This is a genomic window from Bacillus sp. AK031, assembly GCF_053903065.1.
Map to the genome: position 1 here is coordinate 634387 of NZ_CP096424.1, position 55644 is coordinate 690030.

Annotated in this window: 62 protein-coding genes, 2 tRNA genes and 2 riboswitches (2 of these 66 cut by a window edge); of the genes, 42 read left to right on the plus strand and 22 right to left on the minus strand. The window is 41.8% G+C overall.

Going from position 1 to position 55644, the window contains the following annotated elements; all coding sequences use genetic code 11:
* Nucleotides 1-102: the end of an acyl-CoA dehydrogenase family protein gene (locus M1E09_RS02945; protein ID WP_456273400.1), read on the plus strand. 1581 nt of this gene lie to the left of the window's left edge; only the last 102 of its 1683 coding nucleotides appear in the window; the start codon falls outside the window, past its left edge; its stop codon occupies nt 100-102.
* Between the two features lie 29 nt (nt 103-131).
* Here M1E09_RS02945 and M1E09_RS02950 read toward each other — a convergent pair whose 3' ends face one another.
* From M1E09_RS02950 to M1E09_RS02975, 6 genes are all read right to left on the minus strand, one after another.
* Entirely contained in the window at nt 132-1337 is a 1206-nt protein-coding gene (locus tag M1E09_RS02950) for an MFS transporter (RefSeq protein WP_456273401.1), read from the minus strand.
* An 86-nt stretch (nt 1338-1423) separates the two neighbouring features.
* On the minus strand, nt 1424-1960 hold the full coding sequence (locus tag M1E09_RS02955) for a DUF6944 family repetitive protein (RefSeq protein ID WP_456273402.1): 537 nt from the start codon (nt 1958-1960) through the stop codon (nt 1424-1426).
* A 161-nt stretch (nt 1961-2121) separates the two neighbouring features.
* Nucleotides 2122-2176: transfer RNA gene (locus M1E09_RS02960), tRNA-OTHER, on the minus strand.
* Nucleotides 2177-2321: 145 nt separating this feature from the next.
* Nucleotides 2322-4007: a methyl-accepting chemotaxis protein gene (locus M1E09_RS02965; RefSeq protein ID WP_456273403.1), complete on the minus strand. Its 1686-nt coding sequence runs from the start codon at nt 4005-4007 to the stop codon at nt 2322-2324.
* Between the two features lie 521 nt (nt 4008-4528).
* Nucleotides 4529-4708 (minus strand): helix-turn-helix domain-containing protein, encoded by a 180-nt coding sequence (locus M1E09_RS02970; RefSeq protein ID WP_456274885.1) that lies wholly within the window; start codon nt 4706-4708, stop codon nt 4529-4531.
* Nucleotides 4709-5134: 426 nt separating this feature from the next.
* On the minus strand, nt 5135-5326 hold the full coding sequence (locus M1E09_RS02975) for a hypothetical protein (RefSeq protein ID WP_456273404.1): 192 nt from the start codon (nt 5324-5326) through the stop codon (nt 5135-5137).
* A gap of 431 nt (nt 5327-5757) precedes the next feature.
* On the opposite strand from M1E09_RS02975, the gene M1E09_RS02980 reads away from it, so the two are divergent.
* The 3 genes from M1E09_RS02980 to M1E09_RS02990 all read left to right on the plus strand — a co-directional run bounded on the left by M1E09_RS02980 (nt 5758) and on the right by M1E09_RS02990 (nt 7330).
* Nucleotides 5758-6273, plus strand: coding sequence for a hypothetical protein (locus tag M1E09_RS02980; RefSeq protein ID WP_456273405.1), 516 nt, complete (start codon nt 5758-5760; stop codon nt 6271-6273).
* A gap of 11 nt (nt 6274-6284) precedes the next feature.
* Entirely contained in the window at nt 6285-6893 is a 609-nt protein-coding gene (locus M1E09_RS02985; protein ID WP_456273406.1) for a SurA N-terminal domain-containing protein, read from the plus strand.
* A gap of 107 nt (nt 6894-7000) precedes the next feature.
* On the plus strand, nt 7001-7330 hold the full coding sequence (locus tag M1E09_RS02990; RefSeq protein ID WP_456273407.1) for a hypothetical protein: 330 nt from the start codon (nt 7001-7003) through the stop codon (nt 7328-7330).
* Between the two features lie 444 nt (nt 7331-7774).
* On the opposite strand, the gene M1E09_RS02995 is transcribed toward M1E09_RS02990, so the two are convergent.
* The 3 genes from M1E09_RS02995 to M1E09_RS03005 form a co-directional block, all read right to left on the minus strand.
* Nucleotides 7775-8185, minus strand: coding sequence for a hydrogenase (locus M1E09_RS02995; protein WP_456273408.1), 411 nt, complete (start codon nt 8183-8185; stop codon nt 7775-7777).
* A complete protein-coding gene (locus tag M1E09_RS03000; protein ID WP_456273409.1) occupies nt 8161-8811 on the minus strand; it encodes a hypothetical protein in 651 nt (216 codons plus the stop codon). The genes M1E09_RS02995 and M1E09_RS03000 overlap by 25 nt, the downstream gene beginning before the upstream one ends.
* A 359-nt stretch (nt 8812-9170) precedes the next feature.
* Nucleotides 9171-9244, minus strand: a tRNA-Arg gene (locus tag M1E09_RS03005).
* Between the two features lie 161 nt (nt 9245-9405).
* Between M1E09_RS03005 and M1E09_RS03010 the strand changes: the two genes are divergently transcribed.
* Both M1E09_RS03010 and M1E09_RS03015 read left to right on the plus strand, forming a co-directional pair.
* Nucleotides 9406-10416 carry a permease gene (locus tag M1E09_RS03010; protein WP_456273410.1) on the plus strand — a complete coding sequence of 337 codons (1011 nt, stop codon included), beginning with the start codon at nt 9406-9408 and terminating at the stop codon, nt 10414-10416.
* A gap of 12 nt (nt 10417-10428) precedes the next feature.
* On the plus strand, nt 10429-11334 hold the full coding sequence (locus tag M1E09_RS03015; protein WP_456273411.1) for a TIGR03943 family putative permease subunit: 906 nt from the start codon (nt 10429-10431) through the stop codon (nt 11332-11334).
* Between the two features lie 46 nt (nt 11335-11380).
* Here the strand turns inward: M1E09_RS03015 and M1E09_RS03020 are convergent, their stop codons facing one another.
* A complete protein-coding gene (locus M1E09_RS03020) occupies nt 11381-12406 on the minus strand; it encodes a DUF3231 family protein (RefSeq protein ID WP_456273412.1) in 1026 nt (341 codons plus the stop codon).
* Between the two features lie 407 nt (nt 12407-12813).
* On the opposite strand from M1E09_RS03020, the gene M1E09_RS03025 reads away from it, so the two are divergent.
* The 4 genes from M1E09_RS03025 to M1E09_RS03040 all read left to right on the plus strand — a co-directional run bounded on the left by M1E09_RS03025 (nt 12814) and on the right by M1E09_RS03040 (nt 16013).
* Nucleotides 12814-13152 (plus strand): metal-sensitive transcriptional regulator, encoded by a 339-nt coding sequence (locus M1E09_RS03025; RefSeq protein ID WP_456273413.1) that lies wholly within the window; start codon nt 12814-12816, stop codon nt 13150-13152.
* A gap of 13 nt (nt 13153-13165) precedes the next feature.
* Complete coding sequence (gene copZ / locus M1E09_RS03030) at nt 13166-13372, plus strand: copper chaperone CopZ (protein ID WP_456273414.1); 207 nt, start codon at nt 13166-13168, stop codon at nt 13370-13372.
* A gap of 79 nt (nt 13373-13451) precedes the next feature.
* On the plus strand, nt 13452-15875 hold the full coding sequence (locus M1E09_RS03035; RefSeq protein WP_456273415.1) for a heavy metal translocating P-type ATPase: 2424 nt from the start codon (nt 13452-13454) through the stop codon (nt 15873-15875).
* 12 nt (nt 15876-15887) lie between these two features.
* A complete protein-coding gene (locus M1E09_RS03040; RefSeq protein ID WP_456273416.1) occupies nt 15888-16013 on the plus strand; it encodes a hypothetical protein in 126 nt (41 codons plus the stop codon).
* 50 nt (nt 16014-16063) lie between these two features.
* Here M1E09_RS03040 and M1E09_RS03045 read toward each other — a convergent pair whose 3' ends face one another.
* Nucleotides 16064-16468 carry a VOC family protein gene (locus M1E09_RS03045; protein WP_456273417.1) on the minus strand — a complete coding sequence of 135 codons (405 nt, stop codon included), beginning with the start codon at nt 16466-16468 and terminating at the stop codon, nt 16064-16066.
* A 153-nt stretch (nt 16469-16621) separates the two neighbouring features.
* Here M1E09_RS03045 and M1E09_RS03050 point away from each other — a divergent pair, with 153 nt between their 5' ends.
* On the plus strand, nt 16622-18235 hold the full coding sequence (locus M1E09_RS03050; protein ID WP_456273418.1) for an ABC1 kinase family protein: 1614 nt from the start codon (nt 16622-16624) through the stop codon (nt 18233-18235).
* 919 nt (nt 18236-19154) lie between these two features.
* Here the strand turns inward: M1E09_RS03050 and pepF are convergent.
* Complete coding sequence (gene pepF, locus M1E09_RS03055) at nt 19155-20966, minus strand: oligoendopeptidase F (RefSeq protein ID WP_456273419.1); 1812 nt, start codon at nt 20964-20966, stop codon at nt 19155-19157.
* 533 nt (nt 20967-21499) lie between these two features.
* Between pepF and zupT the strand changes: the two genes are divergently transcribed.
* The 4 genes from zupT (at nt 21500) to M1E09_RS03075 (ending at nt 24410) form a co-directional block, all read left to right on the plus strand.
* On the plus strand, nt 21500-22309 hold the full coding sequence (gene zupT / locus M1E09_RS03060; RefSeq protein ID WP_456273420.1) for a zinc transporter ZupT: 810 nt from the start codon (nt 21500-21502) through the stop codon (nt 22307-22309).
* A gap of 109 nt (nt 22310-22418) precedes the next feature.
* Nucleotides 22419-22553: riboswitch (cyclic di-AMP (ydaO/yuaA leader) on the plus strand.
* Between the two features lie 157 nt (nt 22554-22710).
* Nucleotides 22711-23367, plus strand: a complete 657-nt coding sequence (locus M1E09_RS03065; RefSeq protein WP_456273421.1) for a potassium channel family protein — start codon at nt 22711-22713, stop codon at nt 23365-23367.
* A 151-nt stretch (nt 23368-23518) separates the two neighbouring features.
* Nucleotides 23519-24169 (plus strand): potassium transporter TrkG, encoded by a 651-nt coding sequence (locus M1E09_RS03070; protein WP_456273422.1) that lies wholly within the window; start codon nt 23519-23521, stop codon nt 24167-24169.
* 103 nt (nt 24170-24272) lie between these two features.
* Entirely contained in the window at nt 24273-24410 is a 138-nt protein-coding gene (locus M1E09_RS03075; protein ID WP_119544898.1) for a YjcZ family sporulation protein, read from the plus strand.
* A 118-nt stretch (nt 24411-24528) separates the two neighbouring features.
* Here M1E09_RS03075 and M1E09_RS03080 read toward each other — a convergent pair whose 3' ends face one another.
* From M1E09_RS03080 to M1E09_RS03090, 3 genes are all read right to left on the minus strand, one after another.
* Complete coding sequence (locus tag M1E09_RS03080) at nt 24529-24687, minus strand: hypothetical protein (RefSeq protein ID WP_456273423.1); 159 nt, start codon at nt 24685-24687, stop codon at nt 24529-24531.
* 12 nt (nt 24688-24699) lie between these two features.
* Entirely contained in the window at nt 24700-24852 is a 153-nt protein-coding gene (locus tag M1E09_RS03085; protein ID WP_456273424.1) for a hypothetical protein, read from the minus strand.
* A gap of 115 nt (nt 24853-24967) precedes the next feature.
* Nucleotides 24968-25285, minus strand: coding sequence for a thioredoxin family protein (locus tag M1E09_RS03090; RefSeq protein ID WP_456273425.1), 318 nt, complete (start codon nt 25283-25285; stop codon nt 24968-24970).
* A gap of 137 nt (nt 25286-25422) precedes the next feature.
* On the opposite strand from M1E09_RS03090, the gene M1E09_RS03095 reads away from it, so the two are divergent.
* Nucleotides 25423-25803, plus strand: coding sequence for a hypothetical protein (locus M1E09_RS03095; protein ID WP_456273426.1), 381 nt, complete (start codon nt 25423-25425; stop codon nt 25801-25803).
* A 20-nt stretch (nt 25804-25823) separates the two neighbouring features.
* Here M1E09_RS03095 and M1E09_RS03100 read toward each other — a convergent pair whose 3' ends face one another.
* The 4 genes from M1E09_RS03100 to M1E09_RS03115 form a co-directional block, all read right to left on the minus strand.
* Complete coding sequence (locus M1E09_RS03100) at nt 25824-26915, minus strand: Ger(x)C family spore germination protein (RefSeq protein ID WP_456273427.1); 1092 nt, start codon at nt 26913-26915, stop codon at nt 25824-25826.
* A complete protein-coding gene (locus M1E09_RS03105; RefSeq protein WP_456273428.1) occupies nt 26912-27997 on the minus strand; it encodes a GerAB/ArcD/ProY family transporter in 1086 nt (361 codons plus the stop codon). Before M1E09_RS03105 ends, M1E09_RS03100 begins: the two co-directional genes overlap by 4 nt.
* A 17-nt stretch (nt 27998-28014) precedes the next feature.
* Complete coding sequence (locus M1E09_RS03110; protein WP_456273429.1) at nt 28015-29520, minus strand: spore germination protein; 1506 nt, start codon at nt 29518-29520, stop codon at nt 28015-28017.
* 302 nt (nt 29521-29822) lie between these two features.
* The gene (locus M1E09_RS03115) at nt 29823-30794 is read right to left on the minus strand and encodes an ABC transporter substrate-binding protein (RefSeq protein WP_456273430.1); all 972 of its coding nucleotides are present in this window, start codon (nt 30792-30794) and stop codon (nt 29823-29825) included.
* Nucleotides 30795-30990: 196 nt separating this feature from the next.
* Here M1E09_RS03115 and M1E09_RS03120 point away from each other — a divergent pair, with 196 nt between their 5' ends.
* From M1E09_RS03120 to M1E09_RS03140, 5 genes are all read left to right on the plus strand, one after another.
* Nucleotides 30991-31986, plus strand: coding sequence for a FecCD family ABC transporter permease (locus M1E09_RS03120; protein ID WP_456274886.1), 996 nt, complete (start codon nt 30991-30993; stop codon nt 31984-31986).
* A gap of 3 nt (nt 31987-31989) precedes the next feature.
* Nucleotides 31990-33045: a FecCD family ABC transporter permease gene (locus M1E09_RS03125; protein ID WP_456273431.1), complete on the plus strand. Its 1056-nt coding sequence runs from the start codon at nt 31990-31992 to the stop codon at nt 33043-33045.
* A gap of 76 nt (nt 33046-33121) precedes the next feature.
* Nucleotides 33122-33940, plus strand: a complete 819-nt coding sequence (locus M1E09_RS03130) for an ABC transporter ATP-binding protein (RefSeq protein ID WP_456273432.1) — start codon at nt 33122-33124, stop codon at nt 33938-33940.
* Entirely contained in the window at nt 33937-34719 is a 783-nt protein-coding gene (locus M1E09_RS03135; protein WP_456273433.1) for an IucA/IucC family C-terminal-domain containing protein, read from the plus strand. The genes M1E09_RS03130 and M1E09_RS03135 overlap by 4 nt, the downstream gene beginning before the upstream one ends.
* Entirely contained in the window at nt 34719-34967 is a 249-nt protein-coding gene (locus M1E09_RS03140) for a YusU family protein (RefSeq protein ID WP_456273434.1), read from the plus strand. The genes M1E09_RS03135 and M1E09_RS03140 overlap by 1 nt, the downstream gene beginning before the upstream one ends.
* A gap of 490 nt (nt 34968-35457) precedes the next feature.
* Here M1E09_RS03140 and M1E09_RS03145 read toward each other — a convergent pair whose 3' ends face one another.
* The gene (locus tag M1E09_RS03145) at nt 35458-35799 is read right to left on the minus strand and encodes a spore coat protein (protein WP_456273435.1); all 342 of its coding nucleotides are present in this window, start codon (nt 35797-35799) and stop codon (nt 35458-35460) included.
* Nucleotides 35800-35815: 16 nt separating this feature from the next.
* Entirely contained in the window at nt 35816-36082 is a 267-nt protein-coding gene (locus M1E09_RS03150; protein ID WP_456273436.1) for a hypothetical protein, read from the minus strand.
* Between the two features lie 272 nt (nt 36083-36354).
* Between M1E09_RS03150 and M1E09_RS03155 the strand changes: the two genes are divergently transcribed.
* A complete protein-coding gene (locus M1E09_RS03155) occupies nt 36355-37272 on the plus strand; it encodes a proline dehydrogenase family protein (protein ID WP_456273437.1) in 918 nt (305 codons plus the stop codon).
* 238 nt (nt 37273-37510) lie between these two features.
* Here the strand turns inward: M1E09_RS03155 and M1E09_RS03160 are convergent, their stop codons facing one another.
* Nucleotides 37511-37645, minus strand: coding sequence for a YuzL family protein (locus M1E09_RS03160; protein ID WP_456273438.1), 135 nt, complete (start codon nt 37643-37645; stop codon nt 37511-37513).
* A gap of 159 nt (nt 37646-37804) precedes the next feature.
* Here M1E09_RS03160 and M1E09_RS03165 point away from each other — a divergent pair, with 159 nt between their 5' ends.
* From M1E09_RS03165 to sufB, 20 genes are all read left to right on the plus strand, one after another.
* Nucleotides 37805-40228 (plus strand): 3-hydroxyacyl-CoA dehydrogenase NAD-binding domain-containing protein, encoded by a 2424-nt coding sequence (locus M1E09_RS03165; RefSeq protein ID WP_456273439.1) that lies wholly within the window; start codon nt 37805-37807, stop codon nt 40226-40228.
* Nucleotides 40229-40265: 37 nt separating this feature from the next.
* Entirely contained in the window at nt 40266-41444 is a 1179-nt protein-coding gene (locus M1E09_RS03170; RefSeq protein ID WP_456273440.1) for an acetyl-CoA C-acetyltransferase, read from the plus strand.
* Between the two features lie 63 nt (nt 41445-41507).
* The gene (locus tag M1E09_RS03175; protein ID WP_456273441.1) at nt 41508-43292 is read left to right on the plus strand and encodes an acyl-CoA dehydrogenase family protein; all 1785 of its coding nucleotides are present in this window, start codon (nt 41508-41510) and stop codon (nt 43290-43292) included.
* 285 nt (nt 43293-43577) lie between these two features.
* Nucleotides 43578-43934, plus strand: a complete 357-nt coding sequence (locus tag M1E09_RS03180; RefSeq protein ID WP_456273442.1) for an arsenate reductase family protein — start codon at nt 43578-43580, stop codon at nt 43932-43934.
* Nucleotides 43935-44011: 77 nt separating this feature from the next.
* Nucleotides 44012-44395 (plus strand): glycine cleavage system protein GcvH, encoded by a 384-nt coding sequence (gcvH, locus tag M1E09_RS03185; protein WP_456273443.1) that lies wholly within the window; start codon nt 44012-44014, stop codon nt 44393-44395.
* Nucleotides 44396-44490: 95 nt separating this feature from the next.
* Nucleotides 44491-44730, plus strand: coding sequence for a DUF2553 family protein (locus M1E09_RS03190; RefSeq protein ID WP_456273444.1), 240 nt, complete (start codon nt 44491-44493; stop codon nt 44728-44730).
* A 411-nt stretch (nt 44731-45141) separates the two neighbouring features.
* Nucleotides 45142-45498, plus strand: a complete 357-nt coding sequence (locus tag M1E09_RS03195) for a toprim domain-containing protein (protein WP_456273445.1) — start codon at nt 45142-45144, stop codon at nt 45496-45498.
* 8 nt (nt 45499-45506) lie between these two features.
* A complete protein-coding gene (locus M1E09_RS03200) occupies nt 45507-45824 on the plus strand; it encodes a thioredoxin family protein (RefSeq protein ID WP_456273446.1) in 318 nt (105 codons plus the stop codon).
* Nucleotides 45825-46017: 193 nt separating this feature from the next.
* Nucleotides 46018-46371 (plus strand): hypothetical protein, encoded by a 354-nt coding sequence (locus M1E09_RS03205; RefSeq protein ID WP_456273447.1) that lies wholly within the window; start codon nt 46018-46020, stop codon nt 46369-46371.
* 211 nt (nt 46372-46582) lie between these two features.
* Nucleotides 46583-46689, plus strand: a riboswitch (SAM riboswitch).
* A gap of 8 nt (nt 46690-46697) precedes the next feature.
* Nucleotides 46698-46895, plus strand: a complete 198-nt coding sequence (locus tag M1E09_RS03210; RefSeq protein WP_456273448.1) for a hypothetical protein — start codon at nt 46698-46700, stop codon at nt 46893-46895.
* Nucleotides 46870-47895, plus strand: a complete 1026-nt coding sequence (locus M1E09_RS03215) for a methionine ABC transporter ATP-binding protein (RefSeq protein ID WP_456273449.1) — start codon at nt 46870-46872, stop codon at nt 47893-47895. The genes M1E09_RS03210 and M1E09_RS03215 overlap by 26 nt, the downstream gene beginning before the upstream one ends.
* Nucleotides 47888-48556 carry a methionine ABC transporter permease gene (locus M1E09_RS03220; protein WP_456273450.1) on the plus strand — a complete coding sequence of 223 codons (669 nt, stop codon included), beginning with the start codon at nt 47888-47890 and terminating at the stop codon, nt 48554-48556. Before M1E09_RS03215 ends, M1E09_RS03220 begins: the two co-directional genes overlap by 8 nt.
* 27 nt (nt 48557-48583) lie before the next feature.
* Entirely contained in the window at nt 48584-49420 is an 837-nt protein-coding gene (locus M1E09_RS03225) for a MetQ/NlpA family ABC transporter substrate-binding protein (RefSeq protein WP_456273451.1), read from the plus strand.
* A 195-nt stretch (nt 49421-49615) separates the two neighbouring features.
* Nucleotides 49616-49981, plus strand: a complete 366-nt coding sequence (locus tag M1E09_RS03230) for a carboxymuconolactone decarboxylase family protein (protein ID WP_456273452.1) — start codon at nt 49616-49618, stop codon at nt 49979-49981.
* 298 nt (nt 49982-50279) lie between these two features.
* Entirely contained in the window at nt 50280-50456 is a 177-nt protein-coding gene (locus M1E09_RS03235) for a hypothetical protein (protein WP_456273453.1), read from the plus strand.
* A gap of 319 nt (nt 50457-50775) precedes the next feature.
* Nucleotides 50776-51561, plus strand: a complete 786-nt coding sequence (gene sufC / locus M1E09_RS03240) for a Fe-S cluster assembly ATPase SufC (RefSeq protein WP_456273454.1) — start codon at nt 50776-50778, stop codon at nt 51559-51561.
* A 17-nt stretch (nt 51562-51578) separates the two neighbouring features.
* Nucleotides 51579-52889, plus strand: a complete 1311-nt coding sequence (gene sufD, locus M1E09_RS03245) for a Fe-S cluster assembly protein SufD (RefSeq protein ID WP_456273455.1) — start codon at nt 51579-51581, stop codon at nt 52887-52889.
* The gene (locus M1E09_RS03250) at nt 52889-54118 is read left to right on the plus strand and encodes a cysteine desulfurase (protein ID WP_456273456.1); all 1230 of its coding nucleotides are present in this window, start codon (nt 52889-52891) and stop codon (nt 54116-54118) included. Before sufD ends, M1E09_RS03250 begins: the two co-directional genes overlap by 1 nt.
* Nucleotides 54108-54542, plus strand: a complete 435-nt coding sequence (gene sufU / locus M1E09_RS03255) for a Fe-S cluster assembly sulfur transfer protein SufU (RefSeq protein WP_456273457.1) — start codon at nt 54108-54110, stop codon at nt 54540-54542. Before M1E09_RS03250 ends, sufU begins: the two co-directional genes overlap by 11 nt.
* Before the next feature lie 37 nt (nt 54543-54579).
* Nucleotides 54580-55644 carry the 5' portion of a Fe-S cluster assembly protein SufB gene (gene sufB / locus M1E09_RS03260; protein ID WP_456273458.1) on the plus strand. Its footprint extends 333 nt past the window's final position, so the window shows 1065 of its 1398 coding nt (coding positions 1-1065); its start codon is at nt 54580-54582; the stop codon falls past the right edge of the window.

Consider the following 55644-nt stretch of genomic DNA (forward strand, 5'->3'; position numbering starts at 1 on the left):
TTTATCGGAAAAACATGGAATAAGAGATTGATGGATAAAGAGATGAAGGCAGTAGCGTATTTTGATTTAGTGTGCGGCCAGCAGACCGTTTCGATGAAATAGTGAAAAACCCACGCTCGAGGGCGTGGGTTTTAACTTGCTTTCTCAGCCAGAACAGTCAGCTTCAACTGGCGGTATCTTAAGTAGAAGACGCCTGTTGCAATCAAAGAAACGACTCCAAAAAGCAAGGTCATCTTTTGCAGTCCCATCAAATCGAGAAACAACCCGGTAACCAGAAGCACAATCTGGAATATCAACCTGTCCAGCATGTTCCTGAAAGAAAAGAATCGTCCGTGAAACTCTTTAGGGATCCGAGTTTGAAAAATCGTCGCAGCTGTAGGGAAGAAACATCCGACAGCAAAACCGAATACAGCAAAAGCAAACACTGACATAACGGCCTGGTCAGCAAAGAATAACAGCATCTGTGCAATTCCGATCACAAAAGAGAACGAGAATAATATCGTGTAAGGTGATCGGGTGCCGCTGATCTGCTTAACAAAGAATGCGCCTGCCATAAAGGCAATTCCTTCAGCTGTATAAATCCATCCCTTGATAGCCGAACTGTCCTGCAGTTCACTGATATTAATGACCATCAGGTTGAAGCCGCCGATGAACAAAAGCGGTATCAGCGTCATGACCAAAGTCATCAGAACGATCGGCAGTCCCTTAATGATAGGGAATACTTCTTTGAAGCCTCCTCCAGCATGTTTCTTTGCTGTTGCTGCAGACTTGTCTGAAGTCTCATCCAATTGCAGGAACATCGTCATCACAAATAAGATGAGATAGGCAACGAGCGAAAGGAAATAGAGCATGAACAAAGACATGACTACAAGCAGGATCCCGGCGAGCGCTGTACCCAGGATTCTGGATAATGTAGCCACATTCATGTGGACGCCGTTCAGCTGCAGTAAATCTTTTTCCTTGGCGACCATCGGAATGGCAGCCTGCAAAGCAGGAAAATAAAAGGCTGCAGAGACCTGGATACAGATCATGAAAACGACCATCCACATAACCGATCCTGTTGAAATCGCCAGAAACATAAAGATAACACTGACTGCACGGCCGAATCCTGAGGCGAGCATCACTGTTTTTTTATTGACTTGGTCGGTAACCCTTCCGGCGAGAGGTCCAAGCAGCAATCCGGCAAGCAAGCCGATTGCCAGAATAACCGACTTCATAAAATCGGAAGGTACTTTTTCCTGCATGAACTCCAGGTTTCCTATGATCCCCAGCCATAAGCCGAGGCCGGCAACAAATTCCCCAATCAAAATGATCCAAACATTTTTATTTTTCCACATAAAAGAAGACCTCACAGAGTGTAGTATATTTCGCTTCTCTAAATATACTACAGCTCTGAAGGTCAGGGTATCATTTTTTGAAATATTTAATTTCCATCTTCACACTCACTAAGTGCCGTTAAAATGGCGCCAATCGCCTGAATCCAGTTTCCTGCTGTGTTCAGTCTTTGCCGGTATTGTCCTTGCAGTTCCAATATCCCGGCAATGGATTGCATTGAATTCCCGATGACCTGCAGTAAATTGCCATACAAAGAGTACAACACTTTTGTTGAAGGTTCGGAATCTACATTATCAGCAAACGCCATAGCGCCGCCGACTGCCTGGAACAGGTTTCCTTTTATCTGCAGTACGTCCTGGTCGGTGCCCTCGGCCAGGATGTATGATGCCACTTCAATGGAATTCCCGATCGCCTGAATTTCATTTCCTGTCTTTGATAAGCTTGGTGTGGATTCACTGTCTGCAGCCAGTGCATTCCCGGTACCTTGCAGAAGGTTCCCAATCAAATCAAGGTCATCAGCCTGCTCCTCATTGATCCTCTTAATGGGGGTGCTGCTTATTGCTGACAGGACAGTGCCTATCGCTTGGATCCACGCCCCTGTAAAAGCCTTGAATTCATTATCCATTCAATACACCCGCGTTCACGGTTAGTAGTATAGTTTATGAGATAAGGGATTGTTCCGGTACTTAAGATTTCATAATACTAAGAAAGGAAAGGGGAGTATACAAGAAAAAGGAGCAAGAAATCCTTGTTATAACAAGGTTCCTTGCTCCTTTTTGATAACGTCCCAGGCAAGATTCGAACTTGCGACCTACAGCTTAGGAGGCGGTCGTACTGGGTTTGAACCATCCTGTTAAAGATGGATAAAACCTTGTTAAATTAACATTTTTAGATTGCTATTATGATTAATTTGGTTGGTTTTTGAGCGTTGGGGTTGAACTTCGACCCCAATCCGACCCCAAAAACAGGAATAGCTTTTCTGCTTTTTAATACTTAAAACGATTTACAATTCTTTGTAAATCCTCGGCCAAATGAGAAAGAGAAAAAGCTGCATTAGATATCTCTTCCATTGAGCCTAATTGTTCCTTTGTTGCTGAAGCAACTTCTTCAGAGCTGGAAGATGTTTCTTTCGCTCCTGCTTCAAGAGTTGAAAGAGTTTGTTGAATAACTTCAACTCCTGCAGTTAATTGTTGAGTTGCAGCAGCTACCTCTTGGATTTGGGAAGTTACTTGTCCTACCAAGCTTAATATTTCGTGAAACTGTTCATTAGTTTCAAACACTAAATTTGTTCCAGAATCAACATTTTTTTGTACATTTTTAATATTATGTGCGGTATCTTCTGAATCAGTTTCAATTGTTGAGACTAGAAGCTTAATGTGACTGGCAGATTTGTTTGTTTCATCAGCCAGCTTTCTAACTTCTTCTGCTACAACAGCAAAGCCTTTACCATGTTCTCCAGCTCTTGCAGCTTCAATAGCTGCGTTTAATGCAAGAAGATTAGTTTGTTCCGAAATGGAAGAGATAAGAGTGGTAAAATCACTTATCTCAGTTGTGCTTTTAACTAATGACTCCAATCCCTTCCCTGCTTCTTGGACAGATTGATTAATTAAGATCATTTGATCTGAGGTCTTATTTAATGACGAGGCACCCGCTTCAGCCTTATCTCTCATAAGAGATGAACTCTCTGCGATGTGGCTAGTATTCTCTGCTACACCAGAAAGACTATCGAGTATTTCTGAAATCGATCCAGAGCTCTGTTCTGTCGTAATGCTTTGATTTGTACTCGTTAACGCAATTTCTCTCATTGATTGTGATATTTGGTCCGATGTAGCTTTTGACTGTTCAGCACTTGCAGATAATTCTTCTGAAGAGGCAGCTACCTGTTCGGATGAACTACTAATCTGCTTCACAATGTTTGCTAGAGAATGAACAAAAGTATTAAATGATGTAGCAAGTTGACCAAACTCATCTTTACTATTAACAGCCACTTTTTGAGTTAGGTCTGCATCTCCTTGTGCAATATCATTCAGTTGTCTATTTAAGCTTCTTAGAGGTACTAATATTGATTTAAGAAGGAGAACACTTAATACAACACCTAAGATGATGGTGATAACTGTTATAGCGACGATTAACCATTCACTTATATATGCAAATGTGTTGATGTCTGATTTTAATTCTTCTACGTCCTTATCTAATTGCTTGACTAACTCGTTTACAGATGGATCTAATACTTCTTTTCTAAGTGTTCTTTCCTCACCGAAGTGGAGAGATTTTGCTTGATCAGGATTTATAGCAAACTGACGTACTACTTCCTGGTTCATATTCCAAAACTCTTTGAAATTTTCCTGAATATCATTAACATTTGCAACATAATCCTGATTATGGATGAGTGAGTTTAAATGCTCAAAAGAAGTAAAGATATCGTCAGATTTCTCTTTCATTCCCTCTGTAAAATTCTTATCGCCAGTGATGATATAACCTCGTTCGTCATTTGATAAGCCTGCTAGCCGGTACTGAATATGCTCTATTTTATTTTGAAACTCCATTTTATCCTTTAAAACCTCATTCTTTTCAGTAGTAGAGGAGATAACGAAAATGGATAAGCCACCAATTAGTAATAATGAAAAAATTAAAATAGAGATAATAACCAAAAGCTTTGTCTTAATTTTCATCAATAATTTCCCTTTCTGCATAATAAATATGTTGTAATAGAAATTCACATAAATCTTGAACCGTTTTAAATGCTTCTCTTTCGGATTGGATAGATTTTTTGTAAAAGTCAACTTGTATGCTTGTGATTTATATCGACAAATTTAGACATGATTTTAGGGCTTATTATTTATTATTTTTGAAAGAGAGATATTATTAAAGTATAGAGGTAGTAAGAAAGTTAGGACCAATTAAAATACAAGGAAATAAACTCTGTAAGTACATTTTGTTATAACTGGTAGTTCTTTAGGTAGCAAATGGTGGGGGAATCTAAGCAATCTGCAGCTCCTAAGTCAATCTACAAAGGTAACAGCATAGTTGATTACCTGAATTCAATCGGGGAAGATGCAAGGTATAGTAATAGGGTACGGCTTGCTAAGAAATACGGCATTAAAGGATATACTGGTTCTGCAGAACAGAATCTAACTCTTCTCAAAAAGATGAGAGGATAACAAAAAGCCCTCATTCCTCATGGAGTGGGGGCTTAATCTTTTCCGTCTAATAAAATTTTTCCTACATCAACTTTATAAAATTCCGCAAGCTTGCATATAACCTCTTTGTTGGGAATCCGTTGATTATTCTCATACCTAACTATAGAGTTAACACTAATGCCCGTGGCTTCGGCTATTTGCCTCTGGGTAATGTTATTTTTAAACCTTAACATCCTCAAGTTGTGTCCAACTGTGTTAGTCAATCTAATTCCTCTCCCTCATTAGATTTGTTATCTCATGATTTCCATTATAAATTGCTTTGATTAAAACAACGGGTTTGTCAGTCTCTATCCTTATTGACTTTAACCAGCCTTTAGCTATTGTTACAACCTGTCTATCAGGACTAACTATAAATAAGTCGGGGTTAATTTTAAAGATGCCACTTCTCTTTACTACTTTTTCCCCAATTTTTAACCTAAACGTCAAATGTACTCGCACAATCTAACTAGTCACTCCTCTGCGATTATACTCTTTTATACCTATATTTTATATCATCAATAAACAATGTAATATTCTTTTAGGAATAATTTGATGAGGGGAAAAACTTTTATAAGTGGAGCGAAAAAAGGTTTAAATGAGACTATCTCCGCAAAAATCCCTCATTCCTTATAAAATGGGGGATTTTCACTTAAAGTTTCTTCGAGGTCATCTAGTAGCTTTAATATCCACACTAATTCTTCAGCTATCTCTTTTCTGGGGGTTGGTTCATCAAACACAGTTAATCCGACTCGGCACAGTTTCAATTTTATTTCTGCCAGCTGGGCTTTTAATGAAAAGTAATCTTCGATCAACGATTACACTCCTTTCTTAAAGGGCAGCCAAACATCCCAATTATTTTGTAGGCCGTAGCCTCCTTCGTTAGTATTATTCCAAAAATACATTGAATAATATTACGCATTTTAGTACACGATAACCAGTCTCTGATTTGAAATTTAACAGATAATTTAATTAATTATTTATAATTTTTTAAGGTATAGTCGCGGGTAAAAAATTTAGATGCGATTAATCTTAATTATTATGCTTAGAAGAATATTAATTCAGAATTAGTCAGTTATAATCAGGGAAATTTACTAGTTATGGTTATTTGACGATGGTGTTTATATAGGTGGTTTGAAGTAAATGGCAATTTATATATACTTATTTACTAAGGGCGCCCCAATAAAGCACTAAAAATGATGAAAAGTCCTCTGTCTTTTCAAAAAAGCATTAGAAGGGAACTAATATGATAAATAAGAATGGAAGTAAATCAAAAATTCTATCTATACTTGTAGTTTTTTCGTTGATTTTAATAAGTTTTTCAATATATTCTCCAAAAAAAGCTGAAGCCACTTGGTTCACTTATAAGGGGAATGGTGCTAATTCTGTTTTTGTAAGAGACGTTCAAGTTAACTACAGTATTTCTATGGTGTACAGTGAAAATCTTAATAAATTGAGTGGTACGAGTTGGAAAATAAGTGGAAAAGAATCATCTGTCTCAATTGGAAGCAATCAATTTTTAAGATATAGTGATATAGCCGCTCTTTGGCAGAGTCAGCATTATTCTAGTAACGGCGAAAAATTTAGTTACAACCTGAAAACACCAATCACTAATGCTATTGGTGATGCAAAAAAATTAAATTATTTTATGTCTAATTCTCAAACTGTTTATGTGAACTCAAGTTATACGGGGAGACATCAAGCGGACATAATGTTTAGTAGTGGTTTCAATAGATCTCATTGGTTTAACTGGGATTATTAGGAGGAGTATAAGTGAAAAAGTTAATAATTGTTATGCTAGTAGTTTGTTTCTCATCAACTTTTTTAATAGCTGCAGAAAAGTCAAATAATGAAAATTGGAATTATGGGCGTTATGTAAAGTCTTTAAATGCTCAGCCAAAAGATTCAAATATCATCTCTAAAAGAGATATTGATAGAAGGGCTTACTACTATATGCATCTTGAAGAAGAAAAACTCTCAGAACAAGCCGCAAAGAATAGAGCACTTAATGAGTTAATAACCGAAAAAGCTTTAGAAGAAAAAGCTAAGAGCAAAGGCTTTACTGTTGATGAAGAAGAGATAAATTCCTTAATTGAGTTTAATATAAAAACACTTGAAGAAAGTGAAAGACGGGATGAGGTTTATGCCCAAATTGAGGGAATGGGAATTACAGTAAGAGAATATTATTCAGAGTATGCACGGGAAGCATTTTACGGAAAACTGTTAGAAAACAAATTGTTCGAAGATGTAACTAAGGATTATGAAAATCCTGCAGATAAAATTAAAAAATGGAAAGAGGAAGGGGAGAAAACTGTAAAAGAATTCAAAGTGAAAAATAAAGAAAAAATAAAAAAAGTTAAAGAAAAAAACAAAATAAAGTAAATTTAAGAGAAAAGCCTTCGATTGGAGGCTTTTCTCTTGTTCAATGATTTTATTTAAACAGATAATGTTATAATAAGAAAACACTTTCAAATATTTAAGGAGGACCCATGAACAAATCTTTTTTAGTAATAATAATATTATTATTATCTTTTAATCTGGCGGGCTGTGGCAATTCACTTGAGAAAGAGGCAAAGGAACTTAGGGATGATGAGTTGCTTGTAAAACACTGGCAAGTGTTATCTGATGAAAAAAAGCTATCTCTTATTAAAGATATGCACACAGAGGAGCATTTTAATGTGGATTACACTGGGGTTGAAAATGATTTTATAATGTTATATGATGGAGGGTTTCGTAATACACCATATTATGATCATAATCTTAAAAAAGCTATGAAAGAATATCATGAGAATAGGGAGATAACAGAAAAAAGCAAGTAGTGAGGGATTCTCTATCCAATAACATATTAAAATAAAAGAAGGAACATTCAGACTAAACTGATGTTCCTTCTTTAACTTGGCTTTTAAAAGCATCTTCAAAGATCACTAAATTTATCATTGTGGAAATATAGATGTGATAACAAATAAAAATAGAATAGTGTAGAAACATTCTGCACATAAAAACTCTATAACTATTTTTCTGGATCCTATTCTATATATATTGGTTGCCCTCAGCTTCCCAGTGGCATCTGTCATTATTGTAGGTGCCTGTTTCTTCTTTATGTTAGGTAATTCTGAAAAGGCTGGGTCATCGATTCAGAATGCCGGGCTTGGTTATGTGCTAATACAAGTGTCTCCACTCATTCTTAATGTGTTGAAGCAAGTGGGGAACGCTGTATGAAAAAAAGCCCTCTCAGTCGAGAGGGCTTTGCAATGTATATGATTCTATAAAACTCCTGCTAATTTCAATTGGAGGGCAGATAACATTTTTTGTTGATCGGTTGTAAGTTTACCAACTGGTCCTTCTAAATCAATTTTTAGAAATGGTTGAGAGGATGCCAATCGTATTAAGGAATCCTTCTTGATGAAATTACCGGTATCTGGTTCGATCTCTAAGTCTGTGTCTCTTTTCATATTAACCGCTGTTGAGAGAGGAGCAGCATTTAGGGTCCAAACGTTTTTATCTAAGTTAGCACTACAATGTTGGGTGATAACGATCATTCTTTTATGGTGATATGTTCTATTTACAATTTGGCTTTCAGGGAAGTTTACAAGTTCGTCTTTTACTTTGTAAATTTCCCCGAAGTGAAACTCCCTATCATCTTTAGCGTTTATTCCCCTTCTACTTGCTGGCATACTTTTTCTACCCTTTCCCTAAATATTGCTAGATCATTAATTTCGTCAGTGATTGTTCGATTATATTCTTCATCTGATCCGCGATTGCTTAAGTCAAGTTTCTTTGCAATATCCCTAATTTCACTAAAGTCGAATAAAGGACTGGCTTCTTCTTTGTTTTTAGACATATCAAGAACCCTCCCATAATTTTTCGAATTTTCTTCTTCAAGTTGCAGAACTTCTAGCATAGGTTTAGTACAATATGCTAAATCAAGAAAACTCTTCAGGTCTTTATTTGATAGTCTTTCCACAATTTCGTCAGCGATACCTAGAGCGATAGAATTAATCTCTGACTCAATCTGTTCGTCTTCTTCTAATAATGAGAACTCAAAACCATATCCTCCAGAATGTGTGTAACCGGTTTCATCAATTAAACCAAGCTGACACAAGTGGTTTTTAGCCTCATAAAAGTCAGTGTCAAATGGGCCGTTGTAGTCTCGCTTATATCTAAGACCACTATATGATTCACCGTAAGATTTATGCCATTCACAATCAAGAAGGTAAACAGCTTTTATTAGCATTGTTCTACCTAATTTTTGTGGAAAGTTCTTTATGAAATAATACATTACCTTTTCAAGATTATTCATTTTATGTTTTCCCCCAAGTACTTACATATAATCTTTTATTTTTGTATAATAGTAAGTTTAACTTCTATAAACCATAACAAAATTCCTTGTTTTTGGAAAGACGATTTCAGAAGATATTTGTGAACATTTTACTTTTCAATTATTGTATCGGCAAATGTCCTGCTTTCATTAATTATCAACCGAGGGAAATTAAACTCTTTTAATCAAGGTGAAAATCTGGACCGAAAAGCACCGAAATTTTCATTTCGACCCCAATCCGACCCCAAACAGATAAAATCACCCGTGTTTTAAATCGATAGACAAAAAATAAGGAGCAAGAATACCTTGTTGCTTCAAGGTTTCTCGCTCCTTATTGGTTACGTCCCAGGCAAGATTCGAACTTGCGACCTACAGCTTAGGAGGCTGTTGCTCTATCCAGCTGAGCTACTGGGACACAGGAACTTATTATAAAGCCTATCAATTCGAAGGTCAATGATCTCGCTTCGGAAAACTATTAAAAAAATATTTCAAATGGAAATATTCATAGATTTAGGGGACAGGCATAGTATATAATATAAAACGTAATTATTACGATTACCCAAAAGGAGATAAAGGATGAATACTTTACGAATGTGGAGCCAGGACCTGATCGGAATCTTGCTGTTTATTCTTTTTATAGGTCTGTTTCTGGCTGGCGACAGATTGACAGGTTTCTTGCCGGATGCAATGTTGAGTTCCGGTTTTTCCAATATGACAACGATCTTCTTGAGCATACTGCTTGAAGCCATTCCGTTCATCTTGATTGGTGTCTTTGCGTCGGCTGTCATCCAAGTTTTTGTAACGGAAGACATGCTGCAGAAGCTGGTACCAAAGCGGCATCCTTTTTTGGCACTTGTGCCTGCCGTTTTTGTTGGAGCATTGCTGCCTATATGCGAGTGTGCAATTGTACCGGTAGCGAGAAGGTTGATCAAAAAGGGAATTCCGGCGCATTTGGCAATTGTCATTATGGTCACAGCTCCAATCCTCAATCCGATTGTGCTGGCCTCTACATATTATGCCTTCCAAAACAACCTGACGATCGTTTATGGACGAATGGGACTTGCGTTCATTGCAGCTCTATTTATAGGGGCGCTGCTCTACAAGCTTTATGGAACTAAAGACGCCCTTCGCCAAGAGAAAATAGAGCATCACCATCACCACCATCATGATCATGGACCAAAAAATAAAATCATGGAAACGATCGTCCATGCAAGTGATGAATTCTTCGATATGGGTAAGTTTTTAATCATCGGTGCCTTCATTGCTGCCTTATTTCAGACATTTTTGGACAGAGAAATTTTGACTGCAATCGGAACAAATGAAATTTTTGGGCCTGCTGTCATGATGAGTTTTGCTTACATCGTCTCATTATGTTCAGAAGCGGATGCGTTTGTTGCTTCTTCATTCGGTACTTTATTTACTTCAGGTTCGCTGCTCGCCTTTTTAGTCTACGGACCGATGATTGACTTTAAAAATACATTACTGATGCTGGCTTACTTCAAAAAACGTTTTGTTTTGCTATTTATCGTGGTTGTCACCGTAGTGGTATATGCTTGTGCTTTGTCATTTCAGCTACTAGTGGGATAGGAGGTCCTTATTGTGAAAACTGTTCAGTTCCATACTTATTTAAGAGGAATTATTTTAATTGGATACGCATTGCTGATCCTCAAGCTTTTCCTGACCTTTGATATGGGGAATTTTGTTGCAGGGAAGATGCATGGTTATATGTATTTTGCTCTTGGGGTTTTTATCTTCCTTGGAGCCATCCAGATTATCAGGGGGACTTCTTCGTCCCAACAGGTTCATCAGTGCGGATGTGACGCTCATGAGCTTCCAAAAGGATTCCTGAAGACCACAGTGGTATACAGTCTTTTCATCATTCCGGTGGTGTTGGGCTTTCTGCTCCCTGACAATCTGTTGGACAGTTCGGTCGCCGCTAAAAGGGGAGTGAATATTGGAAACAGCATGTTCACTTCCCCGCCTTCAACAGGGAGGGAAGGGGTTATGAAAGAGAGCGGAAAAGAAAGCGAAGGAAAACCCCTTTCTTCAAATGAACCTGAACTTCAAAGCTATGAGGATTTTCCGCTTGAAACAGATTTTGATAAGCTCACGGAAATTGTTTATGAAAGAGAAAAGGTATTTGTCAGGGATGAACAATTCATACAAACGCTCAGCATTATCGATGAAAATTTGGATGATTTCGCTGGCAAGGAAATTCAATTGACCGGCTTTATTTACAAAGATGAAAGTTTTGTTGAAAACCAGGCTGTTATTTCCCGTTTTACCGTTACCTGCTGTGTCGCAGATGCGGGAGTATATGGGTTGCTGACCGAAGATGACGATCTTGCTGCATTAGAACCTGATACATGGGTGAATGTGAGTGGAGTCATTGAAAAGATCGATTTTCATGGCAACTTGATGCCGGTCATTACTAACCCGGTTTTTGAAGTAATTGAAGCACCTGAAAATCCTTACGTAGAAGAATTCTTTATTAAGGTAGAGTAATATATTTAAAACCATCGGAAGCTCTTTCCGATGGTTTTTTAGTGGGTTATGATTCATTTTTACGGACAAGCTTCTTACGATCCGATGATTGTGGCGGCTCTTCCAGCCAGCCGTTTTGCACCATGATATCGAAGCCGCTTTTTGCCAGTCTTCCCGTTTCCAGTGCCAGTCTAAAATAAGTGCTGCCCACATCAATCCTCATGCTGGCTGAAGCAGAAATCCCGTAATTCCCCATACCTGCATTCATAATCAATGTAACCATGAACATCATCAGTTTTTCGGAAAAAGCAGGCGTGGTGGAATTGCGGACATTGGTATCCCAGGACATCGGCGCTTGCATATCATTGTCCACCAATGTTTTGCCGAATGTTTTAATATGTTTTTGAGCCACTTCCTGTGCTCTCACCATAAAATCTTTTACATCTTTGGAACTTGCCATTTGAGCAAAGCTGGTCGTCAGCATACTGCCAAGTAAATTGGTTTCTGTATTCATAAATAGATGTGAGACTTCTATGGCATTTAATGGCCTTTTTTCTGTAAAAGGATTCAGGCTGGCACTAAAATAGTTTTTTTTGTCTACAAATTCGGTTTTATCAGGGTAAGCAATATACGGAGGCCTTACTAAAATTCCTTTCCTTAATGCTTCAGCAGTGGTTTTATTATACAAGTCACTGGTGAATTGCAGACATCCTTGAAAGAACTCTACAATATCTTTCCGGACCGCAAGAGATAGAGCCCCGCTGTATGTAATCATGCCGACTTTGGCCATCTGTCTCATGAACATCAAGAAAAAAGTATCTTCATACATTCTTGGAACATTCGGATTCACATCTTCCTCAAGGGAAAATCCGGCCGGGATTGCGATTTGTTCTTTCCTATAGAGTCCTTTAATGAACTCAATGTGTTCCAGAGAAGCCTTTTTAGTAAGATGAAGAAGAGCCTTGGTTTCAGGGTCTTCGCATTTTGTTAAAAAATATTCAATGATGCAAAGAGAAGAAGTATCATTTTGATAGGTTGTCCATAAGGTCGCTAACTCACCTGAGGTCAATTTGGTATCGGAATGGGTTGACATAACCGGCCTCCTGAAGATTAGACGTTTTGTGTTAGTATTGGTTGAATAGGGAAATACATGTACATAGAATAAAATTTTTCACTAATAATAACTACAATCCAATTTAAATGGAGTTGCCTGATTTCCGCTCCAGGTGCGCGACTCCGCGGGGCGGGCGGTGAGCCTCCTCAGCTTCGCCTGCGGGGTCTCACCTGTCCCGCTAATCCCGCAGGAGGTCGCACACCTTCCGCTTCAATCAACAGAGTTTCTATATTTCATCGAAAGCTTGATTGTCTTGAACTAAAAATATGTTTCTAGTTAAACCTAAATAACAACAGCAACTAACAAATCCCCAAAAAACACACGAAACATTTTTATTTGCATACGATAGGGGGGTATAGTAAACTCTTGGTAAGGGAGGTGACGCAATGGTATCGAACCCGGAAGAATTCCTTGAAGTCGATTCATGTTGCTCATCAGATCAAGACAGGAAGAGCCATCATTCCGATAAGGTGAAAAACAACCTTGTTACAAGGCTGAATCGAATTGAGGGGCAGATTCGCGGAATTAAAAGACTTATTGAAAGTGATACTTACTGTGATGATGTCATTACACAAATATCAGCCACACAATCTGCAATGAACAGTGTTGCTAAAATCCTGCTGGAAGGCCATATGAAAACATGTGTACTCGAGAGAATACAGGAGGGCGACACTGAGGTTTTGGATGAAGTAATGATTACAATACAAAAATTAATGAAAAAATAAGGAGATGTTGAGAATGAAAAATATCACATTGAATGTAACCGGCATGTCATGCGGCCACTGTGTAAAAGCGGTTGAAGGCAGTGTAGGGGAACTTCAGGGAGTTAAGTCTGTAAAAGTCCACTTGGATTCCGGAAAAGTGGATGTTGCATATAACAGTGATGAGGTTTCAGTGGAGACCATCAAAGAAACGATTGATGACCAGGGCTATGATGTCCAATAAACAGCCTTAGAGCGTGCCTTAACGGCGCGTTTCTTTTGCACTATTATATACCCTATATAGGTATAAGGGGGATTGGGCCATGAGTGAAAAAATAACAGATATCAATTATCAAGTAACAGGGATGACCTGTGCTGCGTGTGCCTCCAGGATTGAAAAAGGATTAAAAAAGATGGAGGGTGTGAAGGAAGCAAATGTCAACTTTGCTTTAGAGAAAGCGTCTGTCAAATTCGATCCCAAAGTTACAGCTCCACAAGATTTTCAGCATAAAATTAAAGATCTCGGCTATGATGTTGTCATGGAGAAAGCAGAATTTGATATCACAGGGATGACGTGTGCTGCCTGTGCCACTAGGATTGAAAAGGGATTGAACAAAACAGAAGGAGTCTCCAATGCGAATGTCAATCTGGCTTTAGAAAAGGCAACCGTAGAATACAACCCATCTCTTGTTGCTCCAACGGATTTGATAAAAAAAGTCGAAAAGCTTGGATACAGCGCAAGAGAGGCAGCTGAGAAGAATCCTGAAGAGACAGCCGATTACCGGGAAAGAGAGATACAAAAGCAGCAAGGAAAGTTTCTTTTCTCTCTCATTTTATCCCTGCCGCTACTGTGGGCAATGGTCAGCCATTTCGAGTTCACATCTTTCATCTATCTGCCGGAGATGCTTATGAACCCGTGGGTTCAGCTGGCTCTTGCTACACCCGTTCAGTTCATAGTAGGAAAGCAATTCTATGTGGGTGCTTATAAAGCATTGAAGAATAAGAGTGCAAATATGGACGTACTGGTTGCTTTAGGAACTTCTGCAGCCTACTTTTACAGCCTGTTCCTTGCAATTCAATCCATCGGGGCCAACGAGGGAATGACAGAACTTTACTTTGAAACCAGTGCGATTTTGATTACCCTTATTATTTTGGGTAAATTGTTTGAAGCCAAAGCCAAAGGGAGATCCTCTGAAGCAATTAAAAAATTGATGGGACTTCAGGCGAAAACGGCTACTGTCTTTCGTGAAGGAAAAGAGATGGAAATTCCTCTCGAAGAGGTAACCGTAGGGGATATTGTATATGTCAAGCCTGGAGAGAAGGTACCGGTCGATGGAGAGGTACTCGAAGGCAGGTCGGCACTGGATGAATCCATGCTCACAGGTGAAAGCGTGCCTGTTGATAAGGCGGCAGGAGATGAAGTCATCGGTTCCACGATCAATAAGAATGGGTTCTTGAAAATTAGGGCAACCAAAGTCGGCAGGGACACTGCATTGGCGCAAATTATTAAAGTAGTAGAAGAAGCTCAAGGGTCCAAAGCACCTATACAGAGAATGGCTGACCGCATTTCAGGTATATTTGTCCCAATTGTTGTCGGGCTTGCGGTCATCACTTTCCTGATTTGGTATCTATGGATCGCGCCAGGAGAATTTGCAGAGGCATTAGAGAAACTGATAGCGGTATTGGTAATTGCGTGTCCTTGTGCTTTAGGATTGGCTACGCCGACGTCGATTATGGCAGGTTCCGGGCGTTCGGCAGAATTCGGGATCTTGTTTAAAGGCGGGGAACATCTTGAAACAACCCATGCCATAACAACAGTGGTCTTAGACAAAACAGGGACAGTTACAAACGGAAAACCTGTTTTGACCAACGTCCTGACTGGACCGGAGATCGATGAATCTGAATTCCTTGCTCTGGTTGGAGCAGCAGAGCGTCCTTCAGAGCATCCTTTAGCGGTTTCGATTGTCGATGGCATCAAGGAAAAGGGAATTGAAATTCAAACAGATGCCCAGTTTGAGGCTATTCCAGGCTTTGGTGTAGAAGCAATAATAAATGAGCAGAAGGTGCTGATTGGTACAGAGAAATTGATGGACCAAGAAAATATAACCATTGAAGAAACAGTCCTCCAAATCAAAAATGAATTGGAACGTGAAGGGAAAACGGCGATGATTGTAAGTATTGATGGGCAATATGCTGGATTGGTTGCAGTAGCAGATACGATTAAAGATACTTCTAAACAAGCCGTTAAACGCTTGAAGGATATGGGGCTTGAAGTCATCATGATGACGGGAGATAACCGCCAGACGGCCGAAGCGATCGCTAAGGAAGCTGGAATCGACAACGTGATTGCCGAGGTCCTTCCTGAAGGCAAGGCTGAAGAAGTGAAAAAGCTGCAAGGCCAGGATAAGAAGGTGGCAATGGTTGGAGACGGAATCAATGATGCACCGGCTTTGGCAATCGCCGATATTGGAATGGCGATTGGCACCGGGACAGATGTCGCCATGGAAGCAGCCGATATCACCTTGATCCGGGGAGATCTGAACAGTATCGCAGATGCTATCTTCATGAGTAAAAAAACAATCCGGAATATCAAACAAAATCTGTTTTGGGCGTTCGCTTATAATACGTTAGGGATTCCGATTGCGGCTATTGGGCTTCTTGCTCCATGGCTCGCAGGTGCAGCCATGGCATTCAGTTCAGTCTCTGTCGTTTTAAATGCATTGAGGCTGCAAAGAGTCAAACTGTAGGAGGATCGCATTATGAAAAAGTGGGTTATTTCGGCTGTTGTCTACTTACTATTGGTGACTGCAGGCTATACGGTATATGCGCAATTTAGTGAAGTGGATAGTGAAGGTACTGAGACTCATGAACCTGCTCATAAGTAATGATTGGAAAGGACACACAAGCCAAAAACGGCTTGTGTGTTTTTTGATTCTTACTTTGTATAGTTCAAATCCCAAATAATACCGTAGGGATCTTCCACTTTGGCATATTTTGCTCCCCAGAATGTGTCCTGGAGTTCCATATGTACCTTGCCTTTTGTAATTAAACGGTCATAAACCTGCTGGATTTGTTCCTCACTTTCAAATTCCAGTACTAAAGAGATATTGTTTCCTGTCTGAATCTCATGCCCCGGGAATGTGTCGGATACCATAATCAGAAGATCTCCCTTTTCAAAGCGCGCATGCATAACCTGATCATCAATTTCCGGTGGTGTAGGGTAAGCAGCTTCACCAAACGTCTGCAGTCCTGCTACTTCCCCTTCAAGAATTTCTTTATAGAACTCTAGTGCTTCTTTGGCCTTGCCATTGAACGTAAGATAAGGTGTAGCTTGTTTCATTTCTAACACTCCTTCATGAATTGATTTCAACATTATTATAAACAAACAACGGAAAATAAACAAGAACATTTGTTCTGTTTTTAGAAAAATATTCCTATGCTTGTTCTGTGTTTAGTAAGATAGAAGCATGAGAAATTGTAATGGGGGATTAGCATGAAAAATAAGCGATGGTATAGAATGTGGAAAGTTTTATCGATGGCTTTATGGATTTTCATCAAAGTGTACTTGTACAAGGTCACCAAGAAACCAGTTGCAGAAAAAGAGAAGATGTGGGAGGAGGTTGGAGTACGGTTTCGGGAGACGCTGTTTGAGTTGGAAGGACTGCTGATAAAAGTCGGGCAGCTGTTAAGCATTCGTTCAGACATTTTGCCCAAAGGATTCATTAAGCAGATTGAAGATCTGGTTGATAAAGTTCCTCCTGCATCCTGGGATGAAATTAATGGAGTCCTTCAGGAGGAATGGGGAGCTGCCCCGGAAGAAGTACTCCTTGCAATCGAACCTATAGCAGTTGCTTCGGCATCGATTGGTGAAGTGTATCAAGCAAGGATGAAAGATGGCAGGAGGGTGGCTGTTAAGGTCCAGCGTCCGGGGATTCAATCCATCGTTAAAACTGATTTTCGCTCACTTTCCATTATTATTTGGTTTGCCCGCTATCTGGCTCCCGTACCAAAAGGCTTTATCAATTTTAAAATGTTGTATAAAGAATTGAAAGAGGTTATTGAAAGAGAGCTTGATTTTGTAAAGGAGAGAGAGACTGCAGAGCTTTTCCGAAAAAGGTTTCAAGGGCTTGCTTATTTGAAAATCCCTGAATTTCATGAAGAACTATGTACGTCGAGGGTGCTCGTCATGGAGTGGGTGGACGGCGCGCGTATAACAGATAATGACTTCATAGCTGAAAATGCCATTGATCGTGACAAGCTCGCCCGCCGGATTCTTAGTGTGTTTTTTCCACAAAGGCTGGAATCCGGGGTGTTTCATGCTGACCCCCATTCAGGGAATGTCCTGTTAAAAGAAGATGGCAGTATCATTCTCCTTGATTTCGGAATGGTTGGAGAAATTACAAAGGTAGATGCTGAAAATCTTCAAACTCTCCTAGAGGCCATTCTGGTGAAAAATTACGAAAGGGCAGCCAGGACTTTCTTGGATCTGGGTTTTTTGCTGCCCGGTGCGGATTTGAAAATGATTGAAAAAATGCTGAAAGAAGTGTTGTCCATGGATTTCGGCAGTTTACAGGAGATGGATTTGTTTGCCCTGAAAAAAGAAATGAATGATATGGTTCGTTCACTGCCTGTCCAAGTCCCGACACGGTTCGTTTTTTTAGGGCGTTCTTTTGCAACAATAGAAGGCTTGATATACAATGTTGTGCCCGATGAAGACCTGCTTGATGTTGCCAAGCCTGTTTTTATGGAATGGCTGAGAGAAAACGGAACAGGCAAATGGCAATTTGTTTTGAAATGGCTGGGATCACAGCCGTTTATGAAAGGGTTCAGTTACCTTACAGAGCTTATCGAGGCACCTAAAAAGCTGATGGAACAAAAAGAACTGCTGCAGCATCGAGATTTTCAATTTGCACTCTATGAAAATCAAAAAAAGAGGCTGAGTTATTTTGTGTTAGCGGGTATCGTCGGGACAGGTACGGGGGCATACATGGAGCTTAGTAGTGTATGGATTATATCAGTGGGGATCGGATTGATTGCTGCTATCCGGTTTGCGATGGTGAACTGGAAGCAGGAGAGGTGGATGAAATATATTAAGGCAGGAAGTTAAGGGCTGCGGTGACCGCAGTCTTTTTGGACTCTTTTCTAACAAATTGTATTTTGAACAAGGAACACTTAAAAGCCGTCGAGAGTCCGAATCGATGCTGCATTCGGACAGAAAGGTTCCAAAGGGAGTAACCAGAGTCCGAATCCGTGGATAATTCGGACAGAAAGACACGGCGGAAGCCGTCGAGAGTCCGAATCGATGCTGCATTCGGACAGAAAGGTTTCAAAGGGAGTAACCAGAGTCCGAATCCGTGGTTAATTCGGACAGAAAGTGCCCGCGGAAGCCGTCGAGAGTCCGAATCGATGCTGCATTCGGACAGAAAGCTTCCAAAGGGAGTAACTAGAGTCCGAATCCGTGGATGATTCGGACAGAAAGTGCCCGCGGAAGCCGTCGAGAGTCCGAATCGATGCTGCATTCGGACAGAAAGGTTCCAAAGGGAGTAACTAGAGTCCGAATCCGTGGATAATTCGGACAGAAAGTGCCCGCGGAAGCCGTCGAGAGTCCGAATCGATGCCGCATTCGGACAGAAAGGTTCCAAAGGGAGTAACCAGAGTCCGAATCCGTGGTTAATTCGGACAGAAAGTGCCCGCGGAAGCCGTCGAGAGTCCGAATCGATGCCGCATTCGGACAGAAAGCCTCTAAAGGGAGTAACCAGAGTCCGAATCCGTGGTTAATTCGGACAGAAAGTGCCCGCGGAAGCCGTCGAGAGTCCGAATCGATGCCCCATTCGGACAGAAAGGTTCCAAAGGGAGTAACCAGAGTCCGAATCCGTGGATAATTCGGACAGAAAGGCACCGAGGAAGCCGTCGAGAGTCCGAATTGGATGCCGCGTCTGAATCCAGCAGACAAGGGCCCATCACCAGCACAAATAAATAACATAAAAACCCCCCGGCAAAAGCCGGGGGCAGCTAACTAATTTAACCTATTCATAACTCTCTTCAAGTTCATCAATCAGCGAGCCGACGTAGGAGACGGCTTCGCGGATGTTATCAGGATTGGACATATCAATACCTGCTTTTTTAATCAGTTGGAGTGGCTCGAGGGTGCCTCCTGATTTAAGGACATCCAGCCAGCGGTCGACGGCAGGTTTCCCTTCTTCGATAATTTGTTTGGAAACGAGTGTGGAAACAGTTAAGCCCGCTGAGTACGTATATGGATATAGTCCCATATAGTAGTGAGGCTGTCGCATCCAGGTCAAGCTCGCTCCTTCATCGATTTCGACGTCGTCACCCCAGAAGCTCTCCAGAATATCAGCTTTCAACTCAGAAAGCACGCTTGCTGTCAGCGGTTCTCCATCTTCAACCAGATCATACACCCTGCGCTGCAGCTCGCCCTCCAATAAATGAGTGACAAAGTTGTGGAAGTAAGTTCCGAGCAGCTGGAGAATGACCCAGCGTTTTGTACGCTTATCATTTTCTTGCGAAAGCAGGTAATGGCCGAGAAGCATTTCGTTCATTGTAGACGGAGCTTCTATAAAGTACCTGGATGGACGCGTATTGGTCATTCGCTGGTTTTTCCCGGCCAGATAAAAATGGCCTGCGTGTCCGAGTTCGTGGGCAAGGGTGAAGGTCCCTCTCATTGTGTCCGGCCAGGTCATGAGTACGTAGGGGTGCGCACCGTAAGGGCTGGAACAGAAAGCACCGGTGGATTTCCCGACATTATCGGCATAATCGACCCATCCTTCTGAAAGAGCTTTGTCAATCATCTCACAGTATTCCTCTCCCATGACTTGCAGTGCTTCCTTGACGGTTTCGGCTCCTTCTTCGTAGCTGGTTTCCATTTTGAAGTCAGGATCGAGCGGCGCCTTCAGGTCTGCATATGTCATTTTGTCCAATCCGAGTTCCCGCTTTTTCAGACTCGCAAATTTTCTCATATGCGGGACAAGTTCTTCCTGGATGATGTCCAGCTGGTTATAGTACATCTCTTTCGTTACCTGCTGGGGAGCAAGAAGCATGTCCGTGACAGAGTCATAGTTGCGGAGCCTTGCTGTGATGACTTCCTGGTTGACTTGGGTTGCATAGGCGGCTGCAAAAGTATTTTTATACTGTTTTAACGTTGAAACGAACGATTCAAATGAGTTTCTTCGGACAACTGCTGAAGGAGAATTGCTGTATTTTCCTTCATATAAGGCAAAGGATAAAGGCATTTCCTGTCCTTCCTCATCGGTAAATGGATCGAACTGCATATCCGACAGTTTTCCGCGATTGTAAATGTTATAAGGTGCAGAGAATACGGAGCCCAAAGCTGCCAATGTTTCTTCGGTTTCTTCTCCAAGACTATGCGGTTTTCTGTCCTGCAGATCGGTCAAATATTTCTTGAAAGACTGCAATCCTTTTTCTTCTTTGAAAAATTTGTTTAGTGTCTCTTTTGGCAGAGCGATGATTTCTGTTTCCACAAAAGCAAGGGAAGCGTTGACCCTTGATCCAGCTTCTTCTGCTCTGGCTGCATCTTTCTGGCTTGATGTATCCGTGTGGTCGACGGTTTGCTTTAAGGAAGCGTAGGAAGCCACCAGGTTGAAGCGCTGCATAAGTTTTTCTTTTGCCTCAAGACATTGAAGGAGATTGCTGCCGCTGTGATCCAGGCGGCCCTTGAATTGTGCCACTTCCTTTACTTCGTTTTGCACAGCTTTCAGCTCTTTTTCCCAAACTTCCCTTGATGAAAAGATATCACTTAAATCCCATTTTTGTTTGTCTGGTACATCTTGGCGTTTAATACGGTCGTTTTTATTCCCCATTGGAAAGCCTCCTTATCTAGCGTTCATTCATATAGGTTAATACCACATCTCACTCACGTTAATCTTTGGTGTCATTATAGTTAGAATTGTGAAATAACTTGATTAGTACAAGCGTAACACAGATTATCGTTAATAGAATGGATAAAAGGCTTCTCAACAATCATTAATATTTTGTATAGAGTGTGTGCGGGAAGTATAAAAAAGTGTCACAAACCGTATAGTCCATTTATATAATGTTGGCATTAGGAAACTTTTGTGTTCTTAGTTAATGTCCAAAGTATGAAGAAAGTTTGCAAATGGAGAAGAATGACCCCCTAATTTCACTACAATAGATAAAAATGGTTGACTGCCAAGTTGTGTGGGGAGTAAAATGTTTGCCAAGGTAAACTTTTATTGTTTAATCCATATTCACACACTGGGTATACCAGCAGCTATAGTCGTTTCAACTAAAAATTTACAGTAAACTTTACAACTATAAATGGAATACGGGGAAGATAACAACAACGAAATTACAGGAAAAGAGGGGAATGGTTATGGAAGGAAATCTGCTTCTGGCCTTCGGTTTGACATTGATGGCAGGATTAGCAACCGGAATTGGAAGTCTGCTGGCTTTCTTTACTTCACATACCAATACACGGTTTCTTTCTGTCACTTTGGGATTTTCCGCAGGGGTCATGATTTATGTCTCGATGGTCGAGATTTTTGTAAAAGCAAAGGATGCTTTAACTGGTTCCCTTGGATGGGAAGTAGGGAACTGGATAACAGTCGTCAGCTTCTTTGCCGGAATGCTTCTGATTGCAATGATTGATAAACTTATTCCGAAACAAGGAAACCCGCATGAATTGAAAACAGTTGAAGAAATGAGCGGACCCCAAAAAGGCGTCGGGGATCCGGCTTTGTTAAAAATGGGAACATTTACAGCTTTGGCAATTGCTATTCATAACTTTCCGGAAGGGATTGCCACCTTCACGTCTGCCCTCCAAGACCCTGGTCTTGGAATTGCCATTGCAGTCGCGATCGCCATTCATAATATCCCTGAGGGAATTGCAGTAGCGGTGCCTGTGTATTTTGCAACAGGCGACAGGAAGAAAGCGTTCAAGTTGTCCTTTTTATCAGGGTTGTCTGAACCGGTAGGCGCGCTTGTCGCATATTTAATCTTAATGCCGTATTTGAATGATACAATGTTCGGTGTCATCTTCGCCGCAGTAGCGGGCATCATGGTATTTATCTCACTTGATGAGCTGCTCCCTGCAGCCAAGAAATACGATGAAACCCACTTGCCGATATACGGCTTGATCGCCGGAATGGCTGTAATGGCTTTGAGTCTGCTGTTGTTTATATAGAGAAAAAGTCTTGAGTCATCGACTCAAGGTTTTTTCTTTTTTCAGGTAGAATATTCGCTAAAAAAACCCCTTTACAATTTTAAAAGCGAGGAGTAATATATCCTTCGTAATAGAATAATCGCTGAATCTTTTTGAGCGGGGGAACCAATTTTTTTGGGGTGAATCCTTTGATGTGCCAAAGGTAGGGTTACCTTTCATGACCCGAATCCGTCAGCTAACCTCGTAAGCGTTGTGAAGGAGATATAACTTGTGAATCCAGACCACAGGCTTATTTCCTGGTGGTCTTTTTGTTGTGGCTTTTTAAGATATTCCCTTAGAAATTCTGCTTTACATAAAAGAACTTAATGAAAACTTCTGCAGAGGTTATTCTAATTAACAACAGGTCATTGGAGGAATCATTCATGAAAAAACAATTTGCAGTTATTGGACTTGGCCGTTTCGGCGGAAATCTGGTCCGGGAATTGAGTATGCTCGGTGCCGATGTACTGGCGATTGACATTAATGAAGAGGTAGTGGAGAAGTATCGTGACGTAGCGGAGCATGCCGTCAGGGCAAATGCCATGGATGAGAACGTAGTCAGGGAGCTGGGGTTAAGAAACTTTGATCATGTTGTCGTCTCTTTTGGTGAAAATATCGAAGCGAGCATCCTGACAACACTGCTGCTGAAAGATATGGGTGTCAAGGAAGTTTGGGTGAAGGCATCAAGTACTTATCATCAAAAGGTCCTCGATAAAATTGGAGCCGATAAGGTCATTCATCCGGAACGGGATATGGCGAGAAGGATCGCTCATCATATAACATCTGAGAAAGTCATTGATTTCATCGAATTGTCGAGGGAACACAGTATTGTGGAATTGGTGGCATCAAACAAAGTAGCGGATAAGACGCTGATCGACCTTGATGTACGTGCCAGATTCGGATGTAATATCATTGCCATCCAGCGAGGAGATGATATTATCGTTTCACCTGCAGCTGATGAATTGATCCAAAAAAATGATTTACTGATTGTGATTGGAGATAATCGCGACCTTAACCGGTTTGAAAAAGAGGGAATCTGACCATGGGGAGAAGGGTTTCGAATTTCAAGAGAACTTCGATTAAGCTTAGCCCGCCCCAGTTGCTGTTAGTGATATTCATGTTCTTTATTCTATTGGGAGCAGCATTGCTGAAGCTGCCTTTTGCCACAACTGAAAACTCCATACCAAGTTGATGCTGGCTGGTACACTGGTCATTAACATCGTGGCGATGCTGGTTATTTTCGTTCTCGAATTCAATAATCCCAGGACATTAGCAAACTTGCCGGCAATGGGAAAGGTGCTCGGGGCTTATTTTCAGGCAGTGAGCCCACGGACAGCAGGATTCAATTCTATTGATATAAGCGGCTTGGAGGATGCTACCGTTATATTTATGGTTCTCCTGATGTTCATCGGAGCAGTAAGTGCTTCTACAGGCGGGGGAATCAAATTGACAACATTTTTGGTCATTACCTTTTCGGTTTTTGCCTTTTTACGCCAAAGAAAAGAAATTCGCGTTTTCCGCCGTAAGATAGATGAGACATATATTTATAAATCACTTGCCATATCGATGATAAGTGCCGTGCTGGTTTTTACAGCTATGTTTCTATTGACGATAAGCGAGAAAGGCACACCATTTATCCAGATTCTGTTTGAAGTGGTATCAGCCTTTGGGACTGGGGGCTTGTCGATGGGCTTGACCTTTAATCTGTCGGAGATTGGAAAGTGCATCATAATCTTTGTGATGTTTGCCGGAAAGCTTGGTCCGCTCACCCTGGCCTTTTCACTTGCAAAGCCCGGAACCGATAAGATCAGCTATCCAAAAGAAGATATATTGACAGGTTAATATAATCATAATGGGCTGGGATAGCCTAAACACTTTTAAGGTATTTTCATAGGATATTATTGAGTGATGAAAAGCTCAATAATCATTCTGGAGGTGTCTGATTATGCCATACGGATATGGATATGGTTGTGGCGGCTACGGCTATGGCGGTGGCTACGGCGGCGGCTATGGCGGTGGTTTCGCTTTAATCGTTGTTTTGTTTATTTTGTTGATTATTGTTGGAGCTGCTTTTGTATACTAAGCATAAACCAAAAGACACTAAATAAATGTTTGAGGAAGTTTCTCCAAGTGGAGAAACTCCTTTTTCATTTAAGGGGACTGTCCCCCCGCTTCTTTAAATTGGTAAAGGCCCAATGTTGTTACTCATCGTCCCCGCTTATCCTGATTGCAGGGGTATTGTTGTTTACATAGGATGGAACGACTTCTTCCAGGATATCATGTTTATTTTCATAGAAGTCTTCCTGAATTTTCATGTTCGCTCTTGTTGTTTCTTCATCCATTGCGATTTTTCTCTTCATTAAATATCCATCCTAATCTCGGTCGCTTTTGTCATTTTGGTCTTTGTTGTGCTTGTTGCCTTTGCTGTTGTCACCGGCAGCTATCTCGCGGGAAAATTCAGCCTGATTATGGCCTGCATGTGGCGAGTTCTGGTTTCTGCTTCCTTTATTGTACTTCTTCGTCATGCTTACCACCCCTTTGAAATTGGTATCCAATACATCAATAGTGTGGCTTTTGCAGCAGTGGATTATTCTGCCCATTAAAAAGAGCAGCCACGTTATCAGGCTGCTCTCATTAGAATTATTCATTATTTTGAAGGAACTCTCTTACCTGATCTGGTGTTTTTGCATTGGCACTGTGAAGGTGCCCGGTTTTTTCTCCATCCTTGAAAATCAGCAGGCTTGGAATGCCCATTACATCATAACGGTCTGCAATTTCAGGAAGTTCATCCTTATTGAGTTCATACCATTTATACTGACTGTATTCCGCAATGATTTCATCAATGAACATATTCATGCGTGTACAATCAGGGCACCAGTCAGCGAAAAATTTAACGATGACAGGCTGGGATTGGGAAATAAGTTCTTCGAATGTCTCTTTATTTTGGATCGATTGCATTGTATGGACCTCCTTAGTATGACTTCATTGTATTTTATTTCAGATGGCCTGTAAAAAAATCAGCTCCGAGCACATTATTAGTTGACTTATTAGAATATGCTAAAATAGAAGCAGTCAGCATATTCTGGAGGGATAAAATGAATCAGCCTCGTGTCCTTGAACAACAAAATGTCATAGATGAACTGGTATTTGAAATCACTGAAAAAGTATTTCTCAGCCATCCGCAGCTCGAAGCAACGTATGGAGAAAAAGGCAGGGCTCAAACCGTCACTGACCTGCAGAAGCATTTTCATCATTTACAGACAGCGTACCGTCTTCAAGCCCCAAGCCTTTATGTTGATCATGTAAAATGGCTGAATAACGTCATAAGTTCCAGAGGGGTAGACAGTGGCTTTTTACAAACGGGTTTAGTTGTAATGAAAGTTGCACTGAATGGAAGGCTGCCTGCTGAAAAGGAGAGGTTTTATCGTGGCTGCCTCAGCGAAGCCATTGTTTGGCTTCAGAAAAACAGTCTTTGATTCAAGAGAGCAGGAGCGAGCTATTCAACAGTTCCTGCTTCAAGAATCTCCACATCGGCCTTGACTGAAATATCCGCCTTTGGATATTGCTGTTCTTCCCATCTTTTGAAGTCAAAACCGCGGATGCCGTGTTTCTGCCGCTGGCCCAATCCCATTGGGTCGATGCCAAGGTCTTGGAACCTTTTTAGCATGCTATTACATTCTTCTTCAATATCCTTTTTCATCTGCTCCTCAATTTTTTTTACTTTGTCCAATGTCAGTTTTTTTCCGGTATATTCTTTAATGATGCCTCTCAATTCCACGTCTACCTTAATCTTGACGGGATCAGCCTGATGGTCGATACTTATGGAATGCTTAGACCTCAAACTGTTTATTGAAGCCTCAACTTGTTTCCCTGACTCATCTTTTTCCCCATTAAGCTTTACGACCTGGCTGCCCTCACTGTATTTATCGGATAGCAGCTTAAAAAAGAACATTTTGTCCTGAGGTATAGTATCAATCATTTTATCTTTTTTAAAAAGGACGATTCCTTCCAGCTCAAGTGTATGGTCATTCACTTTATTTATTATAGGAAGGTAAGGGGTATGTCCTTCTTGGTAGTAAGCAAAGAGAAATAAGTGGAGATTAGTTTCAGAAAGATCTCCTCTTCTAATATTATGTTCGACAAGACTGGAAATATAGTCAGAATTACCCTCAATTCCATAATTCCCTTTTAATAATTCACCGGCATTTCCATTAGTAATTAATAGGAGCACTCTTGCTCCAATGCTCGCATCCCTCTGCATGGAATCCGCTACATGGAGGATTCCTTTTTTGGCCAACTCATCTGATATAATAACGACTTCCAGACTCCCGCGGACCAGTGGTCTTTCAGACTTCTTTTCCAATCGGTTGAAGACTTCCCGTGTGGACAGGGCAGTAGCTGAAAGTGTGATATTTTCAATTTTTTTGTCTGCCATGTATCTAAGAAACAAGGCCGTCCCTGTAATTGTATGTTCCCCTTCGACATCAAATCCTTTTGCGGTTTCAATATTGAGGTCATCAAGAATCTCACTTTGGACACAACCTGCAAGAAACAGAGGAATACAGGCTGCAAATATTAATTTCTTCATTTTTTCTTCACCTTCTTCATTATCAATATCATGAAGAACAATAGAGGAATAAATCCAAAATTAAGATAAAACCCTACTTTGCTCGTAATGTCATTTAATGTATTGATTTGATTTCGGTCCATCAGAAAACTTGCAGCGGTTACACAAACCGCCGACAAAATGATCAGGCTCTTTCTTTGGCTAAAATGGAATGATCGTTTCGCGATTCTGCTGCCGCACCATAGTGCTATACATACGTTTGGTAGAATAATCAGGCACCAATTGGCAATTCCGATATATTCGAATCTTTCCACAAACGGCATTTCTACAATTTTCCACATAGACAGCGTAGCCCAAACCGTCTTTTCCAATTGTTTCTCACTGAAAAAAGCAAAGGTAATCAGTGCGAGTGCTGTATAGGTGAAAGTAGATAAAAGCAGCCCTAAGTGAACCCACTTCTTTGATTTGTTACCGTCTTTCAGATAGGGATAAAAGACTATAAGCGTTTCAAATCCCAAGAAAGTGAGGGTCATATCTCTGGTTGACTTTACCATGTCCATTAGAGAGTGATCAAAAACAGGAAGAATATTCCTGAAATCAGCGTAATTAAAAGTGAAAGCGAAGGTAAAGACCAAGTATGCAGGGAGAACTGTTCCGAAGAAGGCGGCCCCTGCTACAGTCCTGAGACCTCCGTTGACGATATAAATTACAAGCATCATAAAAAGGATTGAAAAGAACAAGGTACTCAGTCTGGGATACATCCATACTTGGACCACTTCAATATAGGATCTGAGAACTGCTACTGCGGCTAAGCAAAAGTAGAGCAGAAAAAGAAAGTCAATTGCCTTCCCTATCCACTTACCGAAAGCAAGTCGATTGGCCGCTACAATGTCACCGCCGCTTGTTTGAACAATTTTGAAAATGATGAATACGACAACATGTGTTAAGGCGCCGGCAATAATGATTGTAATCCAGGCATCATAGCCTGCACTTCCCGAAATGACTCTTTGGTAACCGAGAACCCCCACTCCAACCTGGATTGAGTGGATAAGGAAAAAAGCTATGAAGGGAGAAATTTTTCTGTTTTCAGGAATAGTTTGCATGATCTGACCTCCGCCTTCTATTCATCAATATCAAGTTTCTTTTTCCCCTCTTTGCGCCTGAACCTCTTCGGTTTTTGGGTGCGTAAATATTGTGGTCTGCTGCTTTGAGTGTGGAAAGGGAACCTAATGACAGCATCCTTTAAATCATACAGCCGTGGAGGATATAACGGTTCTAAGAACGGCCTTCCGAGAGAGGTCAATCTTAGAAGATGCGCCATTAACAGGCAAAAACAAAAGACGATACCCAATAATCCCCACAACTGAGCGAATATCAGAAATGGAAAACGCAATATCCGGATCGTGTTACCCATTTTATAAACCGGCGTTGTAAAGGAAGCCAGAGCTGCCAATGCAACAAGAATCAACAGTACATTACTCGTCAGGCCTGCTTCCACGGATGCAGTTCCGATAACGATCCCGCCCACGATACCGATTGTCTGGCCGACCTTGGTTGGCAGCCGGGCTCCTGCCTCCCGCAAAAGTTCAATTGTTAACTCCAGGAATAAGGCTTCCAAAATCGGGGGAAGCGGAATTTCCTGTCTTGAAGTGATAAGGGTCGCCATCAAGTCCTTCGGTATAAGTTCATAATGATAGGTGAGCGCTGCTACATAAATAGGTGTGATTAAAATAGAAAAGGCTACTGCAAATACCCGCACAAGCCGGAAAAATGAAGCCACAATATAATTTAAAAAATAATCCTCATAAGCACTAAAGAACTCAACAAGTGTGGTAGGCCCGATTAACGCATGCGGCGACCCATCAGAAAGAACCAGGACTTTTCCTTCAACGAGAACAGAAGCAGCCCTGTCAGGCCGTTCTGTGTCAAGAAGCTGAGGGAAAGGAGAGTTAGCGTTATCGGCAATCATCTGTTCAATAAATGAACTATCGTTGATTTGATCGAAATCAATTGCTTTTAGACGCTGCCTCATCGTTTGGACATTCGTATCATCGGCAAGGCCGTCGATATATAAGAGGCAGGTCTTGGTATGGGTAATGCGGCCGATACTGTACTCTTCAATAATGAGTTCTTTAATGGGAATTCTTTTCCTTAAGAGATTCAGGTTTTGATCGATTGATTCAACAAAAGCCTCTTTGGGGCCAACAACACTGAACTCCACCTCAGGCTGAGAGACATTCCTCACCACTTCTTTTTGAGCAGCGATAAAGGCAAAACGGTTCTTTTCATTTTCAGTCTTGATCAGCACATAGCCATTTAACAGCTTCTGTTCAATCTTGCTTTCATCATCACTTAATTGAATATCTGTGACGGGTACGAGCATTTTTATTTCTTCAAGTTTCGTAAAGTTTTTGCTGAGTAAAGAAGGAAGGACATCCTTCTGTAAAATATCTTCATCGATCAAGGTAGACATAAAATTCAAGCCGAAGCGGAGATCGGTATCTTCGTTATAATAAAAAATCTCCTTATAGTCGCCTGATTTACGCGCAGCCTTTTCAAACGCTTCCTGCGTTCGTTTCTTTTTCGTATCATCAACATTATTTTTGCGTTTAAATAAAGAAAACATAGCTTTCACCCGGCTTTTCAGTACTCTACTGGTAGTGTTTCCGGTTTGCGGGGAATTATGAAATTTATGGTGAAAGTTATAGGGAAAGTAAAATGGCTTTGCGGAGCTATTTAGTTAGCTAACAAAAAGAGTAGATTGATTTCCGCTCCAATCAAATTTTAAACTAAATAACAACATTATTAACTAACAAAGCCTGAGGGTGAAATTCAGAGTCTACATTTCGCAAGAGCTTGGTTTCAATGCATTTTACAAAGGCTGTTATATACAAAAAAAGCCTGCCGATACCGGCAGGCTTCTTGCTATTATTGCTCTAAAAAGTACTTCTCGATATCATCAAGCATCAGGTTGGCAGCCATGACACCGCCGGCTGTGTTCCAGATAGGGTCGCTTACTTCATGGACATTGCCTTCTTGAGCCACTTCAAGTTTTTGGAACAATGGATCATTTATCCAGTCTTCAGCAACTTTATTACCTTCTCCGTCACCTGTTTCGTAGGTGAAGTAGAAAAGGATATCTCCGTCCATTGCAGGGATACGTTCTTTTGTAACGCCATTTTCAGCGAAGTCTTCAGCATCTTGTCCTTCAGGACGTGCAAATCCAAGCTGGTCAAGGATTACACCAGAGAAAGAGTCTTTGTGATAGATACGGACATCAGTAGGCATGAAGCGGACCATTGAAACTTCCATTTCAAGTTTGTCACCAAGTTCAGCTTTTAAATCTTCAATACGCTGGTCATACTCAGCGATGACTTCCTGGCCTTTTTCTTCTTTATTAAGAGCTTTAGAGTATAGTTCAAAGTTTCCTTTCCAGTTACCGCGTAGTGTTTCAGCGAAAACAGTCGGCGCGATCGCTTTTAATTTGTCATATTGTTCTTCCTGGCGCATTTTGTTGCCGATGATCAGGTCCGGCTTCAATTTTGCGATGGCTTCAATGTTTAATTCACTCTCAGTACCAACAACTTCTACATCTGCCATTTTGTCGGCGATGTGATCATACCAAGGATCACCGATCCAAGATTGGACTGCACCTACAGGTGTTACATCCATTGCAAGAAGAGCCTCAGTTCCTTCATTCGTCAAAATAACGACACGCTCAGGGTCACCTTCGATTTCAGTTGTTCCCATTGCATGTTCAACAGTGTAGCTTGTATCTTCGGCAGGCGTGTCTCCGCCATTGGTTGCTTCTTCTCCGTTATTATTATTAGTGCCGCAAGCTGCAAGGACTAATATAGAAGAAAGAATAAATAAAGACATTAAAAAACGTAATGGACGCATATGTAATTCCTCCTGTTTGCTTGATAATGATTTTCATTTGCGTTTCTCCAAAACTTATATTAGGAGAAAACGGATACATTGTCAACAATTAATTGATAATGATTTTCAAAGTCATTGACTGATAGTCGTTTATTCTCTAAAATGAAGAGGGAAGAAAGTATATTTATTAACTATTTATTGTGTTATTAGAAGGGTTATTCTCATGCGAAAATCAGGTATTCAGGCAATTATTTTACTTACAACTTTATTGATATTCCTCCTTTTCATCGGAATGAGTATCGTCTATGGATATACCGATACCACTTGGAAAATGGCTTACAAGGCTTTGACTGCCGGTAATGACTCGACGGAGCATCTCGTCATCCAGACCGTCAGGCTGCCGCGTGCGTTAATTGCAGCTGCTGTAGGATCTTCCCTTGCTATTGCAGGGGTGTTGATGCAGACGCTGACAAGGAATCCGCTGGCATCACCCGGCATATTCGGGGTAAATGCAGGGGCGGGATTCATGGTTGTCATCGCTGTTTCGTTATTTAATGTATCCAATTTGCAGAGTTTTACTTGGCTTTCATTCCTGGGTGCAGGAATCGCTGCTGTCGCTGTATATGTGATTGGTTCTGCGGGCAGAGAGGGCTTGACGCCGATGAAACTGACATTGGCCGGTGCAGCCATAACCGCTTTGTTCTCCTCTTTTACACAAGGTTTCCTTGTTCTCAATGAAGCGGCATTAGAGCAGGTTCTCTTTTGGCTTGCAGGCTCGGTCCAGGGCAGAAGTCTCGACATATTATATGGAGTTTTTCCATATCTGCTTGGAGGTTGGCTCCTGGCCTTGATCATCGGCAATAAGTTAAATGTTTTAGCGATGGGTGAAGATGTTGCCAAAGGCCTGGGGCTGAAAACAGGACTGATCAAGCTGGTATCACTTGTCATTGTCGTGCTGCTTGCTGGGGGATCCGTTGCGGTAGCAGGCCCAATCGGCTTTATTGGAATCGTTATTCCTCATATAGCGAGGAGAATCATTGGTGTAGATCACCGCTGGCTGCTGCCTTTTGCCGGTTTGGCAGGCGGAATTCTGCTTTTGGCAGCCGACATCGGAGCAAGATATATCATTATGCCGCAGGAAGTTCCTGTCGGGGTGATGACTGCCGCTATTGGCGCCCCGTTTTTCATTTACATCGCAAGGAAGGGGTTTTAGCGGATGAAAAGATATACATCAAAGCGCTTATTAAATGAACAGCTGTCCTTTCTTATCGATTTATCAGCTGTAAAAAAAATATTGATTTTATTTGCTGTAACAGCACTTATTTTTATACTAAGTACAGGTCTTGGAGATATGAATATTAAGCCATGGACTGTTGTTGCCATATTTTTTGGCGGAGGAACTGAACTTGAACAGCTGGTTGTCCAGTCGTTCAGGCTGCCCCGCATCATCATAGCCCTACTTGCCGGCATGTCGCTTGCCATTGCAGGAGCGCTATTGCAAGGAATGGTGCGCAATCCGCTCGCTTCCCCCGACATTATTGGAATAACGGGCGGTGCGGGAGCTGCAGTGGTTGGATTTCTGGCCGTTTTCAGTGATGAGAATAATGCGCTGACTGTCAGTATTCAATGGCTTCCGCTTGCTGCCTTTATGGGAGCGGCTGTCGTAGCATTTCTTGTTTATTTTCTTGCCTGGAAAAATGGTGTTTCTCCGGTGCGGCTTGTGCTTATCGGGATCGGGATTTCAGCATTGATGCAGGCGATCATCACAATGCTGATGATTTTAGGGCCAATATTCAGGGCCAGCCAGGCGAATATCTGGATTACAGGAACTGTTAATGCGTCGAACTGGAAGGATGTTTATATTCTTCTTCCATGGACAATCATCCTGATTGCCATTGCCTTCATACTGGCAAGAAACGTAAATATTCAGGAACTGGGAGAAGAAATTGCTACAGGTGTGGGGAGCCATTTGCAAAGACAGAGGCTCATCTTGTTGACGCTGGCGACAGCCCTTGTCGGAGGAGCGGTCGCATTTGCAGGAGGAATCGGATTTGTCGGTCTCATGGCCCCGCATATGGCGCGAAGAATCGTCGGTTCGTCCTTTGGTTCATTGCTGCCTGTTGCAGCTTTGCTTGGAGGGGCGCTTGTCATGGTCGCCGATTTGATTGGCCGGACCTTGTTCCTGCCCCTTGAAGTTCCGGCTGGTGTTTTTACAGCCGCCATCGGTGCGCCGTATTTCATCTATCTATTATTTAAGACGAAAAATGCATAAGCTTTATATAAGACTTCAAATAGAACAGATTTTAAACCAACATGTCATGCAGCATTCATAAAGGAGATGACCGAGGATGAAACAATCTCTTCAAACAGATTCCCTTACGTTAAGTTACGGGGACAGAATTATTATAAATGAACTGGATCTTGAGATTCCCAAAGGCGAAATAACGGTATTTATTGGCGGAAACGGCTGCGGAAAGTCTACACTCCTCCGTTCAATGGCACGGCTTCTCAAGCCCCAGACCGGCTCTGTCCTTATCGATGGGGATGCAATTGCCAAGCTTTCAACTAAAGACGTTGCCAAAAAACTGGCGATTCTTCCCCAGTCCCCGTCTGCACCAGAGGGGTTGACTGTTATGCAGCTGGTCAAGCAGGGGAGATATCCTCATCAGTCCTGGTTAAAACAATGGTCACAAAAAGATGAAGAAATCGTAATGAAAGCTCTTCAAGCAACAAAGATGGAAGAATTTCAGCATAGAAGAGTCGATGAGCTTTCAGGCGGCCAGCGCCAAAGAGCCTGGATTGCGCTGACATTGGCACAGGATACGGATATCATTTTGCTTGACGAACCGACTACCTATCTTGATATGACCCACCAAATTGAAATCCTGGATCTGTTATTCGAACTAAACGAAACAGAAGGACGGACAATCATCATGGTCCTGCATGACCTTAATCTGGCATGCCGCTATGCTCATAACATCGTGGCCATCCGCGATCAGAAGATATTTGCCCAAGGGAAACCGGAAGAAGTCATCAGCTGTAACCTTGTGAAGAATGTTTTTGATATGGACTGCCAGGTGACTAGTGATCCTCTGTTTGGTACGCCGCTCTGTATACCATATGGCAAAGGCAGATGTATCATTAAAGAAGTAGCTGAAATAAAATGAGCCGGGTAATGCTTTCTGACTGGGAAAAAGAATGGCTGGAATCATTCAGGCTGTCGATGGAGAGACCTTCAGAAGAGAAGCTCACTCCCGCTTCGGAACTAATGGAAGCAGGAGGGCTGAAGAAGTTTCTTAGCGAAAACGCTGGAAAGATCGGAAGTGAAGACCTGAAAACCGCTTCTTCTTTACTGGTGAAAAGGTACGCATTCCTTGCAGTGATTTCCTTGTTCTCATTCTCTGTCTTCAATAAAAAGCTGAATGTCTCTCCTGAAAATGTCATGCTTGTCGATGGTGAAAAAAACGGGCTTTGGATGCCTGGATTTTATTTTACTGATTACACAGCCAATCTGGTTGATGACAGGGATCTGGCAAGGGAGGAAGTAGTGAGGGAGGTCTTTCGGAACCACCTTTTCCTTCTCATTGAATCAGTTAAAAAAGTATCCAAGCTTTCAAATCTCATTACGTGGGAGAATGTGGCCATCTATATTTTCTGGGTGTATGAAGGCCTGCTCCAACATGAAGACCTCCAACATGCCCGTGAAAGAATGGAAGAAGATTTCCGGTGGCTGATAGATGAAAACACTACCCACCTGATCGGACCTTATCACCAAAATCCGCTTGCAAGATACTACACGAAAAAGCAATATGTAAGAGAGCAGGACACTATCTTGAGAGTCAGGAAGACATGCTGCTTTTCCTATAAATTGGAGGGCGGAGAATCACTCAGATGCAGAACCTGCCCGCAAACGTGTATCGTCAAACAGGCAAAAGGAGTGAGGTAATGGGTAACTTTAACGGACAATTTGAGGCATTGATCGATAAATACACGGAACTGCTTCTCGGTGAAACCTCACCTGAGCTGAAAGACAAGGTAACAAAATGGGTGATTTATACGTACATCGCCAAGTCAATGCCGCCGCTGGCAAAGCATTGGAATTCCGAGTTTCCGGAAGGCAAAGAAGAGATGAAAAAAATTGTTGCTGAAATTAAGGGTTTAAACGAGGCGCATAGAGCGAATAAAGATCAATAAGTGACGGCCGGCTGACTCGATCAGTTGGTTTTTTTTTATTGAAACTTGCAGTGACCTTTCTCTCCAGGCATGCGATTAGCTCTTCGAGAGCAGGAGCTGTTCTGGTGGGACGGACGTCTGCCGGAATTTGAGGGACTTCCACAGGTGTTCAAAGTGGAGAGGGAATGGAGTAGTCATAGAGCCGCTATGGGGTCATGAAATCGCAGTGGAGAGGAAATGGAGTAGTCATAGATCCGCTATGGGGTCATGGAATCACAGTGGGGAAGGAAAGGATACACTCATAGATAACCTTATATAGCATCAAAATGGAAGACGGGAAAAAGTGATGCCGTCAGAGAGTGCTTTTGCCATCATCAAATGTCAAATGAGACAAGAATGATGCCGCCAAGGAGTACCATTGTCACCATCAAACGGTAAACGAGATAAGAATGATGCCTTCAATCCTTCAAATCCTCATAAAAAGAACCCCTCAAAAAGGGGGCTGACTCAATCAATGCACGTTATTATAAGGAAACTGTGAAGTATATTGCTGGTGCTGCTGATAAGACTGCTGTAGTTTTTGTGCGTCTGCCTGCTCCAATTTGTACCAGCCTTTTTTGAACATGCTGTTGTACAAGCTTCGCTGTGCGTTTTGTGTTTCATTGAAAATCGTAAGCAGATCATTGTAAAGTGCATCATGACTTGCTTCATTTAACGCTGTGCAATAGGAATCTGTCATGTATTTTTCCATGCTCAGTACATCGTTTACCAGGTCGCGGTCGTTCATTTGCGGCGTCTGAGGCACTTGTGTCTGCGGGTTTTGAATTTTTTGCTGTGATTGATTTTGCGGCATTACCGGCACTTCCTTTCTACATTGTTGTTGGCGCTTGTCCTGTGTTACCCTGATTCAAATGGGCTAGAATCTGTTCATAATGGCGCTGGTGCATGGCACCGCATTTATCAATTTCTGCTTTTAGTTCTGCATCCTGACAGTTGTTTGCGGCAAAATGGGCCTTCTTCATTGCCAACAAATTCCATGAAAGCATATCATTTAAGTATAAAGAATCTTTTGTTGTAAGAACTTGCGGGGGCTGCTGCATAATGCCTTGCTGCTGATTGCCCTGTTGCTGTTGCATACGTGTTCCCTCCTTTGATTTTGCAAATTTATTGTTCCTCCAACAGGCTTGCCTATACACCAATTGACAAAAAACGATAAAATTTTTCAATTCGATGTTTGAACTATATTCAAAATAGGATAAAGGTGATAATATAAGTTTATAAAAATGGAACCGATTAAAGGGGCGATCAGGCCTTATTTGACCTCAGCCACTTGATAAAGCGGACATCCAGACAAAACAAAAAAGAAACCGCTTTCATAGTGAAGCAAATGTTACAGGGGGTAAATGACATGGAACAAGTAATGCGTAATTTCTTTTTATTCTTATCCAAGAATAAGCCATTAACGAAAGTTGCCAAAAAGTATGGTTTGCGCTTTGGGGCTGCCCGTTTCGTTGCTGGTGAATCCATTGATTTGGCTGTCGAAGCAATTAAGGGATTGAACCAGCAGGGATTATCGGTGACAATCGATTATCTTGGGGAGTTCATTGATAACGAAGCGGAAGCAAACGAGATGGCAGATCAATGTATTGAAGCTGTCAAGGCAATCGGCCGCGAACGGATTGACTCACAGCTTTCATTGAAAATGACCTCTATGGGCCTTGATCTTTCAGAAGAAATTGTTATGAATAACATGAGAAGAATTCTTGAGGTTGCTCAAGAGTACGGTGTGTTCGTGACGATTGATATGGAGGACTACTCCAGATGCGGCAAAACGATTGATATTTTCAAAAGGCTTAAATCGGAATATGATAATGTCGGAACGGTTATTCAGGCGTATTTGTTCAGAACAGAAAAAGATATGGAAGTATTGAACGAATATTCGCCCAACCTTCGTCTTGTAAAAGGTGCTTACAAAGAGTCTCCTTTAGTGGCATTCCCTGATAAAAAGGATGTTGACGAAAACTTTAAGAAAATCATTAAAATGCATTTGTTGAACGGCAACTATACAGCAGTTGCCACTCACGATGATGCCATGATTGAATATACGAAGCAAATCGTTGAGGAATACAATATTCCAAATGATCAATTCGAATTCCAGATGTTATATGGCATCCGGGTTGAAAGGCAGCAGGAGCTTGCTAAAGAAGGATACAAAATGCGCGTGTACGTTCCATATGGTACGGACTGGTACGGCTACTTCATGCGCCGTCTTGCAGAAAGACCGGCAAACGTGGCATTCGTTCTTAAAGGCGTTCTTAATAAATAATGAGATTCATAGGTTGATAATAAAAACAGGTGCTGCAGGAGAATTTCCTGCAGCACCTGTTTTTTTAAGAGATAAGAAAGTATAAAAAAGATGGTATGGAAATTAGGTGGCGGTTCTGAATCCAGCTCCAGCGCCTAGCCCCTCGGGTCACAAGCCAATCCGTCAAGAAGGTTAAAGAGCAACCTTCCCGCCGGCTTGTCTTATGCCTGTCGGGGCTGCCCAAGGCGCTTGCGCTTTTTTATTGCTTTTTATACTGGTTGTTCTGGCTGTTCACTTTTCCGCCGCCGTCATACTCCACTGTAGGGCCGGCATCACCTTTTACACTTGCCGCACTGACGCCTGCTTTTGAAGGGTTTTTCTTTCGTTTTGCCATGGTTTTTCACCTCCATTAATAGAATGACCAATAAGGGTAAAAAAATTATTTTTAGAAAATTTATCATTTTTTAAACTTTAAGATATTGCAGTCTATTGTAAAATCTTATATATTAGAAGTAACAGAACTCATTCACGATTTTTTTTGGCAAGAAAATGAATGAGTGTTCATTCAAGTAGTAAAAAGGGGGAAAACACATTGGTTCGTAAAATTCAAAAAGCAGCAGTATTGGGATCGGGAGTTATGGGCTCCGGGATTGCAGCCCACCTGGCGAATATCGGCATACCTGCTTTATTGCTGGATATAGTACCACGAGAGCTGACGGAAGAAGAAAAAGCAAAGGGGCTTACACTGGAAGATAAGGCAGTGCGAAACCGCATGAGCGAAGGTGCATTGAAAAAACTCCTAAAACAAAAGCCTGCTCCACTAACGTCTAAGAAAAACCTTGCATTGATTGAAGCAGGGAACTTTGAAGATGACATGGAGAAATTAAGTGAGTGCGATTGGATTATTGAAGTTGTAGTCGAAAACCTTGATATCAAGAAAAAGGTTTTTGAAAACGTTGAGAAACATAGAAAACAAGGGAGCATCATTAGCTCGAATACATCCGGAATTTCCATAGAGGCAATGGCTGAAGGCCGTTCGGAAGACTTCCAAAAGAACTTCCTGGGCACTCACTTCTTTAATCCGCCTCGTTACTTGAAACTGCTGGAAGTGATTCCGACTGAAAAAACAGATCCGGAAGTGCTGTCCTTCATTAAAACCTTCGGTGAAGATGTGTTAGGAAAAGGTGTGGTGCTTGCAAAAGATACACCTAACTTCATCGCAAACCGCATTGGTACTTATGGCCTTCTTGTTACACTGCAGGAAATGCTGAAGAGCGGTGTCAGTGTCGGAGAAGTGGACTCGATTACCGGCCCTGCTATCGGACGCCCGAAAAGCGCGACTTTCCGTACATTGGATGTTGTCGGCCTGGACACATTTGCCCATGTGGCGAAAAACGTTTATGACCAGGTCGAAGGTGAGGAGAAGAAAGTATTTGAAATACCGGGCTTTATGCAAAAGATGCTCGATAACGGCTGGCTTGGATCAAAGAGCGGCCAGGGCTTCTACTTAAAGAAAGGCAAAGAAATCCTTGAGCTGGATACAGAAACACTTGAGTATGGACCTCGGAAAAAACTAAAAACAGCTTCAACTGAATTAAGCAAACAGGAAAAAGGCCTGAGCAATAAAATGAAAGCGCTTGTTTATGCTGATGACAAAGCCGGTACATTCCTATGGAATATCCTTTCGCCAGTCCTTCTCTATTCAGGGGACCTTTTGGAAACAATCGCAGATGATATTGTTTCAGTCGACCAGGCAATGAAATGGGGATTCGGCTGGGAACAGGGACCATTTGAAACCTGGGACAGCATCGGCCTGGAAAAGTCAGTGGCTAAAATGAAAGAAGAAGGCAGAGAAGTGCCAGGATGGATAACCGCGATGATTGAGGCGGGCAGCACTTCTTTCTATAAAGAAGAAGATGGAGAACGGTTCTTCTATCATAAAGGTGAATACAAAAAAGTTGAAAGAAATCCAAAAGCTATTGATTTAAAACTTCTGAAGAAACAAGGTAAGCTCATCAAGAAGAATTCAGGTGCTAGCTTGATTGATATCGGAGACGGTATTGCTCTTCTTGAATTCCATTCTCCAAACAATTCAATCGGGTTGGACATCGTACAAATGATTAACTACTCCATTGAAGAAGTCGAGAAAAATTACAAAGGGCTTGTCATTGGGAATCAGGGCAAAAACTTCTGTGTAGGAGCCAACCTGGCAATGATTCTGATGGAAGCACAAGATGACAATATCTTTGAAATCGATATGGTTGTACGGAACTTCCAGCAAGCGATGATGAACATCAAATACAGCAAAAAACCGGTAGTGGCAGCGCCATTTGGCATGACACTCGGAGGCGGCTCGGAGGTTTGTCTGCCTGCAGCACATATACAGGCATCGATGGAAACCTACATGGGTCTTGTTGAAGCGGGCGTTGGGCTTATCCCTGGCGGAGGCGGAAACAAAGAATTGTATATCAAGCACCTTGATATGATGCCTGAGGGAATTGACTTTGACTTGCAGAAAGTTGCAAACAAGGTATTCGAAACGATTGCCATGGCGAAAGTATCAACCTCTGGAGACGAAGCAAGCGACAATAATTTCCTAAGCAATTCGGATGGTGTAAGTGCTAACGGCGATCATCTTTTACATGATGCGAAGCAGGCAGCGCTCGCCCTGAGTGAAAGCGGCTACACACCACCGGTACGCAGGAAGATTCCAGTTGTCGGAGAATCCGGATATGCAGCCCTGATTCTAGGCGCACAAGCAATGCTTCATTCAGGATATATCTCTGAACATGATCTAGTGATCGCAAAGAAACTTGCATATGTACTGGCAGGCGGAAAGCTTCCATTTGGTACAGAGGTAGATGAGCAGTATTTATTGGATTTGGAAAGAGAGGCATTCTTAAGCCTTGTCGCCCAGCCGAAGTCACAACAGCGTATGCAGCATATGCTCGTCAAAGGCAAGCCGCTGCGTAACTAATCATATATTTACTACTTACGAGAAATGGGGGAAGAACATGCGAGAAGCGGTAATAGTAGCCGGCGCCCGTACACCGGTCGGAAAAGCAAATAAAGGGACATTGGCAACAGTCAGGCCAGATGATCTTGGAGCGCTGGTTGTAAAAGAAACACTTAAAAGAGCTGGGAATTATGAAGGTAACATAGATGATTTGATTATCGGCTGTGCCATGCCGGAAGCGGAACAGGGCTTGAATATGGCAAGGAATATCGGCGGATTGGCGGGACTTCCACACAATGTTCCTGCTATCACGATTAACCGATACTGTTCATCAGGCCTACAGTCGATCGCCTATGCGGCGGAGAAAATCATGCTTGGCCACTCTGATACTGCCATTGCAGGCGGAGCGGAGTCAATGAGCCTTGTGCCATTGATGGGGCATGTTGTCCGCCCGAATGCCAAGCTTGCTGAAACAGCTCCACAATACTATATGAGTATGGGGCATACAGCGGAAGAAGTGGCGAAGAAATTCGGCATCTCAAGGGAAGACCAGGATGCGTTTGCAGTGCGAAGCCACGAAAAGGCGGCAAGTGCAATCGCAAAAGGCAGGTTCAAGGATGAAATCGTGCCGGTTGATGTTGTCCTGCGTTCGGTAAACGACAAGAACAAGGTAGTCGAAAAGAATATCACATTCAGCACAGATGAGGGTGTAAGGCCAGGAACAAACACAGACGTGTTGTCAAAACTTCGTCCAGTCTTCAATGTAAAAGGTTCCGTTACGGCAGGAAACTCGTCTCAAACAAGTGATGGAGCAGCTGCGGTTATGGTTATGGACCGAGAAAAAGCAAATTCACTGGGCTTGGCGCCAATGGCAAAATTCAGATCGTTCGCTGTTGCAGGTGTACCACCGGAAATCATGGGAGTTGGACCTGTGGAAGCCATTCCAAAAGCATTGAAAATGGCAGGTCTTCAATTGGAAGACATCGGGCTGTTTGAATTGAATGAAGCCTTTGCTTCTCAATCCATCCAGGTCATCCGCCAGCTGGGCCTAAATGAGGATATTGTGAACGTCAACGGAGGCGCTATTGCCCTTGGCCATCCGCTTGGGTGTTCAGGAACAAAGCTTACACTTTCTCTGGTACATGAGATGAAGAGAAGAAACGTTCAATTCGGTGTCGTAACAATGTGTATCGGCGGAGGAATGGGTGCTGCCGGAGTGTTTGAACTGATTAGCTGATAAATGGAGGCCATCCTGGTCTCCTTCTATAAAACTGTTTTCTATAATAAGGAGGAAAAACAGATGACAAATCAAACAGATAAGTTGGTAAAAGGCGGCAGCTTCATTATCGAAGATGTTTCATATGAGAATGTGTTTACACCGGAAGATTTTACAGATGAACAAAAAATGATTGCGAAAACGACGGAAGACTATGTTGTGAAAGAGGTAGTACCTCAGGTTGAGCACCTTGAAAATCACGAGTTTGACCGTTCAGTTAAATTGCTTAAGGAAGCTGGAGAACTTGGCCTTCTTGGCGCGGATGTTCCTGAAGAATACGGTGGGCTTGGCCTTGATAAAGTAAGTTCAGCACTTATCGCTGAAAAAATGTCGACTGCAGGCGGATTCTCCATCTCTCATGGAGCGCATGTTGGAATCGGATCTCTTCCAATCGTATTATTCGGCAATGAAGATCAAAAGCAGAAATACCTTCCAGCTCTATCTACAGGTGAAAAAATCGCAGCTTATGCATTGACTGAGCCTGGTTCAGGTTCTGATGCTCTTGGTGCAAGAACAACTGCGAAGCTGAATGAAGCAGGAACGCATTATGTTTTGAATGGTGAGAAACAATGGATTACAAACGCTGGCTTTGCCGATGTATTCGTTGTGTATGCAAAGATCGACGGAGAGCAATTCTCTGCATTCATCGTTGAACGTGAATATCCAGGAGTATCCACAGGTGCAGAAGAAAAGAAAATGGGGATCAAGAGCTCCTCTACCCGTACATTGATCCTGGAAGATGCACAGGTGCCGGTAGAAAACCTTCTTGGTCAAGCAGGGAAAGGACATATCATTGCCTTCAATATCCTGAATATCGGCCGCTACAAGCTGGGAGTGGGAGCTGTAGGTGGAAGCAAACGCGCGATGGATGTCACAATCAAGTATGCGAACCAGCGCCAGCAGTTCAAAACACCAATTTCTGCTTTCAACTTGACAAAGGAAAAGTTTTCTACAATGGCTGCAAAGCTTTATGCAACTGAAAGCTCTGTATACCGTACAGTAGGATTGTTCGAAGACCGTATGAGCAGGCTGTCAGACGAAGAAGTCAAAAATGGTACTGAAGTTGCCAAATCCATTGCTGAATATGCAATCGAGTGTTCATTGAATAAAGTATTTGCAACAGAAACACTTGATTATATCGTTGATGAAGGTGTTCAAATCCATGGCGGTTATGGTTTCATGCAAGAATACGAGATTGAAAGAATGTACCGTGATTCCCGTATCAACCGTATCTTTGAAGGTACAAATGAAATCAACCGCCTGTTGGTGCCTGGCACATATGTCCGTAAAGCACTGAAAGGCGAATTGCCATTATTCCAGAAAGCGCAGGCTCTTCAAGAAGAGCTGATGATGCTAATGCCTGAAGAAGTAGGCGATGCACCGCTTGAGCAAGAAAAATACCTTGTGAAAAACGCAAAGAAAATTGGTTTGCTGATCGCGGGCCTTGCTGCACAGAAATACGGCAAAGCATTGGAAAAAGAGCAGGAAATCCTTGTGAATATCGCTGACATCATCTCTAATGCGTATGCTATGGAATCAGCGGTTCTTCGTACAGAGAAGGCCATTGCCAAGGATGGAGCGGAAAAAGCGAAGCAGAAACTGTTGTATACACAGATCTTCTGTCAGGAGGCTTTCAATGAAATTGAAGCACATGCAAAAGAAACACTGGTTGCTGCAGAGCAAGGTGACTCTTTGAGAATGATGCTTTCCGCTCTTCGCAAGTTCACTCGTTACACGCCGCTTAATATCATTGCGGTGAAGCGAGAAGCGTCTGAGAAGCTTATCGAAGCTGAGCGTTATGTACTGTAATTGATTGGAATTCACCAGCCGGTTTCCTTATGGGGACCGGCTTTTGGTGTGCGATGGGTACCGTTGGGTATGTCATTTGCCGTAAAATCTCGTTCCTACTGAAAAAGATGGCTGCATCAACTGTCCATTAGGTCCAGGAACGTATATAATATGAGGATAGTTAGGAAAGAGAAATGTGATCACCGAAAAATCCAGCAACCCAAAAAACATTGCAGGATTTTCAGGAAAGCTGTCGAATAAGTTAGTAGCCGAAAAGGACATGCTGTTTGAAAGGCAGGTGAAATCATGACAATCCAGTTTTATTCTTATCCGAAATGCGGAACTTGCCGTAAAGCAAAGCAATGGTTCCAGGAAAACGGGAAAGACTTTAATGAAATACATATTGTTGAAAATCCTCCATCTAAAGAGGAGCTGAAAGGGCTGTATGAAAAGAGCGGCCTGCCTTTGAAAAAATTCTTTAACACGAGCGGAAAGAAATATCGTGAACTCGGGTTAAAGGATAAAGTAAACACTGCCTCGGAGGAAGAGCTTCTTGAGATACTCTCAAGTGACGGCATGTTGATTAAACGTCCGATAGCTGCTGAAGGTAACAAGGTTACCGTGGGATTCAAGGAGGAAACTTTTGAGACCGAATGGAATTAAATTTTTGGTAAGGTTTTCTGGCTTTTTTATAGTAAATATGTCAATATTGATTTGAATATAGCAATGGAGGGATAGGAATGAGCACACCAAAAGAACTTCGTTATTCTGAAGAACATGAATGGGTAAAATCTGAAGGGGAAAAAGTACGAATCGGGATCACTGATTTCGCTCAATCTGAACTGGGAGATATCGTTTTTGTTGAACTTCCTGAAGTAGGGGATGAGCTAACAGCTGATGAGCCATTTGGAAGTGTTGAATCAGTAAAAACTGTTTCTGAATTATATGCTCCAGTAAGCGGTAAAGTTGTTGAGGTCAATGAAGATCTTAGCGACAGCCCTGAGTTTGTTAACGAATCACCATATGAAAAAGCATGGATGGTTGTTGTTGAACTTTCTGACTCAAGTCAAATGGACAACCTAATGACATCTGAACAATACGACGAAATGATCAAAGAAGACTAATCATAATTAACAAAACCCTCCAGTGTTTCTGGCGGGTTTTGTTTTATATTTTGGGCAGGCTAAAAGTAAACCATCAATACAAGGGGGACTAACAGATGCTGCAGCCCAAAAAATTGGATGTAACTCAGCGAGTAACAGGTAAACTGCATGGCAGCCAGCTTCATTTATTTCTTGATGAACAGCTTGTAGGAAAGATGGAAATTGGAAATTCAGTTGAAAGCATTCAACTGGAGCCGAATTTTGAAACGTTGGGTAACAAAATTATCCAAAATTATATGACGCCGGATGAGTCTGAAGCACGTTATACTGATTGTGATGAAGGCGGATGGTGCTGAAAAAGGGTAGAGCTTTCTACTCTTTTTCTGTATTCTTTTTTATTTGAAAATAGATATATTCTTTGCAATACAGGTGGAAACGCGAGAAAATATAATAAAGAAAAAGAAAATGCAGACAACTTCAGCAGATGTGTTGAATATATTATTATATGTCGAAAAAAGAAGGCATTAAGCAAGAGTTCATTCATGAGTACTTACCGAATCCCTATTAACCAAGAAAGTTAAAATTCCAATGCCTTCTTATCCTGCATTTGAAAAAGAATGCGATAGGATGATTAAGGAGTCTCTTTTCGCTAATATGGAAAGAGCAGATCTGACTGAGTGTTGAAATAAAAAGAAAAAAATCCAGGTGCCGATTTTTTTCTGGTGTGCGAGGTTACTTATTTACGAAAAGAGATAGGTGAATTTTCCATGGAGACTTTTGATGATAAAGTGATCATTGTTGAGGGGACTACTGACAGGCGGAAAGTAAAGGGAATTGTAAAAGAGCCTGTTGAGATTATATGTACAAATGGAACGATCAGCATTACCAAAATGGATGAGTTGGTCGATGAACTATTTAATCGAGAGGTTTATATTCTTGTGGATGCCGATGACAGCGGCGAAAAGCTTCGGAAGCTGTTCAAGAGGGAATTCCCTGAGGCGGAACATTTGTATATTGACCGTGCCTATAAAGAAGTGGCAGCGGCTCCTGAATATCACCTTGCCTCCGTATTGATTGCAGCTAACATTGATGTCCATACTGAATTTTTGGAGAAAAGGACGTAAATAATACCATGCAGAATGAAATGACTTTAGAAAAGATTGAAACTACATTAAAAGATAAAAAATATGCAGCCCTTTATCTTTATACCCCATTATGCGGAACTTGTATGGTGGCTGGGAGAATGGTGGATGTTATAGAGAAGTTGTTTTCCCAGATCGATTTTATGAAAGCAGACTTAAATTACATACCTGCCATAGCCGATTCGCATTCAGTGGAAAGTGTTCCCTGTCTTCTGCTTTTTCGGGATGGCCAGCTACAAGAGAAAATCTATGCTTTTCAATCTGTTCCCTATTTGCATGAACGATTGAATATCCTGATTAAGGACTGATTCCAACGAAGGAATCGGTTTTTTGACTTAAGATTACATATTTCTCGGGAAATTTTATTATTTACTACATAGGAAATTAGAAATCGACACAATTACCCATTCCCTATAAAAAGTTGTCGAGTAGTTGTAGGAGGTTTTCCGCCTAAAAGGTGGAAATAGTATACAACAGTATAGACACTAAGGGGATGAGCGATTGGAAAAAGAGATATTAAGGATGCTTGAAGAGTGTAAGTTGCGATACCATTTAAGATCGTTAATGCCGGAAAAGCCTTTTGTCGTCGCTTTTGATAACGGAGAAGACCTGAAGTTAATCACACTTGGAAGAAATGTAGAGCCAGGATTAGTTAATAAAGAGAATCCAGAGATCGACTTTCTAATTGAAGGGACTCCTGATGTAATAGCTGACCTTCTGAATGGAAGAGAAAGACTTTCGTTGGTGTCCAGCAGAGAAGAAGTAACGGTAAAAGGTACATACAGGGGGCTGCTCTTTGTTGAATCAGTATTAACCTTATGCAGGAAGTATGAGGTAGAACCAGTCGTTGTTTAAGCACTCGTTTATTAATCTATTGATTGAGAACACGCCCGCGGAGTCGCACACCTGGAGCGGAAATCAGGCAACTCCATTTTGGCAGGTTCTTTAACAAAGCAATTTTTCAAAAAAGTTATTGACAGTTTAGAATAAGCGATGATAAAATCACAATCATAGTAAAGATTACTTTTATCCTTTAAAGGATTAATTGAATAAAGTTGCGTTTTAACTCTTATCGAGAGTGGTGGAGGGATGTGCCCTGCGAAGCCCGGCAACCGTCAACAATGTTGAAATGGTGCCAATTCACACAAAGCTGTTTGCTTTGGAAGATGAGAGAAAGGTGAATGTATTTTTATGCCTTTCTGCTCATTTTGCAGAAAGGCATTTTTGTTTTTTTAAAAGAATACCCTCCTAGTTTATTGGAAAAATACAGCGGAAAATCAAACAGCCATGTTATAACATCGGCACAAAAACCAACTATTCTTATTGGTTTAGTGAGAAAAAGAGGTGAAGAAATTGATCAGTATATCGAAGGTAAGTAAAATTTTTAAAAGTAAAAAAGGGCCAATATCAGCAGTAAATGATGTAAACCTGACGATAGATGATGGTGAGATATTCGGAGTCATCGGATACAGCGGAGCAGGTAAAAGTACGTTAATCAGAATGCTGAATGGATTGGAGATACCCAGTGAAGGGACTGTCGATGTAAACGGGCACGTTGTTTCACAGGTAAAAGGCCAGCGGCTGCGGAGTGCCCGCCATGAAATTTCAATGATTTTTCAGCACTTCAATCTTCTTTGGTCGAGGACGGTGAAAGAAAACATCGCTTTTCCTCTTGAAATTACCAAGGTTCCGAGAGTTGAGCGGGAGAGAAGGGTTGCTGAGTTAATTGAGTTAGTCGGTTTGACAGGCAGAGAGGATGCCTATCCGGCTCAATTGAGCGGCGGACAGAAGCAGCGAGTCGGCATTGCAAGAGCTCTCGCGAACGAACCAAAAGTTCTTCTATGTGATGAAGCGACTTCGGCATTGGATCCAGAAACGACAGATTCGATCCTGGACCTTTTGGTCGACATCAATAAACGACTCGGATTGACCATTGTCTTGATCACTCATGAAATGAAGGTGATTCAAAAGATTTGCCATAGGGTTGCTGTTATGGAAAATGGAAGAGTTGTGGAACTGGGAGATGTACTTGAGGTATTCAGAAATCCTGAACAACAGATCACACAAAGATTTGTAAGTGAAGTTTCAGAATCCTCCAATACAAAGGAAGCCATTGAGAACCTGGTATCACACTATCCTGATGGGAAAATTGTCAAACTTACTTTTGTTGGAGAACAAACAGAGCGGCCTCTTATTACGACGCTCATCAAGAACTTTGACATTGATGCCAACATCCTGCAAGGAAGCATTTCGCAAACACAAGGCGGTGCTTATGGAACATTGTTCATTCAGCTGACTGGTTCAAAAGAAGAAGAAGAAAAAGCTGTTGAATATTTGAAGAAGCAAACAGTTGGGATTGAGGTGATAAATCATGGTTGAAAATCTCTTTCCGAACGTTGATTGGCCGAAAATGTGGGAAGCAACCTTAGAAACACTGTATATGACTGGAATGTCTGTGGCGATTACATTAGTTCTCGGAATCATACTTGGCCTTTTATTATTCCTTACATCTCCCAAAAATATTTGGGAAAACCGGGGAGTCTATACTGTAACAAGTGCCGTCGTCAATATTTTCCGTTCGATCCCTTTCATTATCCTGATTGTGCTCCTGATTCCGTTCACTAAACTGCTGCTCGGTACGATCAGGGGGGCGAATGCAGCACTTCCCGCCTTGATTATAGGAGCTGCACCGTTCTATGCCAGAATGGTTGAAATCGCATTAAGAGAAGTGAATAAAGGTGTCATCGAAGCGGCCAAATCCATGGGAGCCAAAACCACGACGATAATATGGAAGGTTCTGCTCCCAGAATCCATGCCCGCTTTGATATCGGGAATAACGGTCACAGCCATCGCGCTTGTCGGTTTTACCGCAATGGCAGGTGTTATCGGAGCTGGCGGCCTGGGAAATCTGGCATATCTGGACGGTTTCCAAAGGAGCCGGGATGATGTGACACTGGCAGCAACGATTATTATTTTGATTATTGTCTTTATCATCCAGTTAATTGGTGATGTATTGACGAAAGCAATTGATAAAAGATAAAAAAAACTACAGAAAAGAGGAGAAAAAATGAAAAAATTTATCGCAGGATTAGTGACAGCAGCAAGTATTTTTACTTTGGGAGCATGTGGTACAGCAGATGAAGGAAGCCAGGGAAGCGGAGGCGAAGAAACGAAAGAACTGACGGTCGGAGCGTCTAACATTCCCCATGCTGAAATTCTTGAAAAAGCAAAGCCGATTCTTGAAGAAGAAGGCATTGAATTGAATATCGAGACATATCAGGATTATGTTCTTCCCAATCAGGACTTGGAGAGCGGAGAAATTGATGCGAACTACTTCCAACACATCCCTTACCTTGAATCTCAAATTGCTGACCATGGATATGACTTCGTTAATGCCGGCGGGATTCATATCGAGCCGATTGGAGTATACTCGAAGAAATATGGTTCTCTTGAAGAGCTTCCTGAAGGGGCAACAATCCTCATGAGCAACTCTGTAGCAGACCATGGACGTATCCTTACTTTGTTAGAAAACAAAGGATTGATTACCCTTAAAGAAGGCGTTGAAAAAACAGCGGCGACTTTGGAGGATATCGAGGAAAACCCGAAAAACCTTCAATTTGATTATGAGTACGAAGCGGCACTTCTTCCACAATTGTATGAGAATGAAGAGGGCGACGCAGTATTGATCAACTCTAACTATGCAATTGATGCAGGACTTAATCCACTTGAAGATTCAATCGCGATTGAAGATAAAGAGTCACCATATGTTAATGTTATTGCAGTAAATAGCGGAGATGAAAGCAATGATGAAATCAAAGCCCTTGTAGAAGTCCTTCATTCTGAAGAAATCCAGGACTTCATTCTAGAAGAATGGGGCGGAGCGGTTGTTCCGGTAAAAGAATAATAACCATCAGGCAGCCTCTTCCTCAAGCAGGAAAGAGGCTTCCTTTTTCTTCTGTTTTTGTTCATAATCTTTATGGCTTTTGCTCATACTATCTTTGAATTGGAATCAAAAGGCTCTTTTCGTACACTTTTGTTTTGGACACATAACATTATTCACAAAAAGAGCCATTCAATAACAGAAATGGAGCTGGAGCAAATGGAAATGGATGCTAGAAATTCTACAGAAGCTGCTCTGCATCACTACAAGCAGGGGTTAGGTGTATTCACTCAAAAAATGCCGGAACTGGCACATCATTATAATGCGTTCACAGAACATTGCTTTAAAGAGGGCGTCTTGTCACAAAAAGATAAACAATTGATTGCACTTGGCATCAGTCTGTATTCCCAGGATGAATACTGCATCATCTACCATACAAAAGGATGCCTGGACCAAGGCTGCTCTGAAGATGAGATTCTTGAAGCTGTCGGAGTAACGGCTGCCTTCGGCGGCGGGGCTGCCATGAGCCAGGCGGTTACCCTTGTGCAGGAATCCATCCAGGAACTGAATCAACTGAAGCAATAGTTACCAAAAAGCTGGCAGCAAAGATTGTCAGCTTTTTTCTGCTTTAGTACATCACCGCACTAAGAGGGACTGTCCCTCTTAGTGCTTTAACGTGAGAAAGTTAAAAAATGAAGTATATCGTTGGAATATTGTGAAAATATAAGGTGGAGGGATTCCAGTTTTTTAAAACGGCTGTCACCTTCGTTAAAAACTGGAAATCAATCAATTTGCGTTTTGTTTTCGAAACACAGGGGTAGTATCATTATAAACGTAGTTAAAAACTCGAAAGGAATGATTCATTATTAATGACTCTCTGAATATGGAGTATACGAATGAAATGGAAAAGGCGATGCATGGTGCTCACGGAGTAGGCTATGAAACCTATAAGAGGAAACATAATGTTCGTATGCAAGTGGAGAAAAGAAGAGAGAATGAATACATTGAAAGTCGAAGAATGATTGCTGATTTGGATCGTAAAGTACACGCAAATATATAATAGGAAGAAACTAGGGAAGAACCAGTGTTTGAATACACTGGTTTTTCTTTATGTTTACTGATTGCAGTTTGTTTGTTACTCTAATTCAAGTAGACACTATTCAAGAAGTTTACGTGTGCCTTAAAAGGAAGGGTATATATTTTTACATGAATAGAGCAGCGGAAGCAAACAATATAAAGGGTCAAAATATATGCAGTTACCGACTTTTGGCACTCGGCTCAAACAGTTGCTTATAACTTTTATTTGTTATAAGATTGGAATGAGAATAAATTGAGAATGGTTACTAAAACTTTCTTATAAAGTCACGGAGGTATAAATAATGGCAGGTTCAACTCTAACAATTACAGACCTTCATGTTGAGATTGAAGGTAAAGAAATATTAAAAGGTGTAAACCTTGAAATCAAAGGTGGAGAAATCCACGCAGTAATGGGTCCAAACGGAACGGGTAAATCGACTTTATCCTCAGCGATCATGGGACACCCGAAATATGAAGTAACAAAAGGCAGCATCACGTTTGACGGTGAAGATGTCCTTGAAATGGAAGTGGATGAGCGCGCGCGCGTAGGCCTGTTCCTTGCAATGCAGTATCCAAGTGAAATCAGCGGGGTTACAAATGCAGACTTCTTGCGTTCTGCAATCAACAGCCGCCGTGAAGAAGGACAAGAAATTTCTTTGATGAAATTCATCCGTACAATGGATTCAAACATGGAAGAGCTTGAAATGGATCCGGATATGGCTCAGCGTTACCTTAATGAAGGGTTCTCCGGCGGTGAGAAGAAGCGTAACGAGATTCTTCAATTGATGATGCTTCAACCTAAGATTGCAATCCTTGATGAAATTGACTCCGGTTTGGATATCGATGCATTGAAAATCGTATCTAAAGGGATCAACAAAATGCGCGGTGAAGATTTCGGATGCTTAATCATTACCCACTATCAGCGCCTGCTTAACTACATTACACCAGATAAAGTACACGTTATGATGCAAGGCCGCGTAGTCAAATCAGGCGGACCTGAGCTTGCGAAGCGCCTCGAGTCTGAAGGTTATGACTGGATCAAAGAAGAGCTAGGTATCAAAGACGAAACTGTCGGCCAAGAAGCGTAAGTGTTAGGGGGATTAATATGACTGTAGAAACGAAACTACCAGTAGAAAAGGAATATTTGGACTCCTTTTCGAAAGGTCTTGGAGAGCCGGAATGGTTTTCAGGCCTTCGTAACCAGGCTTTGGCTAAAGCTGGTGAATTGGAGCTTCCTAAACCAGATAAAACAAAGATCACCAAGTGGAATTTCACAGAGTTCAAGCAGCATACAGTAGAAAGCAAGCCTTATGAAAATTTAGGCGAGCTTCCTGAAGCTGCGCAGGCTTTGATCGATAAAGACAACGAAAATAACAACTTATATGTTCAGCGGAACAATACTCCGGCATTCTTGACACTTTCTCAGGAATTGAAGGACAAAGGTGTTATTTTTACAGATATCCTGACAGCAGTAAAAGAGCATGGTGAATTGGTCCAGAAATACTTCATGAAGGAAGGCGTTAAGGTTGACGAACATAAGTTGACTGCCCTTCATGCTGCATTGGTTAACGGAGGCGCATTCTTATACGTTCCTAAAAATGTAGAAGTGGAGCAGCCGATTCAAGCCGTTTATGTTCAAGATAACGCTGACACTACATTATTCAACCATGTGCTCGTTGTAGCGGATGATAACAGTTCTGTAACCTATGTAGAGAACTATGTATCCACTGTAGATGTGGAAGAAGGGATCTACAATATCGTTACTGAAGTATTTGCAAACAACAATGCGAAAGTAACATACGGAGCGGTTGATACCCTTTCAAGCGGAATTACGACTTATGTAAACCGCAGAGGAACCGCTGCAAGAGATGCCCGCATCGACTGGGCTCTTGGTTTGATGAACGACGGGAATACTATCTCGGAAAATGTAACCAACCTGATGGGTGACGGTTCTTATGCTGATACGAAAACCGTTGTGGTCGGCCGCGGAAAACAAAAACAAAACTTCACGACAAAAGTCGTACACTTCGGAAAGAATTCTGAAGGATATATCCTTAAACATGGTGTCATGAAAGATGAAGCTTCCTCCATCTTCAATGGTATCGGCAAAATCGAACATGGTGCATCCAAATCAAATGCTGAACAGGAATCACGCGTTCTTATGCTGAGTGAAAAAGCACGCGGAGATGCCAACCCAATCCTGTTGATTGATGAAGATGATGTTACGGCAGGACATGCCGCATCTGTCGGCCGCGTTGATCCTTTGCAGCTTTACTATCTAATGAGCCGCGGGATCCCGCAAAAAGAAGCCGAAAGATTAGTCATCCACGGATTCCTTGCACCAGTTGTAAATCAACTTCCGATTGAAGGAGTTAAAAAGCAGCTGGTAGAGGTCATCGAAAGGAAAGTAAATTAATGAATGCCAAAGAGATTCGTAAATACTTTCCGATTCTCAACCAGGAAGTCAACGGACATCCGCTAGTTTATCTCGACAGTGCTGCAACTTCACAAAAACCTGTGCAGGTGATTGAAGCCATCGATAAGTACTATCGGGAATACAATTCCAATGTGCATCGTGGTGTCCATACTCTTGGAACAAGAGCTACAGATGGATATGAAGGTGCCAGGGAAAAGGTCCGCAAGTTCATCAACGCTGATTCAATTGAGGAAATCATCTTTACCCGCGGGACGACGACAGCAATCAATACGGTTGCTGCAAGTTATGGAAGAGCGAATGTCAGCGAGGGTGATGAAATTGTGATTTCCCATATGGAACATCACAGTAACATCATTCCATGGCAGCAGCTCGCAAAAGAAACGGGTGCGACGCTTAAATACGTACCTCTTCAGGAAGACGGGACGATTTCAGTGGAAGCTGTTAGGAACACAGTGACATCTAACACAAAAATCGTATCGATCATGAAAGTCTCTAATGTATTGGGAACGATGAACCCAATTAAAGAGATTACAAAAATCGCCCATGAAAATGGTGCTATAATGATGGTCGACGGTGCCCAGGCAGCTCCCCACATGAAAGTGGATGTGAAAGATCTTGACTGCGACTTCTTCGCTTTCTCCGGCCATAAAATGGCTGGCCCTACAGGGATCGGTGTTCTATACGGGAAGAAACATCTGCTTGAAAATATGGAACCGGTTGAATTCGGCGGTGAAATGATCGACTTTGTCGGTATGTATGAATCGACTTGGAAAGAGCTTCCTTGGAAGTTTGAAGGCGGTACCCCTATCATCGCAGGAGCTATCGGACTTGGAGCGGCGATCGATTTTCTTGAAGAAATCGGTATGGAACATATCGAAAAGCATGAACATCACTTAGCTGCTTATGCGATGGAAAAGATGTCAGAGGTTGAGGGGATGGCTATATACGGCACCAAAGATCCGTCTAAACGTGCCGGCCTTGTTACCTTCAATATTGATGACGTCCACCCGCATGATGTGGCAACGGTTCTGGATGCCGAGGGAATAGCTGTCCGCGCTGGCCATCATTGTGCCCAGCCGCTGATGAAATGGCTTGAAGTGTCAGCTACAGCTCGTGCAAGCTTTTACATTTACAATACAGAAGAAGATATTGACAAGCTTGTTGCAGGACTAGTGAAAACAAAGGAGTATTTCAGCGATGTCTTTTAACAATTTAGATCAATTGTACAGACAGGTGATTATGGATCATTATAAGAACCCTCGCAATAAAGGCTCGCTTGAAGACGGCAGCTTCACGGTAGATATGAACAACCCTACCTGCGGCGACCGTATCCATCTCAACATGAAAGTGGAAGATGGGAAAGTGACAGATGCCAAATTCGACGGAGAAGGCTGCTCGATTTCTATGGCTTCCGCGTCTATGATGACTCAAATCATCATCGGCAAGGATATTGAAACAGCATTAAAGCTTTCTGAAGTTTTCTCGAATATGATGCAAGGGAAAGAATATGATGAGGATATCGACCTTGGTGATATAGAAGCTCTTCAAGGGGTGGCGAAATTTCCGGCGCGTATCAAATGTGCCACACTTGCTTGGAAGGCGATGGAAAAAGGAGTCAAAGAAGGGGAATAACCCCGACCGAGACTCACACTAGAATGGAGGAATCAACATGGCGAAAAAAATGCCTGAGATCGGAGATTATAAATACGGTTTCTCTGACAAAGACGTATCAATTTTCCGTTCAAAACGCGGCCTTACACGTGAAATCGTAGAAGAGATTTCACGCATGAAAGATGAGCCGCAATGGATGCTTGATTTTCGTTTGAAATCATTGGAACATTTCTATAACATGCCAATGCCGCAATGGGGCGGAGACTTGGCAGCTTTGAATTTTGATGAAATTACTTACTATGTTAAGCCTTCTGAAAAATCAGAGCGTTCTTGGGATGAGGTTCCTGAAGAAATTAAACAAACATTTGATAAGCTTGGGATCCCTGAAGCTGAACAAAAATATCTTGCCGGTGTTTCTGCTCAGTATGAATCCGAAGTTGTTTATCATAACATGCAAGAGGATTTGGAAGCTCAGGGGATCGTATTCAAAGATACAGATTCAGCTCTTCGCGAGAATGAAGACATCTTCCGTGAGCATTGGGCAAAAGTGATTCCGGCAACGGATAACAAGTTTTCTGCATTGAATTCAGCTGTTTGGTCAGGCGGATCTTTCATCTATGTACCTAAAGGAGTTAAAGTTGAAACGCCTCTTCAAGCGTATTTCCGTATTAACTCTGAAAACATGGGACAATTTGAACGAACGCTGATCATCGTTGATGAAGGAGCAAGCGTACACTATGTAGAAGGTTGTACAGCTCCTGTTTATACAACAAATTCCCTTCACTCAGCGGTTGTTGAGATCATCATCAAAAAAGATGCATATTGCCGTTATACAACGATCCAGAACTGGGCGAACAACGTATACAACCTTGTTACGAAGCGTGCCGTTTGTGAAGCGAACGCTACAATGGAATGGGTTGACGGTAACATCGGAAGTAAGCTGACGATGAAATACCCTGCAGTTATCCTTAAGGGTGAAGGCGCCAGAGGCATGACTTTGTCAATCGCATTGGCAGGTAAAGGCCAGCATCAGGATGCAGGGGCGAAAATGACTCACCTTGCACCAAATACTTCTTCTACAATCGTTTCAAAATCGATTTCCAAACAAGGCGGTAAAGTAACA

What these genes read in the sequence shown, in the direction of transcription:
- M1E09_RS02950 (WP_456273401.1), bottom strand. Translation starts at nt 1,337, where the DNA reads ATGTGGAAAAATAAAAATGTTTGGATCATTTTGATTGGGGAATTTGTT.
- M1E09_RS02955 (WP_456273402.1), bottom strand. Translation starts at nt 1,960, where the DNA reads ATGGATAATGAATTCAAGGCTTTTACAGGGGCGTGGATCCAAGCGATA.
- M1E09_RS02965 (WP_456273403.1), bottom strand. Translation starts at nt 4,007, where the DNA reads ATGAAAATTAAGACAAAGCTTTTGGTTATTATCTCTATTTTAATTTTT.
- M1E09_RS02970 (WP_456274885.1), bottom strand. Translation starts at nt 4,708, where the DNA reads ATGTTAAGGTTTAAAAATAACATTACCCAGAGGCAAATAGCCGAAGCC.
- M1E09_RS02980 (WP_456273405.1), top strand. Translation starts at nt 5,758, where the DNA reads ATGATAAATAAGAATGGAAGTAAATCAAAAATTCTATCTATACTTGTA.
- M1E09_RS02990 (WP_456273407.1), top strand. Translation starts at nt 7,001, where the DNA reads ATGAACAAATCTTTTTTAGTAATAATAATATTATTATTATCTTTTAAT.
- M1E09_RS02995 (WP_456273408.1), bottom strand. Translation starts at nt 8,185, where the DNA reads ATGCCAGCAAGTAGAAGGGGAATAAACGCTAAAGATGATAGGGAGTTT.
- M1E09_RS03000 (WP_456273409.1), bottom strand. Translation starts at nt 8,811, where the DNA reads ATGAATAATCTTGAAAAGGTAATGTATTATTTCATAAAGAACTTTCCA.
- M1E09_RS03010 (WP_456273410.1), top strand. Translation starts at nt 9,406, where the DNA reads ATGAATACTTTACGAATGTGGAGCCAGGACCTGATCGGAATCTTGCTG.
- M1E09_RS03020 (WP_456273412.1), bottom strand. Translation starts at nt 12,406, where the DNA reads ATGTCAACCCATTCCGATACCAAATTGACCTCAGGTGAGTTAGCGACC.
- M1E09_RS03025 (WP_456273413.1), top strand. Translation starts at nt 12,814, where the DNA reads ATGGTATCGAACCCGGAAGAATTCCTTGAAGTCGATTCATGTTGCTCA.
- copZ (WP_456273414.1), top strand. Translation starts at nt 13,166, where the DNA reads ATGAAAAATATCACATTGAATGTAACCGGCATGTCATGCGGCCACTGT.
- M1E09_RS03035 (WP_456273415.1), top strand. Translation starts at nt 13,452, where the DNA reads ATGAGTGAAAAAATAACAGATATCAATTATCAAGTAACAGGGATGACC.
- M1E09_RS03040 (WP_456273416.1), top strand. Translation starts at nt 15,888, where the DNA reads ATGAAAAAGTGGGTTATTTCGGCTGTTGTCTACTTACTATTGGTGACT.
- M1E09_RS03045 (WP_456273417.1), bottom strand. Translation starts at nt 16,468, where the DNA reads ATGAAACAAGCTACACCTTATCTTACGTTCAATGGCAAGGCCAAAGAA.
- M1E09_RS03050 (WP_456273418.1), top strand. Translation starts at nt 16,622, where the DNA reads ATGAAAAATAAGCGATGGTATAGAATGTGGAAAGTTTTATCGATGGCT.
- pepF (WP_456273419.1), bottom strand. Translation starts at nt 20,966, where the DNA reads ATGGGGAATAAAAACGACCGTATTAAACGCCAAGATGTACCAGACAAA.
- zupT (WP_456273420.1), top strand. Translation starts at nt 21,500, where the DNA reads ATGGAAGGAAATCTGCTTCTGGCCTTCGGTTTGACATTGATGGCAGGA.
- M1E09_RS03065 (WP_456273421.1), top strand. Translation starts at nt 22,711, where the DNA reads ATGAAAAAACAATTTGCAGTTATTGGACTTGGCCGTTTCGGCGGAAAT.
- M1E09_RS03070 (WP_456273422.1), top strand. Translation starts at nt 23,519, where the DNA reads ATGCTGGCTGGTACACTGGTCATTAACATCGTGGCGATGCTGGTTATT.
- M1E09_RS03075 (WP_119544898.1), top strand. Translation starts at nt 24,273, where the DNA reads ATGCCATACGGATATGGATATGGTTGTGGCGGCTACGGCTATGGCGGT.
- M1E09_RS03080 (WP_456273423.1), bottom strand. Translation starts at nt 24,687, where the DNA reads ATGAAGAGAAAAATCGCAATGGATGAAGAAACAACAAGAGCGAACATG.
- M1E09_RS03085 (WP_456273424.1), bottom strand. Translation starts at nt 24,852, where the DNA reads ATGACGAAGAAGTACAATAAAGGAAGCAGAAACCAGAACTCGCCACAT.
- M1E09_RS03090 (WP_456273425.1), bottom strand. Translation starts at nt 25,285, where the DNA reads ATGCAATCGATCCAAAATAAAGAGACATTCGAAGAACTTATTTCCCAA.
- M1E09_RS03095 (WP_456273426.1), top strand. Translation starts at nt 25,423, where the DNA reads ATGAATCAGCCTCGTGTCCTTGAACAACAAAATGTCATAGATGAACTG.
- M1E09_RS03100 (WP_456273427.1), bottom strand. Translation starts at nt 26,915, where the DNA reads ATGAAGAAATTAATATTTGCAGCCTGTATTCCTCTGTTTCTTGCAGGT.
- M1E09_RS03105 (WP_456273428.1), bottom strand. Translation starts at nt 27,997, where the DNA reads ATGCAAACTATTCCTGAAAACAGAAAAATTTCTCCCTTCATAGCTTTT.
- M1E09_RS03110 (WP_456273429.1), bottom strand. Translation starts at nt 29,520, where the DNA reads ATGTTTTCTTTATTTAAACGCAAAAATAATGTTGATGATACGAAAAAG.
- M1E09_RS03115 (WP_456273430.1), bottom strand. Translation starts at nt 30,794, where the DNA reads ATGCGTCCATTACGTTTTTTAATGTCTTTATTTATTCTTTCTTCTATA.
- M1E09_RS03125 (WP_456273431.1), top strand. Translation starts at nt 31,990, where the DNA reads ATGAAAAGATATACATCAAAGCGCTTATTAAATGAACAGCTGTCCTTT.
- M1E09_RS03130 (WP_456273432.1), top strand. Translation starts at nt 33,122, where the DNA reads ATGAAACAATCTCTTCAAACAGATTCCCTTACGTTAAGTTACGGGGAC.
- M1E09_RS03135 (WP_456273433.1), top strand. Translation starts at nt 33,937, where the DNA reads ATGAGCCGGGTAATGCTTTCTGACTGGGAAAAAGAATGGCTGGAATCA.
- M1E09_RS03140 (WP_456273434.1), top strand. Translation starts at nt 34,719, where the DNA reads ATGGGTAACTTTAACGGACAATTTGAGGCATTGATCGATAAATACACG.
- M1E09_RS03145 (WP_456273435.1), bottom strand. Translation starts at nt 35,799, where the DNA reads ATGCCGCAAAATCAATCACAGCAAAAAATTCAAAACCCGCAGACACAA.
- M1E09_RS03150 (WP_456273436.1), bottom strand. Translation starts at nt 36,082, where the DNA reads ATGCAACAGCAACAGGGCAATCAGCAGCAAGGCATTATGCAGCAGCCC.
- M1E09_RS03155 (WP_456273437.1), top strand. Translation starts at nt 36,355, where the DNA reads ATGGAACAAGTAATGCGTAATTTCTTTTTATTCTTATCCAAGAATAAG.
- M1E09_RS03160 (WP_456273438.1), bottom strand. Translation starts at nt 37,645, where the DNA reads ATGGCAAAACGAAAGAAAAACCCTTCAAAAGCAGGCGTCAGTGCGGCA.
- M1E09_RS03165 (WP_456273439.1), top strand. Translation starts at nt 37,805, where the DNA reads ATGAGTGTTCATTCAAGTAGTAAAAAGGGGGAAAACACATTGGTTCGT.
- M1E09_RS03170 (WP_456273440.1), top strand. Translation starts at nt 40,266, where the DNA reads ATGCGAGAAGCGGTAATAGTAGCCGGCGCCCGTACACCGGTCGGAAAA.
- M1E09_RS03175 (WP_456273441.1), top strand. Translation starts at nt 41,508, where the DNA reads ATGACAAATCAAACAGATAAGTTGGTAAAAGGCGGCAGCTTCATTATC.
- M1E09_RS03180 (WP_456273442.1), top strand. Translation starts at nt 43,578, where the DNA reads ATGACAATCCAGTTTTATTCTTATCCGAAATGCGGAACTTGCCGTAAA.
- gcvH (WP_456273443.1), top strand. Translation starts at nt 44,012, where the DNA reads ATGAGCACACCAAAAGAACTTCGTTATTCTGAAGAACATGAATGGGTA.
- M1E09_RS03190 (WP_456273444.1), top strand. Translation starts at nt 44,491, where the DNA reads ATGCTGCAGCCCAAAAAATTGGATGTAACTCAGCGAGTAACAGGTAAA.
- M1E09_RS03195 (WP_456273445.1), top strand. Translation starts at nt 45,142, where the DNA reads ATGGAGACTTTTGATGATAAAGTGATCATTGTTGAGGGGACTACTGAC.
- M1E09_RS03200 (WP_456273446.1), top strand. Translation starts at nt 45,507, where the DNA reads ATGCAGAATGAAATGACTTTAGAAAAGATTGAAACTACATTAAAAGAT.
- M1E09_RS03210 (WP_456273448.1), top strand. Translation starts at nt 46,698, where the DNA reads ATGTATTTTTATGCCTTTCTGCTCATTTTGCAGAAAGGCATTTTTGTT.
- M1E09_RS03220 (WP_456273450.1), top strand. Translation starts at nt 47,888, where the DNA reads ATGGTTGAAAATCTCTTTCCGAACGTTGATTGGCCGAAAATGTGGGAA.
- M1E09_RS03225 (WP_456273451.1), top strand. Translation starts at nt 48,584, where the DNA reads ATGAAAAAATTTATCGCAGGATTAGTGACAGCAGCAAGTATTTTTACT.
- M1E09_RS03230 (WP_456273452.1), top strand. Translation starts at nt 49,616, where the DNA reads ATGGAAATGGATGCTAGAAATTCTACAGAAGCTGCTCTGCATCACTAC.
- M1E09_RS03235 (WP_456273453.1), top strand. Translation starts at nt 50,280, where the DNA reads ATGGAGTATACGAATGAAATGGAAAAGGCGATGCATGGTGCTCACGGA.
- sufC (WP_456273454.1), top strand. Translation starts at nt 50,776, where the DNA reads ATGGCAGGTTCAACTCTAACAATTACAGACCTTCATGTTGAGATTGAA.
- sufD (WP_456273455.1), top strand. Translation starts at nt 51,579, where the DNA reads ATGACTGTAGAAACGAAACTACCAGTAGAAAAGGAATATTTGGACTCC.
- M1E09_RS03250 (WP_456273456.1), top strand. Translation starts at nt 52,889, where the DNA reads ATGAATGCCAAAGAGATTCGTAAATACTTTCCGATTCTCAACCAGGAA.
- sufU (WP_456273457.1), top strand. Translation starts at nt 54,108, where the DNA reads ATGTCTTTTAACAATTTAGATCAATTGTACAGACAGGTGATTATGGAT.